Raw genomic sequence first — 46,417 nt, 5'->3', positions numbered from 1 at the left:
ATTATGAGCCCGCATATAAGCACGCAGTCTGACAAAATTAACGAAGGGTATTGTGCAATAGGAGGAGTCCATATAAGGTACTTTAGTGCCGAATTTTGTCCATCACATAATCTTCACGGCTAAAGCCTTTCTACAATGCAATCCTAGAACCTAGAACCTAGAGCCTAAAACCTAAATATAACCCCTAATTAATAAAATAACCGATAGGTTGCCACTGGCCACTACTTTTGCTGAGGCTAATTGTTTCAATGGCCTGCTCTTTATTCATAAATTGGCTTTGAAACTGAATGATCACGTATTCACCATCAGGTGTTCCGGGTAAAGAGTCATAATTCATCAGGCTTAAATTCTTACGTAAAATCACCTTGCCAAGCGGTACCCGAACTTGTTTTAACGCTTTGCTCCAGTGGCTTTGAGGCATTTTTTGTTTAAATAATGAGTCTGCTTGCTGCCAACTTTGCTGATACTGACCGTTGTCGATTAACGTAAGCCAGCTTTTAGCGCGATGAATAACTTCGAGCTCTTCAGCATGTGCACAAAAGCAGCTTAAAAAAATGATTAGTAAGAGCGTTTTTCTCATAGCAATTCCATTTACTTGTTGTTTATTGAATTCGTCTTGAAGTGTTTTTATGTTACGGCGACGAACAATAAATACTATTCATCAATTGTGCGGTTTATTTTCCCGCAGATAAGCATTTTGACTGCCGATAAGTTTTACAGCACATAGCTCAAGGCGCTTTGTGCTGCTCTAAATTAATCGATAAGATAACCTAATGGGTGCCAGCCATCGGCGGCTTTGCTAAGGCTGAGCGTTTCAACTACTGCCTCTTTATTCATAAACTCGGTTTGAAACTTGACCACTAAATACTCACCATTTGGCAGGCCGGGTAATGAGTTATATTCTGCTGTGCCAAAATAGGTGCGAGACATAACTCGGCCTAAAGGAACGCGTATTTGATCTAAGGCTGTTTGCCAGCGAGCTTTTGGCGTGGTGTTTTGAAAGACCTGATCAGCTTGCTGCCAGCTCTCGTGGTACTCTCCTGAATCGACCAAGGTTAACCATGCTCTCGCTGTTGAAATAGGGCTTGTTTCTTCAGCTGAGGTGAAAAAGCACACCAATAATGATGCCAGTAAAAACAGTTTTTGTAGCGTAAATCCATTTACAGAAAGTAATAAAATTTGACGCATAAGACGCCCTCACTTCGTTCATAGGGTGAGTTCATAATACGAATGAGTTGGTTAATTTCTATACTGAAAAAGTACTAGGAAAGGCTTTTTAGTGGGATTTAAGTGTTGTCTTTTATTTGAGCGATCTTTGCAACTGAGTTCTTAAAGTGGCGATGTAGATTAGATTATTAAGTTTATATTGTTGATTTATTGAGCAAATCAACTCGTTCTAACAGCTGCTAAATGTAACGACAATGACCCTAAATAACTCTTATTTTTACTACTCAGGAAGTTTCGTATTTGCGTGCTCGATATTTCAGAGCCCGCATAGTTACTGGGTTTTTGACCCTTTTTTGGGTTTTTGAGAGAAGTTAGCGAGGGTAAAGTTGCAAGAGTAAAGTGAGCATGAGAGGGAGTTAGCGAGGGTAAAGTTGCAAGAGTAAAACTTGAGACTTAAAGCTTCTATCACACCAGCACGCTCATTAGCACTCCAGGGTCGCTAATGCCTGCTTCTTTTAGCGCATCGCTAATTGATTGGCTAAGAGTCATTATTTGCGTTTGAATTTCCATAACCATCTTGGTCTGTGTTTCAACTTGCACTTTTACAGCTTCGTCTTCTTGGTTTTTGAACGCTTGTAGTTTGGCTAATTGCTCTTTGGCAAGTTCGAGTTGTTCTTTGAGCTTTTCTAGTTGTTCAACCATTTTGCGAATATGCGCGGGGAGTTCGCTAGTTACTTCTTCTTTTTGAGCAGGCTCTACTTCACGACCAGAGAGTTTGTTCATCTCTTGACTGCTTAGTTTGTAGCCTACTTTTGAGTTGGTATTACTAACTGCTGTATCTGCATTTGAGATAGTTAACGCACTTGCTAATGAGTTAATAGCCATAATGAGAGCGATGAAAGTGAATGATATGTATGTATCGGCAAGGGGTACTAAAGCTTTAGAAAAAAGCCGGGTTTTCACCCGGCCTTTCCAGACAACAAATAGTTGAGGTGAGGCAGCTCACCTCACTTTGTTACTCTTGTGCAGCAGCTGCATCAAAGAGTGCTTTTATTTCTTCAGCGCTAATCGCACCGTTGAAAATTTTCAGTTCATCGATAGCACCGTTATAAGGTGTATCCCAGTAGTTAACACCGAGTGCAAACTCATTTGTTTCACCAGGAACCGTGAATACACGCGGGAAGCCATCGGTTTCTAGCTGTAATTCACCGTTAACATACATCTTCAACACATCACCGTTCGTACCATCAACAGTGAATGCAACATGTGTCCATTCTTTTGCTGGAATACGGCTATCTAGTTCTGCATTATCGAAGAAGGCACCGTTATTTGCCCATAAACGAGTTAGGCCTGTACCTGCCATAGATGGCACATAACTTAACCAAGAGCCTGCACTTGCACCTGCGAAGAACGCTGTAGTGTAATCAGTGAAGGTTTCAGGTTTTAACCACATAGATACTGAGTAATCATTGGTCGTGATTAAGTTATCCGGTAGACGAACACCTGAACCTTCAAGGAATACTGCTTGACCCATGATACCGTCAACAAAAGTTACGTTACCACCAGTGTTGTTGATGAAGCCACCCGTTGGTTTACCCGCTGCATACGCACCGTTTAATGCACTTAGGTCACCTTCGAAGCTGTATTCAGCAGGTGCAAGTGATTTTAAGGTTACATCGAATGACTTAGTATCAGTAAAGTCTTTGTACTTAATAGTTGCAGTTAATGTCACTACTTGGTCGCCAGCAGAGGCGCTAGGTTGAGTAACAACAGCTGTGCCATTAACTGGTTTTAAGTACTCTTCGTTGTTTGACGTCCAGCTAATACCAGATACAAATGGACCTACACGCGGTAACTCAAAGCTTTCACGTACTGCCGATACATCACCTAAATCAAGCGCATCAGTAATGAAGCTCTCAAATTCAGTCGGATCTGTCAGGTTATTGATAGCCGCACCATTAATATCTAGGCCGTTTAGCGCGTAGTCATAAACGATGAATTCATCAATTTGACCTTGGAAAGGTAAGTCCCAACCGTAGTTCACACCAAGGGCAAAGTTACCTGTTTGTTCGCTAAAGAAGTCAGGGCGAGGCATCGAACCTGCACGTACACCATCACGATAAAGTGTTGCAGTGCCATTAGCATAAGTGATTGCAATATGATTCCAATCCATTACCGCTGGAGAGTCAGAAATGATTTGGTTCCACATATCAGTGCCATCATCAGCTAAATAACGGCTCCATAGCATTGGTGTTGACGTAAAGTGTGTACTACCTGGGATCAAGCTCATCCAACGTGCATCAGACGTTGATGCGAAGAATGTAGGCGTAAAGTTAGTTAGTACTGTTGGCTTAAACCAATACGAAATAGTGTACTCATCGCCTGTTACTAACTCATCAGGTAAACGTACGCCCGTTGCACCGTCAAAGTTAAATGCTTTACCTGTTTGACCTTCTGTGTATGCAGCTGTACCAGCACCCACATTTAATAGGTTGTTATCTGTTACACCCGCATCATCTAGGTTACCTAAACCATCACTGAGTGAATCTTCAAATGCATAGTGTGCAATCGCATTTTTAAACTCTGGGCGCGCTTCTAGATTTACATTAAATGTCTTGGTTGTGCTCTCGCCGTTTAAAGAGATATTAGCCGTTAAAGTAACCGCTTTATCACCGCGATCTGGCGTTGGAATGAATACTGAGCCTTCACTGGTGATGTAGTACTCATCACTACTTTCCCAGTTAATTGCAGCACCGTCTTTACCTTTCGTTGGTAATGAGTAGCCTTCGTCAGCAATTGATAATTCAGTTTTGATATCAAGTGCTTCTTGAACAGTGCCTAGCACGTTAGCCGTATCTGTGATTTCATCACGTTTACTTGCCCAAATGGTAGCGCCTTCGCTTGATGTAGCTGATACAGTTACAGCCATTGCTTTAGTTGCATCATCCCATTGCCATTTAGCCACGCCAAAGTAAGTACCAGAATCTAACTCAAGTTTAATATTTGAGTCATCAATCATGTACCAGATACCTGGATCATCACCGGTTACTGAGTGATCTTCGTTTAAAGCAATGTGCATTGAGCGAATAGCATCTGTATTTACATCATTGCCATGGTTGATAAATTTGTAATAACCATAAAGTTCATCTGCCACAACCATGTTGTCGCCTTCAAGCGGTACATAGCGCTGCGGTGAAGCCATAGGCCAACCTAATGAGTTTATAAACATTTCATGTACGCGAACTTGGTGCGCTTCTGAAATGGTTGGGAACTCAGTAGACGTTTGTGGGAAACGTGTATGCGTTACTAAGATATGACGACCTGTCGCTTCATCGTAGTAAGCAGAGTTATGACCTGGTGATTGGTAGCCCCATGCTGGTGCAGTTTCGCCAAGTTCTTGCGTGTACTCAAAGCCGCCCATTAGTTTTTCGCCGACCTCCAGGCCGCCGATAGCTGCAATGTCATTACCTGCATTATCTAGATAAGGGCCATCCGGTGTTTTTGAGCGAGCAACACGAATGTTGTAGCCACCATTAAGATCAAAACCAGCAACAGAGAAGAATAGGTAGTAGTATTCACTTTCTGGGCTGTACATTACAAATGCACCTTCCATTGCACGGAAGTCGCCGCCTACTAGCTTTTTACCATAGCCTTGACCAGCTTCTGGCATACCTGTTTCTTCGTCCATTGCTAGCACGAAAATACCGCCTGAGTATGAACCGTAAACCATCCAAAGTTTGCCATCAGCATCATAGAAGGCTGCAGGGTCAATGGCGTTAGGATCAACGGCACCATTCCATGTTGTTTGGCCATTATCAAGTGGGTAAGCTGCAAATTCAGCTTCTGAGCGATAACCGCTGCGTAAGAAAATACCTTTGTTTGTATAAGGACCTTCGATATTGTCAGCTTCAGCTAAACCAAGATAAGAGCGGTTCCAGCATACTTCATCAACAACATCTGGTGTATCTGGGTTATCTTGTGCACAGTGGTTATAGTAGAACCAAAATTTACCATTTGGCGCTTTGATTACATCGGCAGCCCAGTTTCCTGTAAAACCGTCTGTCCATTCAATACCTTCGGCAATTTCACCTGTGTAGTTGTAATCAAATAATGGGCTTTCATTAACGGCTGCGTTAGCTGAAAGGCTAGAAATCATTTCCCAGTTCAAGAGATCAGTTGATTTAGCGGCAGCAAGGTGTGAACCAAAAATATAATAAGTGTCGTCAACTTTAACGACAGAAGGATCGTGCACGCTTACATTGGTAACCATTACGCTACCTGATTCAGTGTATTCAACACTGCTGCTTACTGTCGGTTTCGCACTTTGCGGGTCGGCAACCGCTGGTGCTGTGTCAAGCTTAGTACCATCTTCTTTGCCACAACCTGTAACAGCCAAAGAGCAGGCTATGACCATGGCTAATTTATTTAATTTCATTTTATGTGTCCTCTTGAAACTGGGATTCATTTTTTTATTCGATTGTTGTCAATAAAAATGCCGCGCGCCTATATCAAACTAATAAGAACGTAGTATTGTAATTTTATAGTACGATTTAAAATGTGCAAATACTTTTGCAAAGGTAATTGATATGTAAACACGAAGTGTCAGTGTTTACAATATGTGCAGCGTGATTTTAATTTTTTCAAGTTGCCAGTTTTGGCGTTTTTTTCGCTGTTTTTGCTCTATTAGGGAAGTTTTTTGATGATCTGCAAGTGAGGATTTTCCGGTAAATTTGTTTATTTGTATTACATTTGAGCACTAAAAAGGGCTCTTAAAGAGCCCTTTTTAATATTACTTGTCTTGTTTACTTAGACCTTCAGTGGTCATGATAATACGTTTAAGTGTGCCATCTTCGTTGTAATAAAGCGGCTCAATCGCCACTGAACGGCGAAAACGCCCGCCACTTGGTTTGCCATCAATTGGTGGTACGGCACCAGTATGGTAAATAAAGTAGTCTTTACCTTTGTATTCGATAATTGATTGGTGGTTGGTTTCGCTGTTACCTGCGATCTCATTCAAGATACCTTTATATTCCCACGGGCCATGAATGCTTTTGCTCATGGCATAACAGATCTTCTCAGGGAACTCACATGCGTACGATACATAGTAGTTGTCGTTTTTCTTATGAACCCATAACGCTTCGGTAAAGTTAGGTAAGTCTAGCGTTTTAATTTCACCATCAAGAGACAGCAAGTCGTCGCTTAGCTTTACGTATTTTGGCATTAAGTTACCAAAGAACATGTAAGTATCGCCGTTTTCTTCTGTATAAATAGCAGGGTCGATGTCGTCCCAATCATTTGGCGTATGCTTGGTCATGTCATCGGTAACTAGTGCGTGACCAATCGCATCTTTGAATGGACCTGTTGGTGACTTAGAAGTTGCAACACCAATTGCAAAACCTGGTTTTGTGTCGTTGTGACGAACGGTTGTAAAGAAGTAGAAAGTGCCATCACGCTCAATCATGTGTGAAGCCCATGCTTCACCTTTAGCCCATTTAAAGTCTGTTGCTTTCATGATTGGGCCGTGTTTTTTCCAGTTCACCATATCTGTTGATGAAAAGGCTAACCAGTCATGCATTTCAAAAAACACGTCATTATTAGGTGCTTCATCATGGCCTGTATAAAGGTATACGGTGTCATTGTGAACAAGTGCAGCAGGGTCTGCAGTAAATACATCGGTAAATAATGGGTTTTGTGCAACAGCTAAGCTGCTCGAAAAAAGTAATGGTAGCGCTAACGCTTTCAATTTCTTCATGAGTGTCCTTAGTAACTAATAATTGTTGTTTGAACTGCAGCTTTTTCGACCCAGAGCTCTCTCTAAGTGACCAGATAATACACAGTGTACGCCTGATTATACTGAGTAACTGATTGTTTACATCGAAACAAACCAGTAAAAGTGCAGCAAAAAATAACTCTATATTGTATTATTGTATTTTAATCATAGTAGCATCAAAATACGCTGGGTAAATAACTTGTTAGCCCTTTTTTGTTGCTCTGGATGAGTGAAAGACAAATTAAATAAGCAAACGAACAATCGCTAAGTGGCTGATAATAATGGGTCTTAATAAATTCCCAAAACAAAAACGCAGCATGCTTTGAGTTTGTAACATGCTATAATTGCAACGTTTTTTGTAAACATAATGGCAGTTATTTTAATTTGGCTTTTTGAGTTGACTGTTAAATAATCATACAATATGATTAAAGTTCAGGCAGCAATGTATTAACATAAAAATATAGACACACTCGCGCACCGTTTTGACAACACACGATGCACAATGCAGTGGTCACTCTTCGGTAACTGAATGGGGAAAGTTCAGCGGACCGATATAACTATAATTTGGAGAACACCGCTTATGTTTAAAAGAACACACATAGCCAGTGCTGTAGTTATGGCATTTACCTGTCAATTTGCTTTTGCACAGGAGGAAGCACCAAACACTCCTGAGAATAACGTCGATGAGATGGAAGTTATTCAAGTATCAGGTATTCGCGGCAGTTTAAACAAAGCGTTAGATGAAAAACGTGCAAGCGTTCAAATCGTGGATGCAATTGTTGCTGAAGATATTGGTAAATTCCCTGATAATAACGTAGTTGAAGCATTACAACGTGTAACGGGTGTACAAACAACTGGCCGTGGTGCTGGTGAAGTAAGCGCGGTTTCAATCCGTGGTCTTACTGATGTTAATACCACAGTTAATGGTCGCGCTATCTTTACAGGTGCGGGTCGTGATGTGGCGCTGCAAGACATTCCTGCAAGTTTACTTTCAGGCGTAACAGTTTATAAAACCCGTTCGGCGGACCAAATCGAACGCGGTATCGCAGGTGCGATTGATATTAAAACTCACCGCCCTTTCAATTTCGAAGGTGAAAAAGTTGTTTTAGCAGCACGTGCGATTTACTCAGATCAACCAGATGAAGTTGATCCAAATATCAGTGCATTACTCTCTAACCGCTGGGAAATCGACGGCGCAGGTGAGTTTGGTGCATTAGTTAATCTTTCATACGCTGAAACACATTACCGCGATGACACCATCACAGCGGGTGCTGCATTCCCATTCTTTACTGATAAGCCACAATACAACTACTCACCGTATTCACGTGTTCCAAATGAATTCTGGACTCAAGGTACTGAGTTAGGTCTACCTAGTGCGGCTGGTTCTACTTTAGACGTAAATGGCGAGCCAACAGAATACCTACTTGCACGTGATGCTATTTTTGGTACTTCATATACTGGTCTTCGTAAGCGCCCGGCTGCGTCTGTATCTTTACAGTGGGCACCAGATGAAACCCTAGAAATCACAGCTGAAGGTTTCTACACAGGTTACGAAAACGAATCGCAAAACGCGATGTGGTTCTCAAATACGTTTGAAAATGGTAACGGCTTTATTGAAACACCAACTGTGTTTGATGGCACTAATGTAATTAAAGAAAAGCAAGCGATTGGCGCTGGCGGTTTCCAAAGTGGTGACTTTTCATATGGTAAAACAGATAGCTACTTATATGCGCTAGGTGCAGAGTGGCTAGCAAGCGATTACCTAACTATCAACACTGAAGTTGTTTACCAAGACAGTGAGTACGAAACAGATTTCTTCGCAATGCGTTTTGATCGTGTAGCGACGGGTCTTGACGTTGATTTTAATGATAAAGACGGCGTACCAGGCATCGCGTTTTGGGATGATCCAAACACAGCGGTAAACGAAGCTGATATGGCTGCTATCGAAAACTGGAATGCTGGCACTATTTATGACAATGGCGGCGGTAACGCGGGTGATGCATTAACTTTCACATTTGATGCTGAATACCTAATTGGTGGTACTTATTTTGATAAAGTGAAATTCGGTGGCCGTTACGAAAAACGAACTGCGCAAGAGTACACTCGTGGTCAAGATACTGGCATTGCAAACACATCTGTAGCTAGCTTAATTGAGCAATTAGCTGCAGCTGGGGCATCTGGTGATGGTTCTGGTATTGTGTTCCAAGTTGATGATTATTTCGATGGCCGTGCTGACGTCTTCGACAGCTTTGTAACTGCTGACGGTGGTTACATGCTAGATAACGGTGATGCTGTTCGTAGCGTATACGGCCTTGAAGCTGAAGACGTATACAAAACATTTGATATCGAAGAAAACTCATACGCGCTGTATGCAACAACTAACTTCTTCTTAACGGAAGATATTAGCGGTGAGTTTGGTTTACGTTATGTAAGCTACGAGCAAGACATGGACTTTGTTGCTGAGTCTGGCGGCATGAACTCAAATGTATTTGAAGAAAGCTCAGCAAGTGCAGATAGCAGCGCATTACTACCAAGCTTAGTACTTAACTGGAACATCACTGATGATGTAGTGGGTCGTGTTGCGTACACAGAAACATTACGTATGCCTAACTTTGCTGACTTGAACGCGCTGCAATACTGGTACGATCCATTAACAGAAGGTGCTACATACGGTACAGGTAATGGTGGTAACCCAGAGCTTAAACCAACAGAGTCAAAGAACTACGACGTATCACTTGAATGGTACTTCGCAGATACAAGCTCACTTTACGCGGCTTACTTTTACCGTGAAATCGAAGGCTTAGTTGTTGCAGGTCGTAAGCAAGTTGTGCGCGAAGGCGATGATGGCGTAACACGTCCATACGTATTGAGTGCACCAGTGAATGCTTCAAACGGTGAACTGTCTGGTTTAGAAGTTGGTTTAGTTTACTTCCCAGAAAACTTACCAGAGTACTTAAATGGCTTTGGTGTGCAAGCAAGCTACACGATGCTTGATTCAGAACAAGATACACCAGAATTCAATGAGCTAGGTGAAATTTCTGGTTATGTAGATTCGCAAATGACAGGTGTTTCTGATGAATCTTACAGCATCGTAGGTATCTACGAGCGTGACTCATTCGATATGCGCTTATCTTATGTATGGCGTTCTGAGTTCTACACAGGTAATGAAGCGGCAATCTTTGCTAACCCGATTCAGTTTTGGAATCGTCCTGAGCAAAGCTTAGACTTCCAATTTAGCTACAATGTGAATGATGACTTTGTTGTAACCTTTGATGCAACGAACATCCTAGATGACGTATATCAGAGCTACTACGGTGAAGGTAACGACAACCTATTTAACTTTGGTAACGGTATCTACTCACGTACATTCGCACTAGGCGCACGTTATTCTTTCTAAATTTCTTTTATAGACCTAAAAACCCCGGCTTTGCTGGGGTTTTTTATTGGTTTTTATAAACCAAACCATCGGTCGAAAAGAGTTGCGATTTAATAAGTATGATAATACTATTAATTAGATTAGCATTAAATTTACAAAAATAACGAACGCAATGGCCAAGCTGTGTAATATCTAGGGCTATAAATTTATTTGATACGCAATGTTGAAAGCTTTTTAGCATTGCTTGAAATAGTGAGCGGCGGCTCATTATTGACCAATTAGGGTGTTGTTGTATGGAATCTCAAAAGTTATCCGTTGTAGAAAAGGTCGGCTTTGGCGCCGGCGACATGGCAGTAAATGTCATGGTTGCAGCGTTATTCTATTTTATGTCTTTCTTTTACACCGATATCTACGGACTTGATCCGGTTGATATGGGTGTGTTGTTCTTAGTGGCGCGTTTTGTTGATGCCTTTACCGATCCATTAATGGGGGTGATCACCGACAAAGTGAAAACCCGTTGGGGTCAGTTCCGTCACTGGTTCTTATTTTTATCTGTGCCTTATGGTTTATCGGTCGTACTGTTATTTACCACGCCTGATTTCGACTACAACATGAAGTTAGCGTGGGCTTATGCCACTTACTTGCTTGCGACCTTGATGTTTACCGGTGTTGCTATTCCTTATATCTCTTACATTGGTGTATTAACTGCCGATCCAAAAGAGCGTTTGTCGGCCAATGGCTACCGTATGTTCTTCGCTAAGATTGCTAATGTAGTGATCGTATTTTCAGTGCCGCTACTAGCCTCATATTGGGGAGATGGCAGCTTGTCGTATGGTTATAAACTGGCAATGGCATTGGTATCGGCATGTGCCGTAGCACTATTTTTGTTTTGCTTCTTTACTACTCGCGAACGTATTACCCATGAGCCACAAACCGAAGGTGTACTTACGCAATTAAAAGTACTTATTAAAAACGACCAATGGTTACTACTGTGTGCAGCATGTGTGCTTGGTACGCTTGGTTATGCGATTCGTGGCAGTGTTGCTATGTATTACGCAACCTATTACTTAGGTGTACCAGATTTAGCAGGTGCCTTTACCAGTGCGGGTATTGCAGCATCTATTGTCTCAATGGTGGCAAGTACGTGGATCACCCAGCGTTACTGTAAAATGAAGCTATTCCGTCAATCACAAATCGCCGTGCTATTCATCTCATTGCTAATGTATTTTGTAGTGCAACCGGGCGATGTAATGACGGCGTTTGTGCTTTATATCATCTTGTCATTTGTGGTTGATTTACATGCGCCAGTGTTCTGGTCTGCCATTGCTGAAGCCGTTGATTACGGTGAAATTAAAGACGGCGTTCGTGCATCGGGTCTATCGTTTGGTGGCATTTCATTCTGCCAAAAAGCCGGGGGCGGTTTAGCGGGCTTAGCAGGTGGTTTATTACTGGCATTTTTTGAGTACAAGCCTAACGTTGAGCAAACCGAATTTACCCTAATGGGCTTAGCACTGATGCTAACCATCATTCCTGGTGTATTCCACGCCTTGCTAGGTCTGATCTTGAAAAAATACAAAATTACCGATGAGTACTATACGGATATGGTTATTCATAAACGCCTACCAAAATAACCACTCTTTAAACGCACACACTAAATAAGTGTGTGCGCTTTGCTCTTTAAAATAACAACTCGCTGGGAGACAACAGTATGAACACATTCAAGGTTAGCTATTTAGCAAGCGTTTGCGCTGCAATTTTAACTGTGACCGGTTGCAGTGAGCAGCCAACAGACAGTAAACAAACTGCTGCTGTGGAGCATGCTGAACATACCAGCGAACAACATTTATTTGCCCTAAACCAAGTAAGTTTAAGCGCCAGCCCGTTTTTACATGCACAGCAAACGAATGTGCGTTATTTATTAGCACTTCATCCTGATCAGTTACTTGCTCCTTACCTGCGTGAAGCCGGCCTTGAGCCAAAAGCGCCTAACTATGGCAACTGGGAAAGCACTGGCCTTGATGGCCATATTGGCGGTCATTATCTTTCAGCCTTAAGCCTTGCGTGGGCAGCCACAGGTGACGAAGAATTAAAGCAGCGTTTAGATTATATGCTAAGCGAGTTGGATCGCGCTCAACAAGCCACTGGTGGTTACTTAGGCGGTATCCCAAATGGCGATGAAATGTGGCAGCAGATTGAAAAGGGTGAAATCAAAGCTGATTTATTCAGCTTAAATGACCGCTGGGTACCGCTTTATAACATCGATAAAATCTTTCATGGTTTGCGTGATGCATACGACGTAGCAGGCAGTGATAAAGCCAAACAAATGCTATTTAAGTTAGGCGAATGGTTCTTAGCGACCACAGCTAAGCTAACTGATGATCAAATTCAACAAATGCTGTATTCAGAGCATGGTGGCTTAAATGATGTGTTTGCTGATATGTACTTTATCAGTGATGATGAGCGCTACTTAAAGCTAGCCCGCCAGTTCTCTCATAATATCATTATTGAACCCTTATTACACAAAGAAGATAAGTTAACTGGCCTGCATGCCAATACGCAAATTCCAAAAATTATTGGTATGTTGAAGGTCGCAAATGCCAGCGATGACAAAGCATGGCAGCAAGGTGCTGACTTTTTCTGGAAAACAGTCAGCCAAGAGCGCTCAGTATCAATTGGCGGTAACTCGGTACGTGAGCATTTTCATGATAAAAGTGACTTTACACCTATGGTTGAAGATGTTGAAGGTCCAGAAACCTGCAACACTTACAACATGATGAAACTTAGTAAGTTATTATTCTTAAAAACCGGTGATACGCGCTATTTAGACTATTATGAGCGCGCCACATATAACCATATTTTATCGTCACAACACCCAGAGCATGGCGGTCTTGTTTACTTTACCTCAATGCGCCCTGGGCATTACCGCACGTATTCGTCAGTGCAAGATTCAATGTGGTGCTGCGTAGGCTCAGGTATTGAGAATCACAGCAAATATGGTGAGCTGATTTATAGCAATACCGGTAAAGAGCTATGGGTGAACTTGTTTATTCCAAGCACGTTAAATTGGCAACAGCAGGGTTTGCAGATCACGCAAGACAGCCAATTTCCAGATGATAACAAGGTTTCACTGACCGTGAATCGTTTGTCTGACGGGCAAAGTGCTGAGTCGGTAATTCATATTCGTAAACCGTCTTGGCAGCAAGGTGAGCTGAGCTTTACTTTAAATGGAAAAGCTGTAAGCGCAACCGAAAAAGACGGTTATTACAGTATCAGCCATGCATGGCAAAGCGGTGATAAGCTTGCCTTTGAGCTTAGTCCTAAGCTTTATACTGAGCAGCTACCTGATGGCCAGCATTATTACTCTGTGATGTATGGGCCTGTTGTAATGGCTACCAAAGTACAAGCATTTGCAAATGAGCAGCTTAACTTTGTTGCCGATAATAGCCGCATGGGCCATATCGCCGCGGGGCCGACTTGTCCGCCAGAGGCTCTACCAATCATGCTGAGTGAGCCAGAAAAATTTATTGCCGATCTTACTCGTAAACCGGGCCAAGAGCTCGCATTTATCGCCGATAAAAATGTGGCGATTGCCAAGCAAGGTATCGATAACACTAAGAGCACAGAGCTAATTCCGTTCTTCCGCTTACACGATAGTCGCTATCAAGTGTATTGGCCGCAGCAAAGTGAAGCTGAGTTCACACAATTTGTTGCCGATGCAAAAGCGGCTGAGCAAGCGAAAGAGCAGCTTCGTTTATTAACCGTTGATCAAATTACGCCGGGTGAGCAACAACCTGAAGTCGAACACGACTTTAAAGGTGAAGGAACTCGTGCGGGTGTTAATAATGGTCATCATTGGCGCGATGCGACAGGTTGGTTTGAGTATCAGCTTAGCAACCCAGAACAAAAAGCGGTTGCTTTGCGTGTTCGCTATTTTATTGGCGATGTAGATCGTCATTTCTCAATTAATTTAAATGGTGAGCAATTAGCTGCGGTTAGTTTGCCTGTAGGCAAGCCGACTGATGAGTTCTACACCATTGATTACCCATTAACAGAGGCAATGAAAAAGTCGAAAACGCTTACCTTACGTTTTGCTGCCGATAAAGACTCTGTTGCCGGTGGTATCTATGGTATTCGTTTAATCAACGCACAATAAAGAGTTGGCTATGTTAAGCAACAATGTATTTGCGACGGCTAAAGAGCATGTTTTACCGTCGCTTTTAGATAACAGCGCTGAGCAACACAGTTTTTACCAAACGCCAACAGGGCTTGGTTATAGAGTGATTGAGCAAGGTCAGGGGGATAAACCTAGTTGGGATGCCACTGTGACTGTGCATCAACGCGTTACCCTTACAAATGGTCGGGTGTTGTTTGATACTCGAAAGCAAGGTGCTGCTGTAGAGTACGAAATTGCAGAGGCGATAGTGGGCTTGCAAGAAGCATTGCAACTAATGAATAAAGGCAGCCGCTTTGAGGTGCTAATACCTGCGCATTTGGCGCGTGATGTGTACAGCGCATTTATTGAAGAAAAGCATCAGCAAGACTGCCAAAGCCCCATGCTCGTTGATATTACTTTGATTGATTTTAGTTGATAACACCTACTTTCAACCTCAAACGAGGTCATTAAAGCAAATAAAAAACCTGCAATTTTGCAGGTTTTTTGTGTGTTGAATAATTACTTTTTAAGCTTGGTTTTAAGCTTATTCAGGTCGGCTGGGTTAACAACCGGCCAATCGTTTTTCCAGCTCATAGGTAAAATACGTAGCTTTTGCACGCCGTTATCGGCTGTTTCGTAGGCGTGTAATACTAAATAGTCTTTACCATCAAAGGTGTACGCAGCATTATGACCAAGAGCAGCCCAGTCTTTATTACCTTCAATAACTAAACTGCCACCGCCATCAACCATAGAGCGACCTTGTTGATCTAAATATGGGCCTTCGATGTTTTTGCTTCGACCTACGCGTACGTTGTAAGTACTCTCTACGCCACGGCAGCATTTATCAAACGAAACAAATAGGTAGTAATAGCCGTTCTTTTTAAAGATATAAGGTGCTTCAATCGGGCCATGTTCCGTGTTTGGACGACTCGCAATGTGATGCCATTTTTCAGGTTTTGCTAAGCGCACCATGTCATCATCAAGTTTTACTAGTTTAAGGCCGCCCCAGAACGAACCAAAGCTCATCCACGGTGTACCATTCTCATCTTCGATTATTGCAGGGTCGATAGCGTTCCAATCGTCTCGCTCAGGCACTGATTCAACCACTATGCCGTAGTCAATCCACTTGTAATCAGGTGATGATGGGTCAAGGGTTTCGTTAACCGTTACACCAATTGCTGAGGTGTTTTTGCCAAATGCAGAGACTGAGTAATAAAGGTAAAACTTACCATTTTTCTCATAAACATCGGGTGCCCATAAGTGGCCATCAAAGCTTGGTGAAATACGCTTTGCCCAACTTGGCTCGTCTTTAAAAACGCGGCCTGTGAGTTTCCAGTTGGTTAAATCTTTCGATTCATAATAGGTAATACCAGGGCCTGTGCTAAATACATAGTACGTGTCGCCTTCTTTGGCCATCACCGGATCGTGTACTTCAACTTGCTTTGCAGAAACGGCTGCGGCAGAAAAAAGTAGCCCTGTTGAAAGCCACTTCATTGCGTGTGTCACCTTACTTACGGGTCTCATGCTTGAATACCTTTTGTTGTTTTAACTCTTGTGTTCATTCAGCTACTATATAATATGTAATACAATATTAACAATAAAATCGAGACGAAATACAGGACACATTATGCTCAAAAAATTATCTCGGCTAACGCTTCTTAGTGCGTTAAGTGCCTCGCCATTGTCAGCCCTTGCTGATGCTAATAGTAGCAAGACTTTAGCGCCAATTGATAACCCCATTGTACTCAAACGTGCTGATCCTTGGTTAGTTCGTGATGATAAAAGTGGCTGTTACACGTTTATAGGTAGTTCGCCGAAATTTGATGAAATTGAGCTACGCCAAGCTTGTCGTTTAAACGATTTAAAATTAGCTAAGCCGAAGGTTATTTGGCAAAAGCGCGATAAAGGCCCAATGAGTGTCAATATTTGGGCCCCTGAGCTACATAAGATTGATGGCAGTTGGTATATCTACTTCGCCGCAGGTGATATCGAAAAACCGTTCAGTATTCGCATGTATGCACTTAAAAACGACAGTGCTAATCCGATGCAAGGTGAGTGGCAAGAAATGGGGCAAGTAACTAGCCACCTTGATAGTTTTTCGCTTGATGCCACAAGTTTTACGCACAAGGGTAAGCGCTACATGATTTGGGCGCAGCAGAACCAGCCTGCAACTTACAACTCAGCTTTGTGGTTAGCTGAAATGGACTCACCAACATCAATTAAAGAACCCATTATCGCGATTACTGAGCCAACCCTTGATTGGGAAGTGCAAGGCTATAAGGTGAACGAAGGTGCTGCAGTCATCACCCATGGCGATAAAATATTTGTCACTTATTCAGCCAGTGCTACCGATCATCGATATGCGATGGGCTTGCTATGGGCAGATGTGAATGCTGACTTACTTGACCCTGCTAGCTGGCATAAAAAGGCTGAGCCGGTGTTCACCACCAATGCTGAGCTAGGTCGTTTTGGCCCTGGGCATAACAGTTTTGTAAAAGCTGAAGATGGTGTAACCGATTTAATGATTTATCACAGCCGTGACTATAAAGAGCTGAAAGGCTCACCGCTTACAGACCCAAATCGCCATGCGCGAGCACGCATTATTACGTGGGATAAAAACGGTTTTCCAGTGTTTTCACCAGAACTCGCTGATTAAAAAAGGGCGCCAATTGGCGCCCTACAACTTTGGGAACGAACGATTACCAGAAGCGGTAGTAAATAAAGGCAGTAATACCAATAATACCCGCGGTATGAATGTAATCCCACTTATCTAAGCCGGCAGCTACTTCTTTCATAGTTGCTTTATCTAGGCTTGAGAAAGTAAGACCTTTCAATTGTTCTTCGTCTGCTTGTTTGGTGAAAATACTTACCACAATCATAATCGCAACGACCACGACAAATAGCAGAATACAATAATATAACCAGTTCATTGTGGTGATCCACGCAAATGATGAACCTGTTAAATCATCTTTAAATGGCAGTAATACTAAGCGGATCATACCAAGCACAAAACCTGATACTAAGCCCACAAAACCCGCTGTTGGAGTGATGCGTTTACTACATAAACCTAGTAAAAATACCGCAGCAATACCTGGTGCAATAAGAGACTGCACACTTTGCAGATATTCATAAAGCACATCGGCAATTAAGCTCATGACGGGTATCCACAGAAGACCTAATACAACAATCACGATAGTGGCAATACGGCCTACTTTCAGAAGGTGCTTTTCAGATGATTCTGGTTTGAATTTCTTATAGAAATCAATGGTAAATAAGGTTGCTGATGAGTTAAATAATGATGCTAAAGAGCTCATAAGAGCCGCTACTAAACCACCAATTACAATCCCCTTAACGCCGGCTGGTAATAGCTCAGCAACTAAAGTTGGGAAAGCTTGGTCAGCACTTTCATAGCTAATAATACCTTTAGCATTTAATGCATAGGCAATCATACCCGGCACTAAGAAGATAAATACAGGAAGTAATTTTAAGTAACCAGCAAACATGGTACCGCGACGCGCTTCTTTAATGCCTTTTGCAGATAAAACACGTTGTACGATGTATTGGTCGGTACACCAATACCAAAAACCAATAATGAATGAACCAAATACAATGCCAGGCCATGGGAACTCAGCATCTGAAGCACTGCGAATAAGGTGCATATTAGCATCGTTGATACGCTCAACTTCTGCCCAGCCACCTACTTTATCTAGACCAACAACTAATATGACTAAGGAGCCAATAATGAGTACAGGGGTCTGCAACACCGAGGTCCACATAATGGCTTTCATACCGCCAAGTACCGTATAAATACCGGTGATAACCACTAGGCCAATAGCTGAAATCCAGAAGAAGTCGATGCCCCAAATGCTCTCAATACCTAATATTGTTTTAAATGCGATACCGCCGGCATAAACCGTTACCGCAACCTTGGTTAGTACATAACTAATCAATGAGATAACAGATAAGAAGGTACGTGATTTAGAGTTAAAGCGGCGCTCTAAGAATTCAGGCATGGTGTAGACTTTACTACTCCAATAGAAAGGTACGAAAATCCAACCGAGCAGTAGAATGATCCACGATTGCATCTCCCAGTGAGCCAGTGCCATACCCGATTGTGCACCTGAACCTGAAAGGCCCACTAAATGTTCCGAGCCAATGTTCGATGCGAAAATAGAGGCACCAATCACTAACCAACTTGCATTACGACCCGCTAAAAAGTAATCAGCGGTGTCTTCTTCTTTTTGTCGCATAGACATCACGACAACGCCTAGTAACAGGACGAAGAATCCTGCTAGCACTGCCCAGTCTAAGGTACTTAGTTCGACCATCGTGTGTTCCACCTAATTTTGAAAGAGAATTTTGCTTTTTTAGTTGTTGAATAAAAATATTATATTATAAATAAGCTGAGTGAAAGAGATTTGTTAAAATAAGGTGACAGTCTGTAGGTGAAATGGTGACTATGCTGTTCGAAATATAGACACTTGTATTAGGTTGTTTTTTGCTTGTTATTGATTTTAATCAATTATTTCCAGGATGACGGAATAGCTTTATAGATGTATCATATTACTCAGATCTTTTGAGGAACACACATGGCGCGTTTAGAAAATTTAAACCTATCACAACAAGTTACCAATGAGCTTGGTAAAGCAATTATTGTTGGTGATTATAACACTGAAACGGGGCTACCAACCGAAGCACAACTTTGTGAAGTGTATGGTATTAGCCGCACAGCTGTTCGTGAAGCAGTGAAAATGCTTGCTGCAAAAGGACTGATTTCTTCTCGTCCACGACAAGGTATTCGTGTTGAGTCGGCGGAGAACTGGAACTTATACGACACAAGCGTATTAAAATGGTTGTTGGAAAGCAGCCCATCACTTTACGTACTTAAAGAATTTCTACAAGTGCGCTTGGCGATTGAGCCACAAGCAGCAGCACTTGCAGCAAGAAAAGGCGACCAAGCAGCCATTGCAGAAATTAAAATGGCACTCGATAAAATGCAAGCGGCAGCAGAAGAGCCAGAAGGCGTAATGCATGAGCCAGACCTTGCTTTCCATACAGCTATTTTGCATGCCAGTGGTAACCGTTTTTTCTATCAATTACGTGATTTTATTAGCACGGCTCTGCATGTAAGTATTCAGCATACTACACCTGCTAAGGGCAATAAAAAGGCAATCGCTGAAGAGCACTTTAAAGTGTATAACGCGATTGCGAGCGGCGACCCTGAGCGTGCTAAAAACATGATGACGTACATGATTGATGAAGCAATGGCGTTTATTGAAAAAGAAATCGCCGAAAAAGAAGCGGCTCAATAAGTATCACTTTTTGACGTTGTAATTACTTTAAAACAAAAGGTTATCATGCCAAATTCGAACGAGCTAAAAACAGTTTACCCAAGCCTTGCTGGTAAGAGTGTGTTTATTACTGGTGGTGCATCGGGAATTGGTGAAGTAATGGTAACGCGGTTCTGCGAGCAGGGCGCGAAAGTCACCTTTGTTGATATTGCAACTGAGCAAAGCGATGCGTTATGCGCAAAATTAGCTGGCAAATATGAGTTTGACCCGCAGTTTATCCATTGCGATATTCGTGATGTTGAAGCCTTAAAAGCGGCCATTGAGCAAACTCGTCAGAAACAGGGTGACATAGGTGTGTTAATTAATAACGCAGCCGATGACACCCGTCATGCCGCTGAAAATATGGATGTGAAATATTGGGAAGATAAGTTTGCCGTTAACTTGCGCCCGTGTTTCTTTTCATCGCAAGCTGTGGTTGAACACATGCAGCGTCTAGGCGGCGGTAGCATTATCAATATGGGGTCGGTAAGCTGGCGTATTAAGCAAACAGGTATGCCAGCCTATACAACTGCTAAAGCAGGAATTGAAGGTTTAACCCGTTCATTGGCTGCTTCATATGGTAAAGACAATATTCGTGTGAATTCACTGGTTCCGGGGTGGGTGATGACAGAGCGCCAAATTACTCATTGGCTAACCCCAGAAATGATTGAAGATGTTCGTTTAAGTCAGTGTATTAACGAAACAATTCAACCAGACCATGTGGTAAATGCGGCATTGTTTTTGGCCGCTGATGACAGCCGAATGATGACAGCACAATCATTGATAGTGGATGCAGGTTGGACATAATTTTGCGAAACAATCGCAAAACAACTAGCTTGCAATAAAAATTTTTACATAATTCAAATGATACTATAATAATAAAATATGGGTTATAGAATCAACAGAGCTCATACTTAGGAAGGTGGTAAGAAAGTTTGACCGACTTTGTACTTGTTTATTTAATTCTGATTATTGGCGCTTGCCTGCAAAGTGTTATTGGCTTTGGTTTAGGCATGCTATGTGTGCCTGTACTTTACTGGTTGATGCCAGAGCTGGTGCCTGGGCCAATGATTCTGAATGCGCTGTTTTTAACGTCGGTGTTAATGATTAAACACCGCGGCGCGATAGACATGAAACAAACAGGCATTTCCATTATTGGTGGTGCAGTGGGAGTTATCCTTGCTGCTGTGGTGATGTGGTATGTCAATGCGAAGCAGTATCAACTCTTGCTAGGAGTGAGTATTTTGGTAGTGGTGGCATTGTCTATCATAGGTATGAAACCGAAAATTTCCACCATTACAAGCTTACTTGCGTCAATGTCGTCGGGCTTTTTAGGTACCACAACGTCAGCCGGTGGCGCGCCGATGGGGCTACTCTATCAAGCTGAAGATAAAGACAAAATTAAAGCAAACCTGAGTGCCTTTTTTGTATTTATAAACTTGTTTGGCATTATTGTATTGATGCTGACAGGCTCTGCCGATATGGCTGATGTGAAGCTGTTCTTTTTCTGCTTACCCGCTATTTTAATTGGCTGGGGCTTGTCGTTTGTGATCAACAATAACCTCAATGAAAAGGCCATTCGCGGCATAATCTTGCTGGTTGCTGGCTTATCTGGTCTAGCACTTATTTTCATACACAGATAGAATGAGAATAGTTCAGCAGTTTGTGTAATGAAGCCTATGCTCGATGACACCATTAAAGTAATCATTTCTAGCCAATGCCAATTGGGCGAAGGTGCCTATTTTGCTAAGGCACATAACTGTTTATTTTGGGTCGATATTTTAGGGCAGCGTTTGTTTCGTTTGCAGTGTCAATCGATGCGCGTTAGCCAGTTTACTATGCCAGAACCGATTTGTTGGGTGATGGAAACCGAGCAAGCTGAATTAATCGCAGGCTTTGCCAAAGGCGTTTATAAGCTAAATAGTGAAGACTTTAGCCGCGAACTTCTTTACTCAATCGATCACGAACCCTCACAAAACCGCTTAAACGATGGTAAAACGTCTCGCCAAGGCTTTGGCTTTTTTGGCTCAATGGACTCTCAAGAGCAAACCAATAGTGGCAAGTTATACCGTTTTGGTCATGGTCAGGCTCCGACAGCAGTTGATCATGACTACACCATTAGCAATGGGCCTGCAGTAAGTAAAAATGGCCAGTTTCTATATTCTACAGACTCAGATAAACAAACAATCTACCGTTTCACTCTGAATGAGCATGGCGAGCTTGCAGATAAACAAGAGTTTATTCGCTTTACTGACAATATGGGTTTTCCTGATGGCATGACAGTTGATAGCGAAGATCATCTTTGGGTTGCTGCATGGAATGGTTATGGCGTGTATCGTTTTGCCCCAAACGGTGAGCAAGTACAGTTTATTCGCTTACCCGCACCGCGTGTTACGAGTGTCGCATTTGTCGGTGAAGAGCTCACGCATCTGGCAGTGACAACTGCGGCAGTAGGGCTAGAAGACTCAGTGCTCGCTGATTACCCTCACAGTGGTGGCGTGTTTATTCTCGAGCCGGGCGTTAAAGGTATTGCTGAAACGCCCTTGAAGCTATAGATTTTCCATTACTTGATAACGCAACTCGCCAATAAACGAGCGTGCTGCAGGACCCAGTTTGTCACCGTCTTTAAAGAGTAAATGTAACTTAGCGCTGCGACTGCTGTTATGGGTTAAATTAAGTGCTTTCATTTGCCCTGCCGCAAGTTGTTTTTCTATCGCGACTTTTGGTAACCACGCAAAGCCCAGTCCATTACTGATCATATCAATTGAAGTGCGTAAATGAGTAACAGTCCAGCGTTGATCGGCACCTAACCAGCCACCATCTTGTTTGTGCTTATTCGCTGAATCGCGAACTACAATTTGGCGGTGTGATTTTAAATCTTCGAGGGTGATTTCACGCTCTATCTCATGCAAGGGGTGATCTGGGTGTGCTACAGCAATAAACTCGATATCACATAACTCTTCGTGAAAGTTTGCTGCAATTGGAAAGCCGGTAATGGCAATATCAACCTGATCGTTTTCGAGCAGCTCATTGCCCCCCATTAGCACAGATTCATGCAGCTCAATACGCAGTTGCGGGTATTGCGATGACGTGTCGTTAAGTACTTTATAAAGCAGCTGCTGTGGGAAAATAGCATCAACAGCAATGCGTAACTTACTTTCGATACCTTCACCCAAGGTTTGCCCAATGGCCTCAACTTTAGCTGCCTCATCAAGTAAGTAATTAGCACGGCGCAGCATCATTTCGCCGGCTTCAGTGAGCACTGTTTTACGGCCTTGAATGCTGAATAACTTTACATCGAGTGCAGATTCAATTTTGCCAACTGCATTATGAATACTCGACTGGCTTTTATGAATACCTTGTGAGGCTTGGTTAAAGCCTCCAAATTCAACAACAGCACGAAACATGCGCCACTGTTCTAGCGTAATTCTTAGCATGATGTTCCTTTGCTTACTTAACTACCTAATAGTACCTGTAAATGCTGAAAAAGTTTACTTTTTAGGTGAGGGCAACTCAATATACTCAAGCTCATCACCGGGGATTTTAGCAAAGCGCTGTGCTTGCCAATCTTGTTTTGCTTGCTCGATGCGCTCTTTGCTGTAAGCGACAAAATTCCAATGTAAATACGGGACTTTATTAAATTTACTGCCACCAAGTAAAATAAAGCGGCTGTGCACCATTGTCGTTATTTCGTGTTCGCTGTCATCAAGTAGCACAAAGTCGCCTTGGGTATAGCGAGTATCACCCACACTAATTTCACCATAAATAACATACACGGCGGTTTCATGATGAGGATGCGGTTTAGTAATATGGCTACCTTGCTCTGCTACTGTATCGACATAAAACATCGGTGAGTAGTTTTTCACCGGTGAGCTTAAGCCATAGGCATCACCGACAATGAGTCGCATCAGCACGCCTTTTTCGACTCTCTCAGGCAGCTGCTGTTTTTTGATATGCTCAAAGCGTGGTGCTATTTCGGTCATGCTCTCAGGTAAAGCAACCCAGCATTGCAGACCATTAATGTCGTGCTCGCTCGCCCGCACTTCAAGGCTTTCTCTTTCTGAGTGCACTATACCGCGACCTGCGGTCATCCAGTTAACATCGCCGGGTTCTATTTGCAGGCTATTACCTAGCGAATCGCGATGGTAAATACTGCCAGTAAATAAATAAGTGAGCGTTGATAGGCCAATATGAGGGTGAGGCCTCACATTTATGCCTTCACCGCGAGGAAAGTGATTTGGCCCCATGTGGTCAAAAAAGATAAATGGGCCAACCATTTTTTTGTCAAAATGAGGCAAGATGCGCTTTACATCGAGCCCACCAATATCATGGCTGGTTGCTGTTAATAACGTTGCCATATTCGCGCCCTCTTAAAAACAAATTCAGCCAACAACCTAGGTTATTGGCTGGGATAAATGTTATGCCTGACTACGTTTTAACACTAGTTGATCTAGGCTGATTTTGCCTGCACCAACACTGGCTAATGCTAAAAAGCCGCCTGCCATTGCAATGTTTTTGTAGAACATTAAAAATTGCATTTGATCATCAAGCTGAAAGTGGAATAACAAAGCACTAACTAGGCTGAAACCAGCAAAAGCGACAGCGGTAAGTTGTGTTAAAAAGCCCAGTAAAATAAATAACCCGCCAACAATTTCAAAAGCAATCACAAATGGCAGTAAGAACTCTGGTAAGCCTACTGATGCCATGTACTGTGCAGTTGCATCAAAGAATTCTATTTTGCTAAAGCCGGTTAGTAAAAAGATGGCCGATAAACCAATACGTGCCAATAAAGTGCTAATATTTTGTAAGTGTGGTTGAGCTGAGATTAAAGTAAAAAGTTTCATAGTAGGTATCCTGTTTAGTTAAGCAGTGTGTCTGCGATGGAGTAACTATAAGTTCACTTTAAAAGAGTTAAAAATTGTAAAATCAGTGTTTATCATTCTTTAAAAAAGAATTTAAAAGGAGGTTGAATATGAAGTTGTTGTTATTAATAGGGTTTTGTTTTTCGGTGGCTACAAGTAGCTTAGTGTTTGCCGAACAAAATTTACCAAATAGTCGTCATTATGAGTTGCTAGCTTCAGATATTGCGGTGCAGCAAAGCTGGCAAGTTAAAGACACAATTAAAGGTTATGAGATGCTGGAATATCAAATTAACCTTAATAAAGGCACTACTTTAAAGGTTGATTTTTCTCCATCAAATTTAAGCAACTACTTTAATATTTTACCAAAAGGCAACCCAACTGCTTTGTTTGTTGGCCCGGCAAAAGGTGATCATGCCGAGGTTAAAATTCCTGATAATGGCGATTATTTGATTCGAGTGTTTCTAATGCGCAATGCTGCGCGCCGTGATGAGCAAAGTGAATTTACAGCCGATATCACGGTATTAAAAAATACATTAAAAGGCATGCACCCAAGCTGGGATGTCGATGGTGATGGGGTAAATGATTGCGAGAAAGACGGTAGCTGCGATCACACGGTTGACTACAGCCTTCCTCGAAAGTCGAATTAGGCCTTTGCTAAGGCCTAATCAGCATATTATTCAGGCGCTACTTCAAGCGTTGTGAATAATGAGTAACGAACGTTATCGATATCTGCTTCTGCTGGTTTTTGATCAACAGATGCTTCAATCAAATACATATCGGCGTGAGCGAATGTCACAGTAAAGAAACCTTTTTTATCGGTTGTTACTTTAACTTCGTCACGCTCATTACGGTAGCGAGCACTACCACGAACAATAGCAAGCTCAACGTCAGCAGCTGGTTTGCCATCCATTAGTAATTGGAACTTAGCTTCTTCACCAGCAAATAGATCGTTCGGGTGAGTAGGGCCTGAAATTTCTAAGCCCTGACCAAGCAATGTTGGCTTAGAAGTACCATTACGGCTAACAAAAGTATCAACAGTTGCGATTGATTTTACAGTGCGCACGTCGGTTGCGCCTGCTGGTAGGTCTGCTTCTTTTTTACCTGCGAAAACACGGCCGCGATTGCCGTCTTTATCTTTATAGAAAGTCATTAGCATTGGCTTTTGCTGCATAGCAATATGGTAAGTACCGTCTTGCGTTAAGCTCACTGCCGCTGAGTTTTTGCGTTTTAAATAGTATGCACGAATCGTTTCTTCAACCGGCTTGCCATTTGGAGCAAGGGCAATTAATAAGTTGTCGTCATACTCTGCGCCTTTTTGTTTTGGGCGGTATGCTTTATCTGGGCTAAATAACTCATTAGAAATACTGGCATCGATCATCACATAGTGAGTTTTCTCACCAGATAAAGAAGTGTGAGATGGCATTAACCAACGGGCATGTGCTTGTGCATAGCCAGATGCAATTGCTGTGAAGGTCACGGCGCCGATCAGCGCCGTTTTTAATAATTTTAATTTCATTGTTTGTCCTTAATTACTGGTAATGGTAACAAAGCTAGTCGCGAACTCTTTTTCGCCTTTAATTGTGACTTTGCCGTCTTTCGTTAAGTCGATTTCAACGCGGGTGTAATCTCGGCCACCTTCTTCACGTACAACTTCAACATTTAGTAGGTAGCTACCAGGTTTAACTGGGTTGCCCTTTAAATCTTTACCTTGCCACTCAATGGTGTAAGTGCCTGGGCGTTTTGTTGCACCTGTTACACCATCAAAGCTGTCGTTGCTACGACCTGCTTTTCGCCACCACTGACGTAAGTCTTTAAACCATTCAGCTTTTTCGACCCAAAGTGCAATAGTGGTAACGTGTTTACGTTCAGGTGTTTCTAGCCATAACGCCACGTAAGGGCGATGATATGGAGAAACATCTAGCTCAGGTAAGGTAAATTCAACGGTTAGGTTGGGATCTTTTGCAAAGCTCAGTGGGCTGAATAAACAGCCAATTAGTAGAGCAACGAGTAAGTGGGCTTTTTTCATTAAGATACTCCTTTAAGTTGAGGCACCCAAACTAGATAAATAACCAAAGGCGTGGCAACACCAAGCAGCGTTAACCAAAGGCCTGCGGCACGTTTTTTACGGTTTTGAAAGAGAATAAATAATCCGGTAATAGCAAACAGAATCATCAAAACAGCTGAGATATCAATCACCCAGCTCCATGCTTCGCCTGTATGGCGGCCCTTGTGTAAGTCACCAATCAGACTCATAAAGCCACCAGTTTGATAATCAATATTAAGTTCACCGGTTTGAAAATCGATTTCGGCATAGGCAAAGCCAGCCGGAAGCGGGTAGTCGAGCATTACCAAGGCATCTTCTTTTTCCCACTCAATACTCTTTACATTGCTGAGTGAAAACTGCTGTTGCATGTATTGCTCTATTTCAGGGTAAAGGCTTGGTAATGTGTCGAGGTTTGCTTGTGCTTTTTCGAATAGCTCTGCAGAAACAAGTAGTTGGTTCTGACCATTATGTTTATCATTTTCGAGCCAACTAACGTGGTTAAGAATGATGCCACTGACACAAAATAAAATAAGCAAAAAGAATAAGGCCGTTGAAAGGTATATGTGTAAGGCGCGGCTAACGCTATAAAAGCTGCGTTTGTTAAATGAGAACATAATGCGGTTTATTCGTTAAAGATACAAATATGATAATGATTTGTATTACTGATAACAAGCAGGTTTACGTTCTTTACATTTCTTTGTGCTAGAAATGAATAGCGAGGTAAGCCATAACTGCTAGTTGCGAACTGAGAAAACAAGCAAGCAACATCAAGCGCATCTGTGTGGTTATATTAACTTGAATTAGGGTTGGTTTATTTGGCTCAGATGGGCGGTTAATTAAATAGGCTAATACACTCAATTCAATCACTGCTACTAAATACATCACCCAAATTGGCGCGGCACTTAGTAGTAAAAAAGCATATCCGATAGCCATACCAAAACCTGCTAATAACTTAGCACGGGTAGGGACAACCTTATGCTCTTGCCAAAACCTTAACGGTTGGCCGTATCTGGGGTGGTTTAGCAGCCAGGCAGAAAGCTTGGGTGATGAGCGGGTAAAGCACGCCAATGCTAGTATAAAAAAGATAGTCGTCGGCATCACAGGTAATGCAATACCTATGATACCTAAACCCACCATCAATAATCCGAGTAACTGATAGCAGCCATTTTTATAGGCGGTAAACGCCGCTCTCACATTCATCAATAAAGTTGGGCCTGATAAAACTTAAATCGTTGCAGTGCTTGCTCGGCACCCTCTATCAAGGTGGCTTGTTGCTGTTCACAGAGCTCAAGGTTATCAATAAGATGATTTAGTTGACAGTCTTTAGAGTATTCACTTGCTTTAGCAAGGTAGCGTGCACCACGTTGATTATTTAACTTTAGCTCAGCTTCTACCTGTTTGCCTAATGTAGCTGCAGAAAATTGCGCTCCTTCAATTACATACAGCCAACCAAGTACATAGGCAAAGTCGGCATTTTGAAAGCGGCAGGGGTACTGTTGATGATTTGGTAATGGGTGCTTTAAATCGTCTAAGTCCTGCTTGATTAAAGATAATCGCGTACGATCATGTAAGTTATCTATATATTGATGTAAACCAGCATGCTCGTAGAGGCCTTTTAATTCTAACTGGTAGGCATACTGTAAGGTTAAAAACTTTTTATAGTTATCTAAATCAGCACTAGGCGCTAGCGCTAATAAATGATGATCAATATCATCGGTTATGATGCTTATCGCTTGTTTTAGCTTTTCAGCTCGAGAAAGTAGCTCGAGTATTGGCATGAATAGGGTCCTCAGCAACGTCTTTAGAGTAAATGCACGGGGTAGTTGATGTTGTCATAGGGTTATACCCATAATTTCTAAGTGATAATCAAGCAAAGCTGCTATACAGCTTTTAACAATAAATCGGGCTTAGAATGGTGCTATATAATAATGATTTTCATTTGTATAGCCAGAAAATGTTTTTACTAAAGGTACAGATCGGACCTTAGCCTTAAGCATAGTGGACTACTTGGGAGTGAAGTAAGAAGTTTGCTAGTAATGAATGAACGTTAAGGGTAGCGTGAGGTTGTTGTGTGGTTTCGAGTAAATAAAAAAGCAAGGAGGCCAGCTCCTTGCTTTCACTTAATTAAGCGTATCTTAGAAGTAATAACCTATATTGATATTGAAGCGGGTTTCAGTCTCGTCGCTGTCGCCAGCAATTGAACCACCAACAAATGGTTGGTTTTTCGCTTGTACAAAATCAAAGTAAGTGAATAAGCCACCTGCGGCAACAGATACACCGGTTACATTCATCCATGTATCTTCGCTGTTATCTGACTTGTCATAAATGATGCCGTAGTCATTATAAAACTGCAGGTTAGTGACCGGGCCCCACTCTACAGGCAGGCTGTAAGCTATATTAGCATTAGTCATGGTCGCTTCTGCGGCAATACTATCGTAAAACGCATAAGCACCCACGGCCATACGGTCGACGTTGTCGATATCGTAGTTATATTCACCGTGCTGGAGCTGGAAATTCCATGGACCAATAGTACTGTTTAAGTGCACAGCCCAAGCGTAGTAATCGCCGGCTTTATCTTCGCCGTCATGTAAGCCACCCGATAACGCAGAAACACCGAGCTCGGTGGTGCCGCCGTCATGCTCAAAGTGATAACCATAACGACCAGAGAAGGTGTTGTACTCACCAATCGCATTGGTTGGTTCGGCATAAACACCTTCATCTGCAGAGCGGAAACCAACAACATCATATGAGTAGCGGTCGCTTCTGTCGCTTACGTAACCATCAACACCACCTAGCTCATCATTTTTGAAAAAGCCCAGATCAATTTGCCAGTTGTCAGCAATTTTGCGCTTGAATAGCACACCCAGATCGTGGTCATCTTCAAGACCAATATAGTAAGTGGTGCCAAAGAAGTAGTTGTGTGAATTATAAGGCCAGTTACCAAAAGGCACTTTGGTAATACCTGCCTGCACTTGCCAGTCTTCGGCAAAGTCATAAGCTGCGTAGGCATACTTAACAGCAGTCATGTAATCGAAAAAACGGATCTCAGCGTTAAGCTGTACATCACCGACATCGCCTGCAAAATTTAGCCTGAAGATGTCAAAATCGAAGTCACCACCGCGGTTTTTATTACCATCGTTATAAGATGTATGGCTGAAGTTGGTACGTACTGCACCCCCGACCTTAATGCCAGATTCTTTTTTAGGAGCTTCAACAGCTGCTGTTTGCTGCTCAAGTTGCTTCTGTTGCTTTGCTACTTGTGCATCAATTTGCGCTTGTTTTTCGGCTTGTTGTTGCGATTTTTCTTCGGCAGCATCAAGTTTGCTTTGCAGTTGCTGCATTTGCTGTTTCAGCAATTGCAGCTGCTTTTGAAGGTCATCAATTTCAGATGCCTGACTAAGACTTGAAGTTGTGCCCAAGGCTATTGCGAGGGCTAACTTTGATAGTTTAAGCATGAATTTTCGCTAGTGTTGGAATGGGTACTACCAAGCATAGTTGATAATCATGCTGAACCCAAGACTAGACACAGAAAATTAATATTAATCAATCAGTTTTAATTTTTACTGTGGTTCTAATGTCTTGGTGATTGCGCCAACTTCCAGCAGAGGTGAAGCATCAAGCTGATCTGCATCCATCATTGCGGCAATACGTTGCATTGATGAAAGTAGTAAGCTTTGCTCCCATTCATCGAGTGCTGAGAACTTTTCAATGAAGTGTTCTTGCAGAGGCTGAGGTGCTTGATCTAGTAGCTGTTTACCCGCTTCTGTGAGATGCAAACTAACTCGGCGTTTATCTAATTGGCTACGTACACGGGTGATCAGGTTACGGTTTTCTATACGGTCTAAGATATTGGTAACCGTCGCCGGGCTTAGGTTTACATTTTGTGCAATACGACTAGCGGTGATGCCATCGGTTTGTGCAACCTCGTTCATAATCAGTAATTGTGGGCCTGTTAAGCCAGAGGTTTTGTTGAGCTGTTTTGAATGAAGGTCGATGGCTCTGATCACTTTGCGCAGCGACACTAGTAGCTCGTCATACTTTTGCATGTTTCTGTCTCTTAAATAAGGCGGCGTGGAACAACCGCAATCGCAAAATATTACACATCTAATAAATTGAGTTCAAATAAATAATAACTATTTAGCTTATAAATTGCGGCCATAATGGTTGATATCGTGCTTGTTGATTAATTAGAGCAGAAATTAAAAAGCAAAAGTTAAAATTTAGATGGAGTAATTGTTGTTAACACTTAAAATGCAACTACGAGGTGACACCATCACTTTGTAGTAAAACAATTTATACAAATAACTAAATATTATTTACTAAAAGCCACTGCATTGGGTAAGGTGGATTTTTCTTTCATTAAATGGGACGAATTATGAAGTTATCGCCATCAGTTACGATTGAGCAAAGTGAAACCGGGCTTGAATTTATTAAAGTTGCTAGTGAGTTTTGTAGCGCAACTATTTTTCTGCAAGGTGCGCAGATCACTGAGTTCACGCCAACCGATAAAAAGCCACTATTATGGGTCTCAGAATTAGAAGATTACCAAGAAGGCAAAGGTGTGCGAGGCGGTATTCCGATTTGTTGGCCATGGTTCGGAGTAAGCCAACATGAAGGCTGGCCAGCTCATGGTGTTGCTCGCACAAGTTTATGGCGCGCAGAAGAAGTGAAAGAACAAGACGATTCTATTTATATCAGCTTGTCATTGCCGATGACGCAAGTTGATGAAAAGTATTGGCCTTATAAAACTAAGTTATTGGCTGAGTTTATTTTAACCTCTAGCTTAGAGATGCGTTTAACAACCACGAACTTAGATAACCAAACTGTACAGTTTACTCAAGCACTGCACACGTACTTCCCAACACCAGCAATTGAAGAAACAAAAGTAGATGGTCTACAAGGCGCCAAATACATTGAATTTGCTGAAGGTCCATTTGAGCAAAATGAGTTAGTGTCGTTTGCACGTGAAATAGACATGGTTTACACCGAAGCAAAAGACACTCAACGTATCATTACACCTGATGGCATTATTGAAGTAGGTCGCGAAAACTCAACATCCTGTGTACTTTGGAACCCATGGATTGATAAATCAAAACGTCTTTCTAATTTTGCTGATGACGAATACCACGTCATGCTGTGCTTAGAAGCGGCTAATGTCCTTGATGATAGTGTTGAACTTGCACCAGGAGCAAGCCACACACTTGCAACAAAACTACGCTGGGTATAATTTATAACATATAAAAACTCAGTGTTAGCACGTAAGGCCGGCACCGCTGGCCTTTACAAGGAATTACCGTGTTTAGTAATCAACAAATAGAAACCCTTCCAAAGCATCAAACTATTCAATTCCAACCACTTGCTGATAATGCGATATGGCATGTACAACTAAATTGGTTGTTATTTTACGTGCCTTTAATGGCCGTGATCATTGCAGTACGGCACTTTAATCCAGCCATTAGCGAAGCCATTACTACACCTTGGCTTTTGGTTTTGCCATTGTTGGTAATACTGTCGATGGTTTTCAACCTTTACAGCGTTCGCGCTAAAGGGGTGGCAGTAAGAGAGCATGATATTGCCTTTAAGCGAGGTTTAATTTGGCAACAAATCACTTTATTGCCTATTTCTCGCGTGCAACACACCGAAATTCATCGCGGCCCAATTGAGCGAAAGTTAGGACTCGCAACACTCAGGCTTTACAGTGCGGGTGGCATGAGTGCTGATTTACATATCAGTGGGTTAACTGACGAACAATGCAATGATGTTCGCCAGTTCGTGCAAAGTTATGGTGATAATGCAGCAACTCAAGAAAATGAGCTTGCCGATGAGTGATCAACAATGGCAACGCGTGTCGCCATGGGCGCTACTGTATTTTATTGTTCACTTTGCACTGCGTTTCATAAAAGATGGGCTACTTAATTTACTGCCAATTTTGGTGTTATTTGTTACGCAAGTTGAGCAAAAGCTGTTTTGGGGGCAAATAGCTGTTGCCGTAGCCTCTTTAGTTTTAGTGCTGTATGCCTTTGCTTATTATCGTAATTTTAAATACCGCATAACAGATGGTCACGAAATACTGCTCAATAAAGGGGTATTCAAAAAAGAGCGGCTAACCCTAAAATTTGCTCGAGTACAGAACGTAAACATTGCCGAGCCTTTTTATTTTCAGCCGGTTAATTTGGTTAATTGTATTTTCGATGCTGCCGGTAGTAGTGCTCAAGAAGCTGTTATCCCGGGAGTAAAGCTTAGCTATGCTGAGCAAGTTCGTGAACAAGTTATGGAATTTAAGGCTCAGTTACAACAGCAAGAGCAGCTACCTGTTGAGCAGAGCGAAGCAGCAGATACGCCGAAAACCTTAACGATCAGCAATGCTGAAATTGCTAAGTTTGGTTTGATGTCGAACATGGCAATATTGGCATTGGCCGCACTTGCTCCATTTATGAATGTGATTTTTGAGTACCTCGAAAAAACTATCATAAACCGCCTAGAGGCCATACTGAATGAGCAAGCTGCTTTTGTTGGCAGCGCAGCTGCAATCGCTGTGTTAATTATGGTTGTTGCCATTGTTTTATGTGCCATTTTACTTTCTGTTGTCATGGCCTTAGTGCGCTTTTTTAACTTTCAGCTGTATTTTCAGGACGATAAGTTTAAGCGTGTGGCAGGTTTATTTGAGCGCCAGCAACTCTCGATCAGCGTGTCGAAAATTCAAAGTGTGCAAATCAAACAAAATATTATTGCTAGGCTCCTTAATCGCTATACCTTAATTTGCCCACAAGTGAGTAGTGGTGGTATGGCTGCTGGGGTTGCGGCACATAAAAATAAACAAACGTTAGTGATGCCAGTAATCACTAAAGAGCAAGTGCAAGCCGTGTGTGGCTGGTTATTTCCATGGTTTGTTGATTTAACAGAGCTTAACTTTATTAAGCCTGAGCGAGCTTTACTTTATAAAAATACGTTTTTCTATGTGATCCTACCTACTGTATTCTCTGCTTTAATTTTCAACGCCTTATTTGATACTGCTACGATGCTGTGGAGCATTGTCGTGGGCTTAGTTTTGATGATCGGTGTGTTTTTGAATTATCAAAAAACGGGTTTGGCTATGTATCAACATGACGGCCGTTTTTTTGCCGTATTTAAAACCGGCATGCTAGGTGTGCAGTATCGTGTTTTTGAAATCTATAAAGCACAAAGCGTCACCACAATAAGCACTTATTTAATGCGCCGATCACAGCTTAAAAGCTTGTATATACAACTGCCTTCTGGTTATGTATCAATGCCTTACTTAAAAGCGGAACTGGCTGAGCAGTTTGCTGATTTCGCCCTACATGAAATAGAAGGCGTTGAGCGGAACTGGTTTTAAATAAAAATAATTCTCAATATCATTGATTCGTTTTAATATTGAGGTATACTAGCGCAACGTCAATAATCACGGGTGCGCAATGATTTATTTACTACCTATTTTAGCTATTTCAGGTGTTGTTGCCTTACTTTGTTATGCACGTTCGCAGCAGGAGTGTAAGGGCTTATGTGTGAGTGTTGCCGTTACAGCAATTGCTTTACTCGTAACCGCTGCTTTAGTCATTGCGGGGCTCGGTGCATTAAGAAGTAGCCTGATGTTTGCCGTGACTATTTTTATTATTTATCAATTACTAGGTCTAGGGCGTGCTGACCCTTTATGATTAATTTTGCAGCAGTGTGTTTGGTATTTAGGCAAGGCAGAGCCTATGTAGTGTGGTTGTTCCACATAAATAGGCGATAACGCAGCATTAATGCCAAACACGCGCTGCCCTCCGGGTTCTTCCTAGGGGCGATTAACTCTTTGTTGCTCGATTTTTACTTAGCCCACTAGGTTACAAATCTCGCGCCGCGATTAAATCGCCCCTAGAGTGAACAAATTTCAATCAACAAGGGTCAACACGCCCTACAACCGCTAAAAATCGAGTAATTTCTTACACTTTTTAACTTCAGCCTTTTAAAAAAGCATCGCATACTAATTCTTAAATTAAGCAACTTGCTAATCAAGGATTGTGATGAAAAAAGCCCTGTTAACTGTGGCATTACTTGCTGCTAGCCACGCTTCAAGCCAAGAGACTTGGCAAACTATTCATACCGAGCACTTTAATGTGCATTTTAGTACTGAGAATCAGCAATGGGCCCGTTCAGCGGCAACAGAGCTTGAAATTGTTCGCGATAAGGTACTAAAACAGCAAAACCGTGCTCTTGATGAAGTGGTCGATGTTTTGGTTTTTGACCCATTTAACGCCTCCAATGGCTTTGCTTTGCCGGTGACTAACAAACCTCTAATGGCTTTGTTTACCACGCCTCCACAATCTGACACGGTGATTTCTAACACCGATGGTTGGCAGCAGTTATTAATTTTGCACGAATATATTCATTTGGTGCACCTTGCTCAGCCTACTCGAAGTGACGTGCGCCAAGCTATTCGTAATAGTTGGGATATTTACGACTTAGTTGAAGGCGAAATGCCGCGCTGGGCTGCTGAAGGGTATGCAACGCTGCTGGAGTCGAAAATGACAGGGCGGGGTCGTTTATACGATAACCTTTCAGAGGCAATACTGGTTGAATTTGCCCAGCAAGGTGCATTGCCACAATATAGCCAATTAAGTAGTACCGAAGGGGGCTATTTAGCTGGCTCAATGGCGTATTTAATGGGATCTCGCTTTCTTGCTTGGCTGGAAGAGAACTATTCAGCGCAAACCCTTGATGCAGTTTGGACGCGCATGCAAGCGGTTAAAGCGCGTGATTTTAATGAGGCCTTTAGCGGAGTATTTGGCGATTCACCTGAACGCCTCTACCGCCGCTTTATTGCAGAATATACTTATGAAGCAATGGCTAAAGAGGTAAGTGAGCAAACACTTACAAGTAAGCTTTGGTTGGATCTTGATCTATACGCCTCGAACCCTGTTTTAAGTTTAGATAACAGTAAGCTTGCCATTGTTGAGCGCAACAAAGATGACGAAACCCGCTTAGTCATTTATAGCACTGATGACAATCAACAGGCTGCTGATGATTTTGCGAAGCAGCAACAAGCGTTACTCGATGATGACCCTGCTGATATTGCAGATAAAGCCCCCGGTGTTTTTAAGCGTAAGCAAAAACATGTGCTTCACCAAATTAATAGGCAGGGTATAAAAAACCCGCAATGGTTAGACGAAAATACATTGTTTTTCACCGCCACAACAACTGTTGCTAAAGGCTCAATTCAAGGTATTTCTGATCTATACCGCTATGATATTGATACAGGTAAAGTAACTGCATTAAGCCATCATGCAGGGCTGCGCCGCTTTAGTATCAGTGATAACGGGCAAACGGTTTATGCTGAGCAAACGAAGCATGGTTTCTCGGAGCTAGTGCGTTTTGATCTCAATACGGGTGTCGCTACGCCTTTATTTGAGAAAAGCCTAGAAACGGTTTATGACTATCCATCACTAAGCCCTAATAAAACGCAACTTGCCTATTTAAAAGCGACATTGAATGCTAATTGGCAGTTGTATATACAAGATTTAAGATCCCAAAAATCACTTACTGTACCAATGCCAGAGGGCTATCAGTATGTGTCACAACCTAATTGGCAAGCCAATGGCAAAGGGCTTTATTTTGTTGCCGGTAAAAATGCCGCTCTCGATTTATATCATTATGATCTACAAAGCAACTCACTACGCCAATTAACGCAAGGTCAAGAAGCTGTTGCACATCCAATGGCAATGAATAATGGTGAACTTTTGTATTTATCGATCACTGCAGAAGGGCCGAATATCAAGCATTTTATTGAGCAACCACAAGGATTAGAGGTTGTTGAATTTGCTAAAAGTGCGGCGCCACCACGAGGTCAGGTAACGAGCGAAGTATTACCTGAGGCGAAAATCTACCCGCAAAGCCCAACTGAGCCAGCCGATTATGATATTTGGCAGCAAAAGCCGACTTTTTCGCTGGCATCTCAGTATTATTCGGCATCATCTTCACTGCTAACCCTAGGGGTCAAAAGTAACGACTTTTTAAAGCAGCTTGATTTACAAGCAGGCTACAGTGCTGATTTACATGACAAAGCATTAGAAGGGGTGTTCGCGGCCGCTAAGTACTCAGCGTTTGATTTAAAATTTAAAGCGCTGTTATTTGATTACGACCTTGAATCGGCAAAACAGTACCATTCACAAATACCGGTGAAGATAAGTAACACTGGGGCGCATTTAGCCATGAGTTACCCGTTGCAGTTTCAGCAGCTTAGAATTACACCGAGTTTGAGCTATAACTACAGTGATTTTAGTAAGGGGGATGATCAATGGTTAACCTTTGGACTTGAACAAAAATGGCAACATGATAGACAGCGATACGGTTTTGCTCAGTCTGTGAGTGCTCAGTGGTTATCCGGTGATGCTAACTCGAATAATTGGCAAGGCTATAACTTTGCCACCGAATTGAGCGGTTATGCTTTTGATATTCCTGTTTATGTTAATTTTGCACAGCAATATCGCGATGACAGTATTCTTGCACTTGGCGGTTATGAGTCAAACTTAATTAATAATGACACGCAAAGCGGCTTTGTTGTTGCCCCAGAGTTGCCGTTTATTAGTCAATCAGGTAACCGCTATAAAGGTTATGGCGGGGGCATTAGTTACAAAGATTCATTACCTTGGCTTTATTACCAACAGCATCAAGTTGATAACCGAGTCTATGCGCAAAGTTATGGTCTCAAGTGGCAAGGTGACTTTAGCTTTGGTATGGGGCCCGCTGGTTTGAACGATGTAAACCTTGATTTTGGCGTCGCCCGGGTAGAAGGCGACGACTTTGAAAATGATTTACGGGCTTGGCTAAGCTTCTATTACTCGTTATAGCCTAGTGTTGGTCTTTTAAGGCGAAAAGCTTGGCGTGATATAGCGCCAGTTTTTCGTCTTTATTTTCTATCTCAATGGCTTTTTCTAGCCATTCCTTACTGCTTTGTTCATTACCTTGCTGAAAACTAATAATCGCTAATTCGATATAGGGTTCAGATAAATAAGGGGCTAATGCAATAGCATCTTCAAGTTGTTGCTTTGCCTTGAGAAGCTTGCCACTGTTACGGGCGTTAATTGCCGTTGCCAGTAACTCGAATGGATCCTGCTCTAGCATCGCCAACTGTGAATTGAGCTGCTCTGCCAAAACTTGATCATTCAGTTGCTCGGCCAGCACTGCGTAATTATGTAGTAAATTTGTATCGCTAAAGCCATGCTGCATTGCTGTTTGATAAATATGTTTTGCTCCAGCTAAATCACCCGCTTGGCGATGTAAAACGGCAGCTAGATTATAAAGTGCTGCTGCATTTGGGGTGTATTCATTGGCTTTTAATATATAACTATAGCTTAAGTCGAATTGTTTCAAGGCCAGTGCTTTTGCAGCCAAATTACTGTAATAACGGCTAATTAAGTCTTTTAATTCAGCGCGACCAGAGTAAAAACTACCACGAGCAGGAAAGTAATCGATTACTGTGCCTGGCGGCACCAAGTAATTATCGTCCTCATTTAAAGGGGCGTAGACTTTGGTGCGAAAATGGCCCGATACATACACGATGTTATTTTGTTTGCTATAAACAGGCTCACTGGAGACCGCTTGAAAGCCTGTTTGAAGTCCTGCTAGTTGAGCATAAGCATGGGTTAAAATTGCTAAGCTAATACAGTTACCTTGATGACCTTGAAGAGTCTGCTGGGCATTGAGTGTGGCGCTAAAGTAATTAAAATTGGTGAGCTTATTTTCTAAATAGCGATATAGGATTTGGTCATCTCTTAAATCGCCACCTTGACGTTTGGTAAAATAATTAAGAAAACGTTTCTGCTCATCTGCAGGGAGCGTAAAGAGTTCAGGGTCGCTAAGTTCAACGTGTTTAAAATGTGCTGCATTGAGTAAGCTGGCCACACTCGGTGGGGGCGTTGCTTGTTGTTTTGTACTCTTGCATCCAACTAAAAAATTAATTAAAACAAGCGCATATAATATTGACTTCATGGCCTAACCCTCCTGAGCACTATTTAATCAATGTACCCAGATCACATTAATTATTCAAGTTAGTCGTTAGTGTCATCAGCTGTAAACAGCTTGTACGGATATCTTGCCAATAGACTGTTGTTTATTTTTTATTCTTTATTGCATTCTAAAGCGCTCTCATTACAATGCCGCGCTCTTTTAAATTGCTTTAAAAACAGGTGTTTACTGTAATTTTATGGGTAATTTATAAACTGCTAACTTATTAACTAAATTGTAACGAGAGAGGTCTGTTTTGGCGCACTTTTTGCCGATTATTTCATGCTTTATTTTAGCGTTTAGCTTTTATCCGCTTTTAAATAAGATCCGTAAAAATCGCAGTGTGTCGGGCGTTTCGCTGTTAATGATGAGCTTTGGTGTCGCGCAAAGTTTATATTTCATCACCTTTAACCTGTTTTTTCAGCGTTTTTACATGGTTTTGCCGTTTGTTGTTACCGGCATGCTAAGTGGTGTGATTCTTTACTACTTTGTTCGTTACAACGCTGCGCGAAAGCAACGCATGCAGCTAGCTGGGTTATTAGCCATGTCGGTCGTGCCTTTTGGTTTGTTGCTTAACCCTCATTATGAAACAGCAACGGTGCTTAACTGGTTAACCTATGTAGGTTTAGTCATGAGCTCTATTCGTGTTATGCCGCAGACTTATAAAACCATTAAAAGTGGTGATATTAGTAATTTAAGTGCGCGCTACTTCAGCCTACAGTTTGTTGCTGGAAGCTGCGGCCTCGCTGCCGAACTTGATATGGCGACACCGAGTGTGTCTCACATACTGACCTTTGTAATGATTCTACTGACTAATACCGCTCAACTAGGGTGTATTCAGTATTATAAATCGCGCCCTGCAATGGCTTAAACTAAAAAAAGGCTGCCAATTGGCGCCTTTTTAGTTTAAGTTTTTAACTAGTCTTTGAAAGACTTATGGCAATCTTTACAGCCTTTAGCCCATGCGCCGAATGCTTTACCAATAACTTTTTTATCGCCACTTTGTGCTGCGATAGCTAATTCATCGGCGTATTGCTGGAAAGCAACCGCTTTTTTCATAAAGGTTTCGTTGTCGCTCCATACAGCTGCAAGTGCAGATGTATCACCCTTATCAGAACCCGCTACGAAAGCTTCCCAAGGCATTTTAGATAATGCCGCTGCATTGTCGGCACGCTTTTGAAAACGTTCTGCATCAAAAGGTACTTTTCCTTTTAGCATATCGCCCATGTCACCAATTTGTACGCGGATCATTGAAAATGCAGCTTGACGATACTCGATTGCATCGCTTGGCTCTTCAAATACAGTATTTGCTGATGCGCCAAGTGCCATTGTAGATAGCATTGCACCTACTACTAATTGTTTTAATTTCATTCCTTTTGCCCCTTAAGATGTCATAAAAGTAAACTAACTGAGTTGTATCTTAGCTCAATATAATATTCAAGTGTATTGCGGTTAATCTTAACTTAAGTTTAATTTAATCATTTATATCAATATCGGCGAAGATCATGCCGCGGCGCATGCTTCTTGTTGCTAAGAAAACCTCGCATAGTAAAGATAAAAATCCACATATCAGCAGCGCCATAGCGGCTACAAAGCAGCTAGCAATTGTCACGCTCAAGTTGATCGATTGGATATGCGATAAAAATAGGCACATAACCACAGCGCACACTAATAAGGCACTGAGTACACTCAAACTAAACGCGATATGGATGCAGCGAGAGCGTTTCAACAGTGCTCTTAGCTCTGTCGTTAGTGACTTATTGAAGTCTTCATCGGTACTAACTTTAAGCTTACGCTCTAACTGCCGCGCTCTATCGGTAATACGTGCCAGGCGGTTAGAAAGTACCCCTAACGTAGCTGCAATACCGGTAATTAAAAAGACGGGTGCAACAGCCGTTTGAATTACTTTTGCCATGGTAAGAATGTTGATTACTTCTGAATTCATTTAACCGTACTCTTTTTATTAAAACTCAACACATAATTTTCATTTACAAACATTTACAACTGCTCTTTACCATGTAAAGTCATTTATAAACAGCGGGTTGCAATTATCCGTGTGTTTCAACTCCAAATAAATGTAATTGTTTTGTAACTGAAATGTTGTTCTTGCTTGTGTTTCCGTTTTATATTGGTTCTGAAACTTTGTTTCAATCACTATTTAGACGATAACATAACATATCCCAGGGGAACCCATGTCTAATAATCTAATAAAAAGAACTGCAGTTGCTTTGGCTGTAACAAGTGCAATGTGCGCAAGTGCCCAAGCCAATGACTTTTCAAAGTATAATCTTGCCGGTAAAAAATTAATTAAAGCGAGTGCGGTCACTAAAAAAGAACAAAAAGTTCGCAGTGAAGCAACAAGCTGGCTTGTAAAACTCAATGCTCCAGCATCTATTAACGCAAAAGCAATGGGTGCAGATGTAGCGTCAATTCAAGCGCAAGCGAAAATAGCACAAGCAAGTGTAGAGCAAGCAATCAACAGCATGGACCTACCTCTTCAAGTTGTTGCTAAAACTTCGACGCTAGTAAGCTCAATCGTAGTAAATGGTAATAAGCAAGATGTTGCTAAGTTACTATCAAACTCTCAAGTTGAAGGTATTTACCCTGTATACGATTATGAATTGCATGTTGCTGACAGCGCTGACTATATTGAAGCAACGCCTTTAGTATCAAATGGTTTAGCAACAGGTGAAGGTGTTCGCGTTGCTGTACTTGATACAGGTATTGACTACACTCATACAGCCTTTGGTGGTGCGGGAACTGACGAAGCCTATGCTGCAGCAATCGCTGATCCTGCTTCTGTAGATTGGCCTCAAGGTAAAGTATTAGGCGGTTATGACTACATCAATTATGACAACGATCCAATTGATGTGACAACTAACCACGGTACACACGTTTCTCACTCTGTTAACGGTATTGCGCCAAACGTAGATCTATTCGTTTACTCTGTATGTAACAGTGGTTGTCCTGGTCTTGCACAACTTCTCGCGCTTGAAAGTGCAATGGACCCTGATGGTAATGGTGACATTAGCGACCGTGTTGATGTAATTAACATGTCTTTAGGTGGTGACTACGGTGATATTGCCAATGATGCTGTAGGTCTATTCATCAACCAAGCTGTTAAGCTTGGCACAAACGTTGTAATTTCAGCGGGTAATGACGGTGCATATCCTTTCATCGTTGGTGGCCCAAGTACCACTGAAAACGCACTTTCAGTAGGTGCGATGACTCACCCTACAGGTGCTGAGTCAATTGGTAGCGGCACAATTAATGGCGAAGAAGCAATTGTTCAGCCTGCAAGCTTTGGTCCACAAACAGCGTTTAGTTTCTCAAATGATGATATTGAGCTTGTTTACCCAGATGCAAATCAAACAGCATGTGAGGCGTTTGCGGATGACGTAGATTTCACAGGAAAGGCCGTTATTATCGACCGTGGTGGTTGTGCATTTACTGTAAAAGTATTAGCTGCACAAGCTAAAGGCGCTGAGTTTGTAATTATTGCTAATAGCACAGATGATGGTACGCCAGCACCAATGGGTGGTGCAGATCCTTCTGTAACTATCCCTTCTGTAGGTGTAACGTTTGCTGCAGGTACTGCACTTAAAGCAGGCGGCACATTTAACCTAACAGTTGAACGTTTAGTTCTTTCTGGCGCGATTGCTGACTTCACATCGCGTGGTCCTTCAATGGGCGGTCTGTTAAAACCTGAAATTACAGCACCAGGTGTTAACATCATGACTGCTCATCCTGGTCTAGGTGATGGGCTAACAGGCGCAACAGGTACTTCATTCTCTGGTCCTATCACAGCAGGTGCGGTGAGCTTATTAAAAGAAGCGCTACCAGAGCGTAATGCGCTTGAAATCAAAGCGACGTTAATGAACACTGCTAACCTAAATGTGACTATGGAGCCGCTAGCAATCAACCCAGACGCTGAGCTTGCACCAATTAGTTACATCGGTGCGGGCCTTGTTGATGTAAACAAGGCTGCTAACTTACCAGTTGCAGCGTGGGCTGCAGATACTAAACAAGCAGCGCTTTCGTTTGGTTTAGTAAATGCTTCAGAAACAGTTGAGCTTACTAAAACAGTTCAAGTTAAGAACTTCTCTAACGAAGATAAAGTGTACACACTTTCTCTTGAACAGCGTTATGCTGATGATGTTGAACGTGGTTCATTCGCACTTGATTACCCAGAGTCAATCACAGTGCCGGCAGGTCAAACTATGTCATTTGACGTAACTGCTACCATTGATCCTACAACATTACCTGAGTGGACATTAACGGATGATAACATCGGCTCACAAGATGCAACGGCTGATTTAACGAACCTAGAGCTTGACGGTGCGTTAATTTTCTCTGATGGTAGCGATGAAGCATTCCACCTTGTTTATCACGTATTACCAAAAGCAAATGCAGCCATGAGCTTCATGCCAGTAATGACAGATAATGGTATTGCTCATGAGTTAACAAATACAGGTGCTGTTGCACTTGAGCCAGTATTTGCTCCTACAGTGATGACTGATGATGTTGATGAAGATCAGCGCTTTGACCTAGTGGGTGCATCAATCGAAACATTCCAAGTGCCTACTGATATCTGTGATAGCGGTTATGTTACTTTAACTACTCTTGTGATGAACGAAGGTATTACTCACTCTTACGTGGGTGGTTTCATGGCTGACTTCGATATTGACCAAGATGGTACATACGATGTTACAGTGCAAAATGGTAAACTAGAGTGGTTCTATGATGATATTGAACCAGGTACTGCAATTACCTTTACGCATGGCTATGGGAGCGGTTCAGGTCAATTAAGCAATATTTTCCAAATTATCGGAAATAACCACTTAACAATGCAAAGCTGTTTAGGCGCATTTGGTCTAACTGCTGATGATATTGGTCGCGCAACTGCAAATGTTCGTTTCCGTACAGAAGAAGAAACGTGGACACCAATTGCATCAGGCGAAGGCGATGTTGCTATGGGTACATATACATTCACAGACGCATCAAGTGACGTATATGCAGCACTTGTTGATGAAGCAGGTGAAGTAGTTAGCTCATTAGAGCCTGGTGCTTCTGCAACATTATTGAATGCTGGTGCAGACTTCATGATCTTATCTGACTCAGGTTCAAAAGCGTTCGCAGCAACACCAAGCGAAGATGCTAACGTTGCACCAGTGCTTGCTGATGCATCATTCTCTATAGATGAAAACACGGCAGTAGATACAGTGATCGGCACACTAGAAGCAACATATGGTGCTGAGCTTGCTAATCCAATCGCTGAATACATTGTAGTTAACTCTACTTCTTCAGCTGTGTCAGTGACTGCTTCAGGTGATGTTGTTGTTATGAATAGCGACATGCTTGACTACGATGCTGGCATGATGAGTATTGAACTTGAAGTTGTTGCAGTAGATTCTGCAGGCAATATCTCTGAGCCAGCGATGGTGACTGTTGAAGTAATGAACGTTGCTGACGAGCCAGAAGAAGTTAACCCTGTGATCGATGCTGAGCTTGGTGAATTCACGGTTCAAGAAAACGCTGCGGAAGGTACTGTAATTGGCACTGTGACTGCGACTGACCCAGATGCAGACCTGACTCCTATCGCAACATATGAAGTGACAGGTAGTGATAGCATCAGCATCAGTGATGCGGGTGAGTTAATGGTTGCTGGCGCTATCGATTATGAGCAAACAACCTCTATCGAAGTATCAGTAACTGCGGTTGACTCTGCAGGCAACATGTCAGAAGCGGTTACTATTACTATTGCAGTGACACAAGACCCGGCAGAAGATGTTGTAGCTGAAGAACCAGCGAAGAAAAAATCTTCTTCAGGTTCACTAGCATGGTTAACATTACTTGCTGCACCGTTCGCATTCATGCGTCGTCGTAAGCAAAAGTAACTGTTTGAAAAATAAGTGATAAAAGGGAGCTTCGGCTCCCTTTTTACATTGCTTCACAAAGGCTACTTATAAACTCACGATTAATTAATTATATTAGGGACTTAATAATAAAAATTAATTTAGGATCCCTATGAAAGTTGGCCATTCACTTTGCCTTGCGGCACTCTCTTTAGCTGTTCTATCAGCGTGTCATAAAATCCCAGATAATAAAGAACAAGCCGTTATAACAGAGCAAGTTCAGGTTGTAGCTCCGCTTGCTAAAAAAATACCTCATGAAATGACCATTCATGGTGACACACGTATCGATAATTACTACTGGATGCGTGATGATGAGCGCAAAGATGCCGCTGTTATTGCCCATTTAAATGCAGAAAATGCGTATGTTGAAAGCAAGCTGGCACATACTCAAGCGCTACAAAACACCTTGTTCGAAGAGCTTAAAGGACGTATTGAAAAGGATGACGATACCGTACCGACAAAAAAAGGCGATTATTACTACTTCTCACAAACGCGCGGTGATGACGAATACCCAGTGTATGTGCGCAGCAAAGATAGCCAAGGAGAGGATAAGCAGATTATCTTAAATGTGAATGAGCTGGCTAAAAATCATGATTATTTTGCCGTAACAGGTTTAGCTGTCAGCCCAAATGGCAATTTGCTGGCTTATGGTGAAGATACCGTGAGTCGCCGTATTTACACAATTAAAGTAAAAGATTTAACCACAGGTAAAATGCTCACAGAGAGCCTTGAAGGCACGGAAGGTGATGTAGTCTGGGCAAATGACAACAAAACCTTTTACTACATCAAAAAAGACCTACAAACGCTGTTAGGGTACCAAGTATATCGCCATACGCTAGGCACCCCGCAAGCCGACGACGAACTCGTTTACGAAGAGAAAAACACCAGTTACTACACCAGTATTTATAAGAGTAAAGACCAACAAGAAATCTATATTAGTCATGGCAGCACCAGTGCTTCGGGTGTCTCGGTTATTGATGCTAATGATGTCAAAGCAATGCCAAAACGTTTTATTGAGCGCGAAGCAGGGCTTGAATATGACATCAAAAAGTTAGGTGATTGGTATTACATTGTTACTAATTTAAATGCTGTTAACTTCCAACTGATGAAAGTGCATCGCGATAAAGCTCATGATAAAGCTAATTGGCAAACGCTAATTGCTGGTCGTGATAACGTGAAACTTGAAGGCATTGAGTTATTTAACAATCATTTAGTTTACGAAGAGCGAGAAATGGGGCAAACCCGAATCACTATTCGCGACCTTCGTAACCAACAAGAGCAAGTCGTTGCGTTTAATGACCCAACTTATATGGTCTTTAGTTATGGTAATCGTGAGTTAGATAACCCTAACTTACGTGTTTACTATTCAAGTATGACAACCCCTGGCAGCAGTTACGATATCAACCTTGAAAGTGGCGAAAAAACACTGCTTAAGCAACGTAAAGTATTAGGTGATTTCAATCCTGACAACTATGCCTCTGAGCGAGTTTACGTGACCACCCGAGATGGTGTCGATGTTCCTGTTAGCCTTGTTTATCGTAAAGACAAGTTCAAAAAAGACGGCTCTAATCCGCTTATGCAATATGGTTATGGTTCGTATGGTGCGACCATGGATCCGAGCTTTTCAAGTTCACGCTTAAGTTTGCTTGATCGTGGTTTTGTGTTTGCGATTGCGCATATTCGTGGCTCGCAAATGCTGGGTCGCCCTTGGTACGAAGACGGCAAGTTGCTGAAGAAACAAAACACCTTTAATGATTTTATAGATGTGACTAAGTCTCTAGCAGCTCAAAAGTATGG

The 46,417-nt window shown here is 42.2% G+C and carries 37 protein-coding genes and 1 pseudogene (1 of these 38 running past the window's edge); 18 read left to right on the top strand and 20 right to left on the bottom strand.

The window, feature by feature from the left end:
• Positions 1-184: 184 nt before the first annotated feature.
• The 5 genes from HUS62_RS11780 to HUS62_RS11760 all read right to left on the bottom strand — a co-directional run bounded on the left by HUS62_RS11780 (position 185) and on the right by HUS62_RS11760 (position 6,919).
• Complete coding sequence (locus HUS62_RS11780) at positions 185-580, bottom strand: DUF4019 domain-containing protein (protein WP_175079655.1); 396 nt, start codon at positions 578-580, stop codon at positions 185-187.
• 173 nt (positions 581-753) lie between these two features.
• Positions 754-1,188, bottom strand: coding sequence for a DUF4019 domain-containing protein (locus HUS62_RS11775; protein ID WP_062566350.1), 435 nt, complete (start codon positions 1,186-1,188; stop codon positions 754-756).
• A gap of 444 nt (positions 1,189-1,632) precedes the next feature.
• The gene (locus HUS62_RS11770; RefSeq protein ID WP_282658473.1) at positions 1,633-2,130 is read right to left on the bottom strand and encodes a hypothetical protein; all 498 of its coding nucleotides are present in this window, start codon (positions 2,128-2,130) and stop codon (positions 1,633-1,635) included.
• 52 nt (positions 2,131-2,182) lie between these two features.
• Entirely contained in the window at positions 2,183-5,602 is a 3,420-nt protein-coding gene (locus HUS62_RS11765) for a LamG-like jellyroll fold domain-containing protein (RefSeq protein WP_175079654.1), read from the bottom strand.
• 354 nt (positions 5,603-5,956) lie between these two features.
• Entirely contained in the window at positions 5,957-6,919 is a 963-nt protein-coding gene (locus tag HUS62_RS11760) for a glycoside hydrolase family 43 protein (protein WP_054562986.1), read from the bottom strand.
• A 598-nt stretch (positions 6,920-7,517) separates the two neighbouring features.
• Between HUS62_RS11760 and HUS62_RS11755 the strand changes: the two genes are divergently transcribed.
• From HUS62_RS11755 to HUS62_RS11740, 4 genes are all read left to right on the top strand, one after another.
• A complete protein-coding gene (locus tag HUS62_RS11755; protein ID WP_175079653.1) occupies positions 7,518-10,334 on the top strand; it encodes a TonB-dependent receptor in 2,817 nt (938 codons plus the stop codon).
• Positions 10,335-10,606: 272 nt separating this feature from the next.
• Positions 10,607-11,944 (top strand): MFS transporter, encoded by a 1,338-nt coding sequence (locus tag HUS62_RS11750; protein WP_175079652.1) that lies wholly within the window; start codon positions 10,607-10,609, stop codon positions 11,942-11,944.
• 77 nt (positions 11,945-12,021) lie between these two features.
• Positions 12,022-14,466 carry a glycoside hydrolase family 127 protein gene (locus tag HUS62_RS11745; protein WP_175079651.1) on the top strand — a complete coding sequence of 815 codons (2,445 nt, stop codon included), beginning with the start codon at positions 12,022-12,024 and terminating at the stop codon, positions 14,464-14,466.
• 10 nt (positions 14,467-14,476) lie between these two features.
• A complete protein-coding gene (locus tag HUS62_RS11740; RefSeq protein ID WP_175079650.1) occupies positions 14,477-14,902 on the top strand; it encodes an FKBP-type peptidyl-prolyl cis-trans isomerase in 426 nt (141 codons plus the stop codon).
• Between the two features lie 83 nt (positions 14,903-14,985).
• On the opposite strand, the gene HUS62_RS11735 is transcribed toward HUS62_RS11740, so the two are convergent.
• Positions 14,986-15,960, bottom strand: a complete 975-nt coding sequence (locus HUS62_RS11735; RefSeq protein WP_258536776.1) for an arabinan endo-1,5-alpha-L-arabinosidase — start codon at positions 15,958-15,960, stop codon at positions 14,986-14,988.
• A gap of 133 nt (positions 15,961-16,093) precedes the next feature.
• Between HUS62_RS11735 and HUS62_RS11730 the strand changes: the two genes are divergently transcribed.
• On the top strand, positions 16,094-17,122 hold the full coding sequence (locus HUS62_RS11730) for a family 43 glycosylhydrolase (RefSeq protein ID WP_175079648.1): 1,029 nt from the start codon (positions 16,094-16,096) through the stop codon (positions 17,120-17,122).
• A gap of 43 nt (positions 17,123-17,165) precedes the next feature.
• Here HUS62_RS11730 and HUS62_RS11725 read toward each other — a convergent pair whose 3' ends face one another.
• Complete coding sequence (locus HUS62_RS11725; RefSeq protein ID WP_175079647.1) at positions 17,166-18,794, bottom strand: sodium:solute symporter; 1,629 nt, start codon at positions 18,792-18,794, stop codon at positions 17,166-17,168.
• 261 nt (positions 18,795-19,055) lie between these two features.
• On the opposite strand from HUS62_RS11725, the gene HUS62_RS11720 reads away from it, so the two are divergent.
• The 4 genes from HUS62_RS11720 (at position 19,056) to HUS62_RS11705 (ending at position 22,351) form a co-directional block, all read left to right on the top strand.
• Positions 19,056-19,778, top strand: coding sequence for a FadR/GntR family transcriptional regulator (locus HUS62_RS11720; RefSeq protein ID WP_063527568.1), 723 nt, complete (start codon positions 19,056-19,058; stop codon positions 19,776-19,778).
• A 45-nt stretch (positions 19,779-19,823) separates the two neighbouring features.
• Entirely contained in the window at positions 19,824-20,603 is a 780-nt protein-coding gene (locus tag HUS62_RS11715; protein ID WP_175079646.1) for an SDR family NAD(P)-dependent oxidoreductase, read from the top strand.
• Positions 20,604-20,731: 128 nt separating this feature from the next.
• Complete coding sequence (locus tag HUS62_RS11710) at positions 20,732-21,439, top strand: sulfite exporter TauE/SafE family protein (RefSeq protein WP_055020595.1); 708 nt, start codon at positions 20,732-20,734, stop codon at positions 21,437-21,439.
• A gap of 27 nt (positions 21,440-21,466) precedes the next feature.
• On the top strand, positions 21,467-22,351 hold the full coding sequence (locus HUS62_RS11705) for an SMP-30/gluconolactonase/LRE family protein (RefSeq protein ID WP_252950534.1): 885 nt from the start codon (positions 21,467-21,469) through the stop codon (positions 22,349-22,351).
• Here the strand turns inward: HUS62_RS11705 and HUS62_RS11700 are convergent.
• From HUS62_RS11700 to HUS62_RS11690, 3 genes are read right to left on the bottom strand one after another with little or no spacing between them, the layout of a single operon-like run.
• Positions 22,346-23,233: a LysR family transcriptional regulator gene (locus HUS62_RS11700; RefSeq protein ID WP_054562975.1), complete on the bottom strand. Its 888-nt coding sequence runs from the start codon at positions 23,231-23,233 to the stop codon at positions 22,346-22,348. The genes HUS62_RS11705 and HUS62_RS11700 overlap by 6 nt on opposite strands.
• Positions 23,234-23,287: 54 nt before the next feature.
• Positions 23,288-24,154, bottom strand: coding sequence for a pirin family protein (locus HUS62_RS11695; RefSeq protein WP_175079645.1), 867 nt, complete (start codon positions 24,152-24,154; stop codon positions 23,288-23,290).
• 60 nt (positions 24,155-24,214) lie between these two features.
• Positions 24,215-24,640 (bottom strand): DoxX family protein, encoded by a 426-nt coding sequence (locus tag HUS62_RS11690; protein ID WP_054562973.1) that lies wholly within the window; start codon positions 24,638-24,640, stop codon positions 24,215-24,217.
• Between the two features lie 128 nt (positions 24,641-24,768).
• On the opposite strand from HUS62_RS11690, the gene HUS62_RS11685 reads away from it, so the two are divergent.
• The gene (locus tag HUS62_RS11685) at positions 24,769-25,305 is read left to right on the top strand and encodes a hypothetical protein (RefSeq protein ID WP_175079644.1); all 537 of its coding nucleotides are present in this window, start codon (positions 24,769-24,771) and stop codon (positions 25,303-25,305) included.
• A 26-nt stretch (positions 25,306-25,331) separates the two neighbouring features.
• Here HUS62_RS11685 and HUS62_RS11680 read toward each other — a convergent pair whose 3' ends face one another.
• From HUS62_RS11680 to HUS62_RS11650, 7 genes and pseudogenes are all read right to left on the bottom strand, one after another.
• On the bottom strand, positions 25,332-26,174 hold the full coding sequence (locus HUS62_RS11680; protein WP_175079643.1) for a DUF4198 domain-containing protein: 843 nt from the start codon (positions 26,172-26,174) through the stop codon (positions 25,332-25,334).
• A gap of 9 nt (positions 26,175-26,183) precedes the next feature.
• Positions 26,184-26,684: a DUF2271 domain-containing protein gene (locus HUS62_RS11675; RefSeq protein WP_055198551.1), complete on the bottom strand. Its 501-nt coding sequence runs from the start codon at positions 26,682-26,684 to the stop codon at positions 26,184-26,186.
• Positions 26,684-27,316 carry a PepSY-associated TM helix domain-containing protein gene (locus HUS62_RS11670; RefSeq protein ID WP_058586042.1) on the bottom strand — a complete coding sequence of 211 codons (633 nt, stop codon included), beginning with the start codon at positions 27,314-27,316 and terminating at the stop codon, positions 26,684-26,686. The genes HUS62_RS11675 and HUS62_RS11670 overlap by 1 nt, the downstream gene beginning before the upstream one ends.
• 196 nt (positions 27,317-27,512) lie before the next feature.
• Positions 27,513-27,902, bottom strand: a pseudogene (locus HUS62_RS11665) (YbaN family protein); the annotation flags it as partial.
• Positions 27,902-28,480 carry a biliverdin-producing heme oxygenase gene (locus HUS62_RS11660; RefSeq protein WP_063529003.1) on the bottom strand — a complete coding sequence of 193 codons (579 nt, stop codon included), beginning with the start codon at positions 28,478-28,480 and terminating at the stop codon, positions 27,902-27,904. The pseudogene HUS62_RS11665 and the gene HUS62_RS11660, both read right to left, overlap by 1 nt.
• Before the next feature lie 357 nt (positions 28,481-28,837).
• A complete protein-coding gene (locus HUS62_RS11655) occupies positions 28,838-30,157 on the bottom strand; it encodes a porin (RefSeq protein ID WP_062566332.1) in 1,320 nt (439 codons plus the stop codon).
• A gap of 105 nt (positions 30,158-30,262) precedes the next feature.
• Positions 30,263-30,748, bottom strand: a complete 486-nt coding sequence (locus tag HUS62_RS11650) for a MarR family winged helix-turn-helix transcriptional regulator (protein ID WP_054562966.1) — start codon at positions 30,746-30,748, stop codon at positions 30,263-30,265.
• A 329-nt stretch (positions 30,749-31,077) separates the two neighbouring features.
• Here HUS62_RS11650 and HUS62_RS11645 point away from each other — a divergent pair, with 329 nt between their 5' ends.
• From HUS62_RS11645 to HUS62_RS11625, 5 genes are all read left to right on the top strand, one after another.
• A complete protein-coding gene (locus HUS62_RS11645; protein ID WP_175079642.1) occupies positions 31,078-31,929 on the top strand; it encodes a D-hexose-6-phosphate mutarotase in 852 nt (283 codons plus the stop codon).
• A 68-nt stretch (positions 31,930-31,997) separates the two neighbouring features.
• Entirely contained in the window at positions 31,998-32,531 is a 534-nt protein-coding gene (locus HUS62_RS11640) for a PH domain-containing protein (RefSeq protein WP_175079641.1), read from the top strand.
• Entirely contained in the window at positions 32,524-34,056 is a 1,533-nt protein-coding gene (locus HUS62_RS11635) for a PH domain-containing protein (protein WP_258536775.1), read from the top strand. Before HUS62_RS11640 ends, HUS62_RS11635 begins: the two co-directional genes overlap by 8 nt.
• Before the next feature lie 79 nt (positions 34,057-34,135).
• On the top strand, positions 34,136-34,375 hold the full coding sequence (locus tag HUS62_RS11630) for a hypothetical protein (RefSeq protein ID WP_158685563.1): 240 nt from the start codon (positions 34,136-34,138) through the stop codon (positions 34,373-34,375).
• A 351-nt stretch (positions 34,376-34,726) separates the two neighbouring features.
• Positions 34,727-37,549, top strand: a complete 2,823-nt coding sequence (locus HUS62_RS11625) for a hypothetical protein (protein ID WP_175079640.1) — start codon at positions 34,727-34,729, stop codon at positions 37,547-37,549.
• A 1-nt stretch (position 37,550) separates the two neighbouring features.
• Here HUS62_RS11625 and HUS62_RS11620 read toward each other — a convergent pair whose 3' ends face one another.
• Positions 37,551-38,690, bottom strand: a complete 1,140-nt coding sequence (locus tag HUS62_RS11620; protein ID WP_175079639.1) for a lipopolysaccharide assembly protein LapB — start codon at positions 38,688-38,690, stop codon at positions 37,551-37,553.
• A 271-nt stretch (positions 38,691-38,961) separates the two neighbouring features.
• Here HUS62_RS11620 and HUS62_RS11615 point away from each other — a divergent pair, with 271 nt between their 5' ends.
• A complete protein-coding gene (locus tag HUS62_RS11615; RefSeq protein ID WP_175079638.1) occupies positions 38,962-39,576 on the top strand; it encodes a hypothetical protein in 615 nt (204 codons plus the stop codon).
• 47 nt (positions 39,577-39,623) lie between these two features.
• On the opposite strand, the gene HUS62_RS11610 is transcribed toward HUS62_RS11615, so the two are convergent.
• Positions 39,624-40,076 (bottom strand): cytochrome c, encoded by a 453-nt coding sequence (locus tag HUS62_RS11610; RefSeq protein ID WP_175079637.1) that lies wholly within the window; start codon positions 40,074-40,076, stop codon positions 39,624-39,626.
• Positions 40,077-40,179: 103 nt separating this feature from the next.
• The gene (locus tag HUS62_RS11605; protein WP_054554628.1) at positions 40,180-40,650 is read right to left on the bottom strand and encodes a DUF2721 domain-containing protein; all 471 of its coding nucleotides are present in this window, start codon (positions 40,648-40,650) and stop codon (positions 40,180-40,182) included.
• A gap of 247 nt (positions 40,651-40,897) precedes the next feature.
• Between HUS62_RS11605 and HUS62_RS11600 the strand changes: the two genes are divergently transcribed.
• Both HUS62_RS11600 and HUS62_RS11595 read left to right on the top strand, forming a co-directional pair.
• Positions 40,898-44,602 carry a S8 family serine peptidase gene (locus tag HUS62_RS11600; protein WP_175079636.1) on the top strand — a complete coding sequence of 1,235 codons (3,705 nt, stop codon included), beginning with the start codon at positions 40,898-40,900 and terminating at the stop codon, positions 44,600-44,602.
• A gap of 130 nt (positions 44,603-44,732) precedes the next feature.
• Positions 44,733-46,417, top strand: partial view of a S9 family peptidase gene (locus HUS62_RS11595; protein ID WP_175079635.1) — the 5' portion only. It continues 481 nt past the right edge of the window; 1,685 of the gene's 2,166 nt are visible here — the first part of the coding sequence; it begins with the start codon at positions 44,733-44,735; the stop codon falls past the right edge of the window.

Origin of the sequence: Pseudoalteromonas sp. 0303, assembly GCF_013349995.1 — a bacterium.
In the GTDB taxonomy this organism is placed as follows: domain Bacteria; phylum Pseudomonadota; class Gammaproteobacteria; order Enterobacterales; family Alteromonadaceae; genus Pseudoalteromonas.
Note: the sequence above shows the minus strand (reverse complement) of the source record. Positions and strands in the feature narration are given on the sequence as shown.

What these genes read in the sequence shown, in the direction of transcription:
- HUS62_RS11780 (WP_175079655.1), bottom strand. Translation starts at nt 580, where the DNA reads ATGAGAAAAACGCTCTTACTAATCATTTTTTTAAGCTGCTTTTGTGCA.
- HUS62_RS11685 (WP_175079644.1), top strand. Translation starts at nt 24,769, where the DNA reads ATGAAGTTGTTGTTATTAATAGGGTTTTGTTTTTCGGTGGCTACAAGT.
- HUS62_RS11750 (WP_175079652.1), top strand. Translation starts at nt 10,607, where the DNA reads ATGGAATCTCAAAAGTTATCCGTTGTAGAAAAGGTCGGCTTTGGCGCC.
- HUS62_RS11630 (WP_158685563.1), top strand. Translation starts at nt 34,136, where the DNA reads ATGATTTATTTACTACCTATTTTAGCTATTTCAGGTGTTGTTGCCTTA.
- HUS62_RS11690 (WP_054562973.1), bottom strand. Translation starts at nt 24,640, where the DNA reads ATGAAACTTTTTACTTTAATCTCAGCTCAACCACACTTACAAAATATT.
- HUS62_RS11605 (WP_054554628.1), bottom strand. Translation starts at nt 40,650, where the DNA reads ATGAATTCAGAAGTAATCAACATTCTTACCATGGCAAAAGTAATTCAA.
- HUS62_RS11705 (WP_252950534.1), top strand. Translation starts at nt 21,467, where the DNA reads ATGAAGCCTATGCTCGATGACACCATTAAAGTAATCATTTCTAGCCAA.
- HUS62_RS11730 (WP_175079648.1), top strand. Translation starts at nt 16,094, where the DNA reads ATGCTCAAAAAATTATCTCGGCTAACGCTTCTTAGTGCGTTAAGTGCC.
- HUS62_RS11725 (WP_175079647.1), bottom strand. Translation starts at nt 18,794, where the DNA reads ATGGTCGAACTAAGTACCTTAGACTGGGCAGTGCTAGCAGGATTCTTC.
- HUS62_RS11695 (WP_175079645.1), bottom strand. Translation starts at nt 24,154, where the DNA reads ATGGCAACGTTATTAACAGCAACCAGCCATGATATTGGTGGGCTCGAT.
- HUS62_RS11650 (WP_054562966.1), bottom strand. Translation starts at nt 30,748, where the DNA reads ATGCAAAAGTATGACGAGCTACTAGTGTCGCTGCGCAAAGTGATCAGA.
- HUS62_RS11735 (WP_258536776.1), bottom strand. Translation starts at nt 15,960, where the DNA reads ATGAAGTGGCTTTCAACAGGGCTACTTTTTTCTGCCGCAGCCGTTTCT.
- HUS62_RS11655 (WP_062566332.1), bottom strand. Translation starts at nt 30,157, where the DNA reads ATGCTTAAACTATCAAAGTTAGCCCTCGCAATAGCCTTGGGCACAACT.
- HUS62_RS11670 (WP_058586042.1), bottom strand. Translation starts at nt 27,316, where the DNA reads ATGTTCTCATTTAACAAACGCAGCTTTTATAGCGTTAGCCGCGCCTTA.
- HUS62_RS11675 (WP_055198551.1), bottom strand. Translation starts at nt 26,684, where the DNA reads ATGAAAAAAGCCCACTTACTCGTTGCTCTACTAATTGGCTGTTTATTC.
- HUS62_RS11745 (WP_175079651.1), top strand. Translation starts at nt 12,022, where the DNA reads ATGAACACATTCAAGGTTAGCTATTTAGCAAGCGTTTGCGCTGCAATT.
- HUS62_RS11765 (WP_175079654.1), bottom strand. Translation starts at nt 5,602, where the DNA reads ATGAAATTAAATAAATTAGCCATGGTCATAGCCTGCTCTTTGGCTGTT.
- HUS62_RS11610 (WP_175079637.1), bottom strand. Translation starts at nt 40,076, where the DNA reads ATGAAATTAAAACAATTAGTAGTAGGTGCAATGCTATCTACAATGGCA.
- HUS62_RS11760 (WP_054562986.1), bottom strand. Translation starts at nt 6,919, where the DNA reads ATGAAGAAATTGAAAGCGTTAGCGCTACCATTACTTTTTTCGAGCAGC.
- HUS62_RS11775 (WP_062566350.1), bottom strand. Translation starts at nt 1,188, where the DNA reads ATGCGTCAAATTTTATTACTTTCTGTAAATGGATTTACGCTACAAAAA.
- HUS62_RS11755 (WP_175079653.1), top strand. Translation starts at nt 7,518, where the DNA reads ATGTTTAAAAGAACACACATAGCCAGTGCTGTAGTTATGGCATTTACC.
- HUS62_RS11635 (WP_258536775.1), top strand. Translation starts at nt 32,524, where the DNA reads ATGAGTGATCAACAATGGCAACGCGTGTCGCCATGGGCGCTACTGTAT.
- HUS62_RS11720 (WP_063527568.1), top strand. Translation starts at nt 19,056, where the DNA reads ATGGCGCGTTTAGAAAATTTAAACCTATCACAACAAGTTACCAATGAG.
- HUS62_RS11700 (WP_054562975.1), bottom strand. Translation starts at nt 23,233, where the DNA reads ATGCTAAGAATTACGCTAGAACAGTGGCGCATGTTTCGTGCTGTTGTT.
- HUS62_RS11645 (WP_175079642.1), top strand. Translation starts at nt 31,078, where the DNA reads ATGAAGTTATCGCCATCAGTTACGATTGAGCAAAGTGAAACCGGGCTT.
- HUS62_RS11660 (WP_063529003.1), bottom strand. Translation starts at nt 28,480, where the DNA reads ATGCCAATACTCGAGCTACTTTCTCGAGCTGAAAAGCTAAAACAAGCG.
- HUS62_RS11625 (WP_175079640.1), top strand. Translation starts at nt 34,727, where the DNA reads ATGAAAAAAGCCCTGTTAACTGTGGCATTACTTGCTGCTAGCCACGCT.
- HUS62_RS11620 (WP_175079639.1), bottom strand. Translation starts at nt 38,690, where the DNA reads ATGAAGTCAATATTATATGCGCTTGTTTTAATTAATTTTTTAGTTGGA.
- HUS62_RS11600 (WP_175079636.1), top strand. Translation starts at nt 40,898, where the DNA reads ATGTCTAATAATCTAATAAAAAGAACTGCAGTTGCTTTGGCTGTAACA.
- HUS62_RS11715 (WP_175079646.1), top strand. Translation starts at nt 19,824, where the DNA reads ATGCCAAATTCGAACGAGCTAAAAACAGTTTACCCAAGCCTTGCTGGT.
- HUS62_RS11740 (WP_175079650.1), top strand. Translation starts at nt 14,477, where the DNA reads ATGTTAAGCAACAATGTATTTGCGACGGCTAAAGAGCATGTTTTACCG.
- HUS62_RS11680 (WP_175079643.1), bottom strand. Translation starts at nt 26,174, where the DNA reads ATGAAATTAAAATTATTAAAAACGGCGCTGATCGGCGCCGTGACCTTC.